Annotated in this window: 56 protein-coding genes and 2 tRNA genes (1 of these 58 running past the window's edge); 20 read left to right on the forward strand and 38 right to left on the reverse strand. The window is 71.9% G+C overall.

The window, feature by feature from the left end; genetic code table 11:
• The first annotated feature begins 138 nt into the window (after window positions 1-138).
• Window positions 139-1,011, forward strand: coding sequence for an aldo/keto reductase (locus Csp2054_RS14485; RefSeq protein ID WP_096900168.1), 873 nt, complete (start codon window positions 139-141; stop codon window positions 1,009-1,011).
• An 81-nt stretch (window positions 1,012-1,092) separates the two neighbouring features.
• Here the strand turns inward: Csp2054_RS14485 and Csp2054_RS14490 are convergent, their stop codons facing one another.
• Entirely contained in the window at window positions 1,093-1,500 is a 408-nt protein-coding gene (locus tag Csp2054_RS14490) for a hypothetical protein (protein WP_096900169.1), read from the reverse strand.
• A gap of 149 nt (window positions 1,501-1,649) precedes the next feature.
• Between Csp2054_RS14490 and Csp2054_RS14495 the strand changes: the two genes are divergently transcribed.
• Window positions 1,650-2,615: an NAD(P)H-quinone oxidoreductase gene (locus Csp2054_RS14495; protein ID WP_096900170.1), complete on the forward strand. Its 966-nt coding sequence runs from the start codon at window positions 1,650-1,652 to the stop codon at window positions 2,613-2,615.
• A 45-nt stretch (window positions 2,616-2,660) separates the two neighbouring features.
• On the opposite strand, the gene Csp2054_RS14500 is transcribed toward Csp2054_RS14495, so the two are convergent.
• From Csp2054_RS14500 to Csp2054_RS14530, 7 genes are all read right to left on the reverse strand, one after another.
• Window positions 2,661-3,383, reverse strand: a complete 723-nt coding sequence (locus tag Csp2054_RS14500; RefSeq protein WP_096900218.1) for an amino acid ABC transporter ATP-binding protein — start codon at window positions 3,381-3,383, stop codon at window positions 2,661-2,663.
• Window positions 3,384-3,487: 104 nt separating this feature from the next.
• Complete coding sequence (locus tag Csp2054_RS14505; protein ID WP_096900171.1) at window positions 3,488-4,366, reverse strand: amino acid ABC transporter permease; 879 nt, start codon at window positions 4,364-4,366, stop codon at window positions 3,488-3,490.
• 5 nt (window positions 4,367-4,371) lie between these two features.
• Window positions 4,372-5,196, reverse strand: a complete 825-nt coding sequence (locus Csp2054_RS14510; RefSeq protein ID WP_096900172.1) for an ABC transporter substrate-binding protein — start codon at window positions 5,194-5,196, stop codon at window positions 4,372-4,374.
• Window positions 5,197-5,540: 344 nt separating this feature from the next.
• A complete protein-coding gene (locus Csp2054_RS14515) occupies window positions 5,541-6,038 on the reverse strand; it encodes a cupin domain-containing protein (RefSeq protein WP_255252764.1) in 498 nt (165 codons plus the stop codon).
• Entirely contained in the window at window positions 6,035-7,384 is a 1,350-nt protein-coding gene (locus Csp2054_RS14520; RefSeq protein WP_317951692.1) for an amidohydrolase family protein, read from the reverse strand. The genes Csp2054_RS14515 and Csp2054_RS14520 overlap by 4 nt, the downstream gene beginning before the upstream one ends.
• Window positions 7,381-9,066 carry an adenosylhomocysteinase gene (locus tag Csp2054_RS14525; RefSeq protein WP_096900173.1) on the reverse strand — a complete coding sequence of 562 codons (1,686 nt, stop codon included), beginning with the start codon at window positions 9,064-9,066 and terminating at the stop codon, window positions 7,381-7,383. Before Csp2054_RS14525 ends, Csp2054_RS14520 begins: the two co-directional genes overlap by 4 nt.
• 116 nt (window positions 9,067-9,182) lie before the next feature.
• Entirely contained in the window at window positions 9,183-10,214 is a 1,032-nt protein-coding gene (locus tag Csp2054_RS14530; RefSeq protein ID WP_096900174.1) for a PrsW family intramembrane metalloprotease, read from the reverse strand.
• A gap of 92 nt (window positions 10,215-10,306) precedes the next feature.
• Here Csp2054_RS14530 and Csp2054_RS14535 point away from each other — a divergent pair, with 92 nt between their 5' ends.
• From Csp2054_RS14535 to Csp2054_RS14560, 6 genes are all read left to right on the forward strand, one after another.
• A complete protein-coding gene (locus tag Csp2054_RS14535) occupies window positions 10,307-10,570 on the forward strand; it encodes a glutaredoxin family protein (RefSeq protein ID WP_096900175.1) in 264 nt (87 codons plus the stop codon).
• A 46-nt stretch (window positions 10,571-10,616) separates the two neighbouring features.
• The gene (locus Csp2054_RS14540; RefSeq protein ID WP_096900176.1) at window positions 10,617-11,543 is read left to right on the forward strand and encodes an amidohydrolase family protein; all 927 of its coding nucleotides are present in this window, start codon (window positions 10,617-10,619) and stop codon (window positions 11,541-11,543) included.
• A 49-nt stretch (window positions 11,544-11,592) separates the two neighbouring features.
• Window positions 11,593-12,453, forward strand: a complete 861-nt coding sequence (locus tag Csp2054_RS14545; RefSeq protein ID WP_096900177.1) for a fumarylacetoacetate hydrolase family protein — start codon at window positions 11,593-11,595, stop codon at window positions 12,451-12,453.
• Complete coding sequence (locus Csp2054_RS14550) at window positions 12,450-13,214, forward strand: SDR family NAD(P)-dependent oxidoreductase (RefSeq protein WP_096900178.1); 765 nt, start codon at window positions 12,450-12,452, stop codon at window positions 13,212-13,214. Before Csp2054_RS14545 ends, Csp2054_RS14550 begins: the two co-directional genes overlap by 4 nt.
• Window positions 13,215-13,325: 111 nt before the next feature.
• Entirely contained in the window at window positions 13,326-14,003 is a 678-nt protein-coding gene (locus Csp2054_RS14555) for a FadR/GntR family transcriptional regulator (protein ID WP_096900179.1), read from the forward strand.
• Window positions 14,004-14,097: 94 nt separating this feature from the next.
• The gene (locus tag Csp2054_RS14560; RefSeq protein WP_096900180.1) at window positions 14,098-14,376 is read left to right on the forward strand and encodes a GlsB/YeaQ/YmgE family stress response membrane protein; all 279 of its coding nucleotides are present in this window, start codon (window positions 14,098-14,100) and stop codon (window positions 14,374-14,376) included.
• A gap of 123 nt (window positions 14,377-14,499) precedes the next feature.
• On the opposite strand, the gene Csp2054_RS14565 is transcribed toward Csp2054_RS14560, so the two are convergent.
• The 9 genes from Csp2054_RS14565 to Csp2054_RS14605 all read right to left on the reverse strand — a co-directional run bounded on the left by Csp2054_RS14565 (window position 14,500) and on the right by Csp2054_RS14605 (window position 24,915).
• A complete protein-coding gene (locus tag Csp2054_RS14565) occupies window positions 14,500-15,453 on the reverse strand; it encodes an aldo/keto reductase (RefSeq protein WP_096900181.1) in 954 nt (317 codons plus the stop codon).
• A complete protein-coding gene (locus Csp2054_RS14570; RefSeq protein WP_096900182.1) occupies window positions 15,450-15,785 on the reverse strand; it encodes an L-rhamnose mutarotase in 336 nt (111 codons plus the stop codon). Before Csp2054_RS14570 ends, Csp2054_RS14565 begins: the two co-directional genes overlap by 4 nt.
• Entirely contained in the window at window positions 15,785-17,113 is a 1,329-nt protein-coding gene (locus Csp2054_RS14575; RefSeq protein WP_096900183.1) for an alpha-L-fucosidase, read from the reverse strand. The genes Csp2054_RS14570 and Csp2054_RS14575 overlap by 1 nt, the downstream gene beginning before the upstream one ends.
• A gap of 82 nt (window positions 17,114-17,195) precedes the next feature.
• The gene (locus tag Csp2054_RS14580; protein ID WP_096900184.1) at window positions 17,196-18,116 is read right to left on the reverse strand and encodes a carbohydrate ABC transporter permease; all 921 of its coding nucleotides are present in this window, start codon (window positions 18,114-18,116) and stop codon (window positions 17,196-17,198) included.
• Window positions 18,109-19,077, reverse strand: coding sequence for a carbohydrate ABC transporter permease (locus Csp2054_RS14585; RefSeq protein ID WP_096900185.1), 969 nt, complete (start codon window positions 19,075-19,077; stop codon window positions 18,109-18,111). The genes Csp2054_RS14580 and Csp2054_RS14585 overlap by 8 nt, the downstream gene beginning before the upstream one ends.
• Window positions 19,078-19,185: 108 nt before the next feature.
• On the reverse strand, window positions 19,186-20,424 hold the full coding sequence (locus tag Csp2054_RS14590; RefSeq protein ID WP_255252765.1) for an ABC transporter substrate-binding protein: 1,239 nt from the start codon (window positions 20,422-20,424) through the stop codon (window positions 19,186-19,188).
• Between the two features lie 50 nt (window positions 20,425-20,474).
• Complete coding sequence (locus tag Csp2054_RS14595) at window positions 20,475-21,818, reverse strand: enolase C-terminal domain-like protein (RefSeq protein ID WP_096900187.1); 1,344 nt, start codon at window positions 21,816-21,818, stop codon at window positions 20,475-20,477.
• Window positions 21,819-22,022: 204 nt separating this feature from the next.
• On the reverse strand, window positions 22,023-22,688 hold the full coding sequence (locus tag Csp2054_RS14600; protein ID WP_096900188.1) for a TetR/AcrR family transcriptional regulator: 666 nt from the start codon (window positions 22,686-22,688) through the stop codon (window positions 22,023-22,025).
• A 58-nt stretch (window positions 22,689-22,746) separates the two neighbouring features.
• Window positions 22,747-24,915, reverse strand: a complete 2,169-nt coding sequence (locus Csp2054_RS14605) for an MDR family MFS transporter (RefSeq protein WP_176491738.1) — start codon at window positions 24,913-24,915, stop codon at window positions 22,747-22,749.
• A gap of 260 nt (window positions 24,916-25,175) precedes the next feature.
• Between Csp2054_RS14605 and Csp2054_RS14610 the strand changes: the two genes are divergently transcribed.
• From Csp2054_RS14610 to Csp2054_RS14620, 3 genes are all read left to right on the forward strand, one after another.
• Entirely contained in the window at window positions 25,176-25,838 is a 663-nt protein-coding gene (locus Csp2054_RS14610) for a GntR family transcriptional regulator (RefSeq protein WP_096900189.1), read from the forward strand.
• A 26-nt stretch (window positions 25,839-25,864) separates the two neighbouring features.
• Window positions 25,865-26,797 carry a phosphotransferase gene (locus Csp2054_RS14615; protein ID WP_141399284.1) on the forward strand — a complete coding sequence of 311 codons (933 nt, stop codon included), beginning with the start codon at window positions 25,865-25,867 and terminating at the stop codon, window positions 26,795-26,797.
• A 155-nt stretch (window positions 26,798-26,952) separates the two neighbouring features.
• A complete protein-coding gene (locus tag Csp2054_RS14620; protein WP_096900191.1) occupies window positions 26,953-27,342 on the forward strand; it encodes a hypothetical protein in 390 nt (129 codons plus the stop codon).
• A 12-nt stretch (window positions 27,343-27,354) separates the two neighbouring features.
• Here Csp2054_RS14620 and Csp2054_RS14625 read toward each other — a convergent pair whose 3' ends face one another.
• The 6 genes from Csp2054_RS14625 to Csp2054_RS14650 form a co-directional block, all read right to left on the reverse strand.
• On the reverse strand, window positions 27,355-28,803 hold the full coding sequence (locus tag Csp2054_RS14625; protein ID WP_096900192.1) for a flotillin family protein: 1,449 nt from the start codon (window positions 28,801-28,803) through the stop codon (window positions 27,355-27,357).
• A 172-nt stretch (window positions 28,804-28,975) separates the two neighbouring features.
• Window positions 28,976-29,812 (reverse strand): ammonia-dependent NAD(+) synthetase, encoded by an 837-nt coding sequence (gene nadE / locus Csp2054_RS14630; RefSeq protein WP_096900193.1) that lies wholly within the window; start codon window positions 29,810-29,812, stop codon window positions 28,976-28,978.
• Between the two features lie 25 nt (window positions 29,813-29,837).
• Window positions 29,838-30,008, reverse strand: coding sequence for a hypothetical protein (locus Csp2054_RS18275; protein WP_176491739.1), 171 nt, complete (start codon window positions 30,006-30,008; stop codon window positions 29,838-29,840).
• Between the two features lie 158 nt (window positions 30,009-30,166).
• Entirely contained in the window at window positions 30,167-32,260 is a 2,094-nt protein-coding gene (locus Csp2054_RS14640; protein WP_096900195.1) for a choice-of-anchor G family protein, read from the reverse strand.
• 444 nt (window positions 32,261-32,704) lie between these two features.
• Window positions 32,705-33,373 carry a hypothetical protein gene (locus tag Csp2054_RS14645; RefSeq protein WP_096900196.1) on the reverse strand — a complete coding sequence of 223 codons (669 nt, stop codon included), beginning with the start codon at window positions 33,371-33,373 and terminating at the stop codon, window positions 32,705-32,707.
• A 78-nt stretch (window positions 33,374-33,451) separates the two neighbouring features.
• Window positions 33,452-34,021, reverse strand: coding sequence for a TetR/AcrR family transcriptional regulator (locus Csp2054_RS14650; RefSeq protein WP_096900197.1), 570 nt, complete (start codon window positions 34,019-34,021; stop codon window positions 33,452-33,454).
• A gap of 92 nt (window positions 34,022-34,113) precedes the next feature.
• Between Csp2054_RS14650 and Csp2054_RS14655 the strand changes: the two genes are divergently transcribed.
• A complete protein-coding gene (locus Csp2054_RS14655) occupies window positions 34,114-35,136 on the forward strand; it encodes an aldo/keto reductase (RefSeq protein WP_096900198.1) in 1,023 nt (340 codons plus the stop codon).
• 24 nt (window positions 35,137-35,160) lie between these two features.
• On the opposite strand, the gene Csp2054_RS14660 is transcribed toward Csp2054_RS14655, so the two are convergent.
• The 4 genes from Csp2054_RS14660 to Csp2054_RS14675 form a co-directional block, all read right to left on the reverse strand.
• Window positions 35,161-35,235: transfer RNA gene (locus Csp2054_RS14660), tRNA-Arg, on the reverse strand.
• A 238-nt stretch (window positions 35,236-35,473) separates the two neighbouring features.
• On the reverse strand, window positions 35,474-35,968 hold the full coding sequence (locus Csp2054_RS14665) for an HNH endonuclease (protein ID WP_096900199.1): 495 nt from the start codon (window positions 35,966-35,968) through the stop codon (window positions 35,474-35,476).
• A gap of 375 nt (window positions 35,969-36,343) precedes the next feature.
• A complete protein-coding gene (locus Csp2054_RS18680; protein WP_096900200.1) occupies window positions 36,344-37,297 on the reverse strand; it encodes a C40 family peptidase in 954 nt (317 codons plus the stop codon).
• 242 nt (window positions 37,298-37,539) lie between these two features.
• Window positions 37,540-38,241: a metal-dependent transcriptional regulator gene (locus tag Csp2054_RS14675; protein WP_096900201.1), complete on the reverse strand. Its 702-nt coding sequence runs from the start codon at window positions 38,239-38,241 to the stop codon at window positions 37,540-37,542.
• A 121-nt stretch (window positions 38,242-38,362) separates the two neighbouring features.
• Between Csp2054_RS14675 and serC the strand changes: the two genes are divergently transcribed.
• Entirely contained in the window at window positions 38,363-39,481 is a 1,119-nt protein-coding gene (gene serC, locus Csp2054_RS14680) for a phosphoserine transaminase (RefSeq protein WP_096900202.1), read from the forward strand.
• Window positions 39,482-39,586: 105 nt separating this feature from the next.
• Here serC and Csp2054_RS14685 read toward each other — a convergent pair whose 3' ends face one another.
• Window positions 39,587-40,282 carry a DUF3027 domain-containing protein gene (locus tag Csp2054_RS14685; protein ID WP_096900203.1) on the reverse strand — a complete coding sequence of 232 codons (696 nt, stop codon included), beginning with the start codon at window positions 40,280-40,282 and terminating at the stop codon, window positions 39,587-39,589.
• Window positions 40,282-40,659 (reverse strand): cold-shock protein, encoded by a 378-nt coding sequence (locus Csp2054_RS14690; protein WP_096900204.1) that lies wholly within the window; start codon window positions 40,657-40,659, stop codon window positions 40,282-40,284. Before Csp2054_RS14690 ends, Csp2054_RS14685 begins: the two co-directional genes overlap by 1 nt.
• A 55-nt stretch (window positions 40,660-40,714) precedes the next feature.
• Between Csp2054_RS14690 and Csp2054_RS14695 the strand changes: the two genes are divergently transcribed.
• From Csp2054_RS14695 to Csp2054_RS14715, 5 genes are all read left to right on the forward strand, one after another.
• Complete coding sequence (locus Csp2054_RS14695; RefSeq protein ID WP_096900205.1) at window positions 40,715-41,014, forward strand: hypothetical protein; 300 nt, start codon at window positions 40,715-40,717, stop codon at window positions 41,012-41,014.
• 31 nt (window positions 41,015-41,045) lie between these two features.
• Entirely contained in the window at window positions 41,046-42,896 is a 1,851-nt protein-coding gene (locus tag Csp2054_RS14700) for a helicase-associated domain-containing protein (RefSeq protein ID WP_096900206.1), read from the forward strand.
• Between the two features lie 47 nt (window positions 42,897-42,943).
• On the forward strand, window positions 42,944-44,638 hold the full coding sequence (locus tag Csp2054_RS14705; protein ID WP_096900207.1) for a DNA repair helicase XPB: 1,695 nt from the start codon (window positions 42,944-42,946) through the stop codon (window positions 44,636-44,638).
• A 132-nt stretch (window positions 44,639-44,770) separates the two neighbouring features.
• Window positions 44,771-45,466, forward strand: coding sequence for a response regulator transcription factor (locus Csp2054_RS14710; protein ID WP_022903465.1), 696 nt, complete (start codon window positions 44,771-44,773; stop codon window positions 45,464-45,466).
• Between the two features lie 90 nt (window positions 45,467-45,556).
• On the forward strand, window positions 45,557-47,248 hold the full coding sequence (locus tag Csp2054_RS14715; RefSeq protein ID WP_255252766.1) for a sensor histidine kinase: 1,692 nt from the start codon (window positions 45,557-45,559) through the stop codon (window positions 47,246-47,248).
• A 155-nt stretch (window positions 47,249-47,403) separates the two neighbouring features.
• Here the strand turns inward: Csp2054_RS14715 and Csp2054_RS14720 are convergent, their stop codons facing one another.
• The 7 genes from Csp2054_RS14720 to Csp2054_RS14750 all read right to left on the reverse strand — a co-directional run bounded on the left by Csp2054_RS14720 (window position 47,404) and on the right by Csp2054_RS14750 (window position 53,377).
• A complete protein-coding gene (locus tag Csp2054_RS14720) occupies window positions 47,404-48,288 on the reverse strand; it encodes a hypothetical protein (RefSeq protein ID WP_096900209.1) in 885 nt (294 codons plus the stop codon).
• 299 nt (window positions 48,289-48,587) lie between these two features.
• Window positions 48,588-50,207 carry a chaperonin GroEL gene (gene groL / locus Csp2054_RS14725; RefSeq protein WP_096900210.1) on the reverse strand — a complete coding sequence of 540 codons (1,620 nt, stop codon included), beginning with the start codon at window positions 50,205-50,207 and terminating at the stop codon, window positions 48,588-48,590.
• Between the two features lie 261 nt (window positions 50,208-50,468).
• Entirely contained in the window at window positions 50,469-50,672 is a 204-nt protein-coding gene (locus Csp2054_RS14730) for a cold-shock protein (RefSeq protein WP_058726184.1), read from the reverse strand.
• 179 nt (window positions 50,673-50,851) lie between these two features.
• Window positions 50,852-51,445, reverse strand: a complete 594-nt coding sequence (locus Csp2054_RS14735; protein ID WP_096900211.1) for a LytR C-terminal domain-containing protein — start codon at window positions 51,443-51,445, stop codon at window positions 50,852-50,854.
• The gene (locus Csp2054_RS14740) at window positions 51,442-51,741 is read right to left on the reverse strand and encodes a DUF3263 domain-containing protein (RefSeq protein ID WP_255252767.1); all 300 of its coding nucleotides are present in this window, start codon (window positions 51,739-51,741) and stop codon (window positions 51,442-51,444) included. The genes Csp2054_RS14735 and Csp2054_RS14740 overlap by 4 nt, the downstream gene beginning before the upstream one ends.
• A 98-nt stretch (window positions 51,742-51,839) precedes the next feature.
• Complete coding sequence (locus Csp2054_RS14745; protein WP_096900213.1) at window positions 51,840-52,913, reverse strand: DUF2332 family protein; 1,074 nt, start codon at window positions 52,911-52,913, stop codon at window positions 51,840-51,842.
• On the reverse strand, window positions 52,910-53,377 hold the full coding sequence (locus tag Csp2054_RS14750; RefSeq protein WP_096900214.1) for a GNAT family N-acetyltransferase: 468 nt from the start codon (window positions 53,375-53,377) through the stop codon (window positions 52,910-52,912). The genes Csp2054_RS14745 and Csp2054_RS14750 overlap by 4 nt, the downstream gene beginning before the upstream one ends.
• 56 nt (window positions 53,378-53,433) lie before the next feature.
• On the opposite strand from Csp2054_RS14750, the gene msrB reads away from it, so the two are divergent.
• Together msrB and Csp2054_RS14760 are read left to right on the forward strand one after the other, a co-directional pair.
• Window positions 53,434-53,835 (forward strand): peptide-methionine (R)-S-oxide reductase MsrB, encoded by a 402-nt coding sequence (gene msrB / locus Csp2054_RS14755; RefSeq protein ID WP_096900215.1) that lies wholly within the window; start codon window positions 53,434-53,436, stop codon window positions 53,833-53,835.
• Window positions 53,836-53,868: 33 nt separating this feature from the next.
• Window positions 53,869-53,941, forward strand: a tRNA-Thr gene (locus Csp2054_RS14760).
• A gap of 218 nt (window positions 53,942-54,159) precedes the next feature.
• Here the strand turns inward: Csp2054_RS14760 and Csp2054_RS14765 are convergent.
• Window positions 54,160-55,191 carry an aldo/keto reductase gene (locus Csp2054_RS14765; protein ID WP_096900216.1) on the reverse strand — a complete coding sequence of 344 codons (1,032 nt, stop codon included), beginning with the start codon at window positions 55,189-55,191 and terminating at the stop codon, window positions 54,160-54,162.
• A gap of 87 nt (window positions 55,192-55,278) precedes the next feature.
• Window positions 55,279-55,709 carry the 3' portion of an alpha/beta fold hydrolase gene (locus Csp2054_RS14770; protein ID WP_096900217.1) on the reverse strand. 349 nt of this gene lie beyond the right edge of the window, so the window shows 431 of its 780 coding nt (coding positions 350-780); its start codon lies beyond the right edge, outside the window — the gene reads right to left on this strand; it ends in the stop codon at window positions 55,279-55,281.

Here is a 55,709-nt window from a genome sequence, read left to right on the forward strand (position 1 = left end):
GACGACGACGCCGCTGTCGTACGACACCGGCGCGGTCGTTCCGCGACGGTGCGACCCACGCAGCGCGGTCGTTCCGCGCCGCCGCGACCGGCTCGCCGCGCTGAGCGTGACCGGGCCGCCGCGGAGCATGCTGGGCGCATGAAGCAACGAGTCATCGGAGACGTGTCCGTCAGCGCGATCGGCCTCGGCGGCATGCCGATGTCGATCGAGGGCCGGCCGGACGAGCGTCAGTCCGTCGCCACCATCCACGCCGCGCTCGAGGCCGGGGTCACCCTCATCGACACCGCCGACGCGTACCACCTCGCCGGCCACGACGAGGTCGGGCACAACGAGTCGCTCATCGCGAAGGCCGTCCGGGAGTTCCACGGTGCGACGGACGACGTGCTCATCGCGACGAAGGGCGGACACCTGCGACCGGAGGCCGGGCCGTGGGCGCAGAACGGCCACCCCGAGTACCTGAAAGAGGCGGCGAAGGCCTCGGCCGCGCGGCTCGGGGTCGACGCGATCGGGCTGTACCAGTTCCACCGCCCGGACCCCGCCGTGCCGTACGCGGAGTCGGTGGGCGCGCTCGCGGAGCTGCTCGACGAGGGCGTCATCCGCATGGCGGGCATCTCGAACGCCGATCCGGACCAGATCCGCACCGCGAACGAGGTGCTCGGTGGCCGACTGGTCTCGGTGCAGAACCAGTACTCGCCGCGGTTCCGGTCGAGCGAGCCGGAACTCGAGCTGTGCGACGAGCTCGGCATCGCGTTCCTGCCGTGGAGCCCGCTCGGCGGCATCACGAACGCGGCCGACCTCGGGACCGCCTACGAGGACTTCGCCACCGTCGCCCGCGACCATGGTGTGAGCCCGCAGGTCGTCGCGCTGGCGTGGGAGCTGGCGAAGAGCGACGTCGTCGTCCCGATCCCGGGAGCGTCGCGCCCGCAGTCGATCCTCGACTCGGTGACCGCGGCGGCCGTCAAGCTCCGTCCGGAGGAGATCGACCGCCTCGACGCCGCCCAGTCGCGCTGACCGGCGCCGCGCTGACCGGCCGCCGGTGGGACCGACCGCGCATCGAGCGTGCGGCCGGTCCCTCCGACGACGATCACCGCGTCAGGACGTGCACTCGCTCTGGAACGCCTTGCCGGTGGACTGCACCTTGCTGCTCGCCGCGGTGAGCTTCGACACGTCGACCGACTGCGGGTCCTTCGCGTAGGCCTCGATCTGGGTGATGAGTCCCGAGTACGCGTTCTCGAAGTCGTCCGCCTTCGCCTTGAGGTCCGCGTCCGAGATGTCCGACACACCAGACTTGATCTTGTCGTCGAGGTCCTTGAGCTTCGACACCGCGGCGTCCGGGTCGGACTGCAGGTTCGCGACCGAGTCCTGCACGCCGGACGCGGCGCTCGAGACGCGCTCGGAGAACTTCGTGCACTGCTCGGCCTTCGACGATCCGGCCGAGCAACCGGCGAGCATCGTGACGGCGAGTGCGGCCGTGAGGACGGCGATGGTCTTCGTGGGCATGGTCGTGGGTCCCCCCTGGTGGTGCGATCATCGCCCCTCGGTGCGAGGAGCGCGGACGCCGCCGACGGTACACGGCGGACGACGGTCCGGGCGCGCGCGCTCGTGTGGTCCGCTGGGACCATGCGACGAGCGGGCGTAGCGTCGGGGACATGCGAGCGATCACCCACGACGACGGCACCATGACCGTGCAGGACCTGCCCGACCCCGAGCCCGGCGAGGGCGAGGTCCTCGTGCAGGTCGCCGCGGCGGGGGTGAACAACGCCGACCGGCAGCAGCTCGCGGGGAACTACCCGCCGCCACCCGGGGCCTCCGAGGTGCTCGGGCTCGAGGTGTCGGGGACGATCAGTCGGCTCGGCCCCGGGGTGACCGGGTGGTCGGTCGGCGACCGGGTCTGCGCACTGTTGTCCGGGGGCGGATACGCGTCCCTCGTCGCCGTCCCGGCCACGCAGCTCCTGCCCGTGCCGGACGCGCTCGACCTGGTGTCGGCGGCCGCCCTGCCCGAGGCCGCGTGCACGGTGTACTCGAACGTCGGCATGCTCGCCGGACTCCGACCCGGCCAGACGCTCCTCGTCCACGGCGGCACGGGCGGGATGGGGTCGCACGCCGTGCTCTGGGCGAAGGCACTCGGAGCGACGGTGGTCACGACCAGCGGCGGCCCGGCCAAGGTGCAGGCCTCGCGGGAGCTCGGTGCCGACCTCGCGGTCGACCACCGCTCCGAGGACTTCGTCGCCGCGGTGCACGCGTTCACCGACGGTCGCGGCGTCGACGTGGTGCTCGACGTCGTCGGGGCCGCCTACCTCGGTCGCAACCTCGAGGTGCTCGCCACGAACGGGCACATCGCCGTGATCTCGTCGTCGAGCGGACGGACGGGCGAGCTCGACCTCGGCGCGATGATGGGCAAGCGGGCGACGATCAGCGCGACCACGCTCCGGGCACGGCCCCGCGACGAGAAGGCCGCGATCGTCGCCGCCGTCCGACAGCACGTGTGGCCGTTCGTCGAGGACGGCCGGGTGCGGCCCGTGGTCGACTCCGTGCTGCCGCTGGACGAGGCGACCGAGGCGCACCGCCGGATGGCCGACGGCGAGCTCGTCGGGAAGGTCCTGCTCACGCCGTAGCGGCCGTGCGGTGCGGGCACGGTGACGACGGCCGTGCCCGCACCGTCACGTGTGGACGCGCGCGAGGAACTCGACGAGCGCGGGGTGCTGCGGGTGGTCGAGCACGTCGGCGGGCGCGCCCTGCTCGACGACCTCGCCCCGGTGCAAGAACACGATGCGGTCGGCGACGTTCCGGGCGAAGTGCATCTCGTGCGTGGTCATCAGGATCGTGGAGCCCTGCCGCTTGAGCTCGGTGACCAGGTCGAGCACCTCGCCGACGAGCATCGGGTCCAGCGCGCTCGTGACCTCGTCGAGCAGGAGCAGCTCGGGGTCTGTCGCGATCGCCCGGACGATCGCCACCCGCTGCTGCTGCCCGCCGGAGAGCCGGTCGGGGTACGCCCCGGCGAACTCCCCCAGGCCGACACGGTCGAGCAACCGCCGCGCGGTGGTCTCCGCCGTCGCCCGGTCGACGCCGTGCACCTGCCGCGAGGCGAGCGTGACGTTGTCGAGCACGGTCATGTGCGGGAAGAGGTTGAACTGCTGGAACACGACACCGATCCGCGCGCGGGTGGCGTCGACGTCGATCCGCGGGTCGGCGATGTCGGTGCCCTGCAGCAGGACCTCGCCGTCGTCGATGCCCTCGAGGAGGTTCACCGTCTTGAGCAGCGTCGACTTGCCGGAGCCGGACGCCCCGATGACGCAGATGACCTCGTGCCGGTGCACGGTCAGGTCGATGCCGCGCAGGACCTCGTGCTCACCGAAGGCCTTGCGCAGGCCGCGCAGTTCCAGGACGGGAGCCGATGTCGGCGGCTCGCGCCGTGCCTCCCGACCGTCGACAGCACGGGAGGCACGGGCCGCGCCCGCCTCGTCGTTCGCGTTCCACGCTGCTCCGCTCACACGGTGCCCCCGATCTGTTCGCGTCGCTGCTGCCGACGGGCGATCGCGTCGGTGACGCGGATCAGCGGCAGGCTGATCACCACGAAGAGCAGGCCGGCGACGAAGTACGGCGTGAAGTTGTAGCTCTCGGCCTGCGCGATCTGCGCCGACCGGACCGCGTCGACGGCGCCGAGGATCGACACGAGGCCGACGTCCTTCTGCATCGACACGAAGTCGTTCATGAGCGCCGGCGTCACCTTGCGGATCGCCTGCGGCAGGACGACGAGGCGGAGCGTCTTCGCGTGCGAGAGCCCGAGCGACCGGGCGGCGAGCCGCTGCGAGGGGTGCACGGCCTCCATGCCGGCGCGGAGCACCTCGGCGACATACGACGAGTAGGTGAGGACGATCGCGATGGTGCCCCAGAACTCCGCGGGCAGGCGCGGGAACACCCCGAGGCCCGGGATGCCGTAGCCGACGAGGTAGAGCACGATGATCAGGGGCAGTCCGCGGAACAGGTCGGTGTACCCGGTGGCGAGCATCCGCAGCGGGAAGAACACCGGGCTGCGCAGCCCCCGCACGACGGCGAGCAGGGTGCCGAACACGGCGACACCGATGCTCGCGAAGAACAGGATGCGGACGTTCAGCCAGCGCCCGGCGAGGATCGCGGGGAACGAGTCCACCGCCGTCTGCGGGTCGAAGAACGACTGCTGCACGGCCGCCCAGCCCGGGGTGTTCACGACGCCGAAGTACAGCAGCACCACGACGACGAGCGTGGACACCACGGACACGGCGACCGACCGGCGGCCGCGCTGGCGCCGGTAGAGCCGACGTTCCTGCTCGACCGCGCTCGGTGCCGGGACGACGACCGGGGTGCCGGCACCTGCGGGGATGGACACGAGCGCTACTTCAGGACCGGGGTGCCGGTCTCCGAGGAGAGCCACTTGGTCTGCAGCGCGTCGAGCGTTCCGTCGGCCTTGAGCGCGGCGAGCGCCTTGTCGACCTTGCTCGTGAGCGCCGACCCCTTCGGCAGCACGAAGCCGAACTGGTCGCCGGAGCCGTCGGCCGGGAACTGGGCCGAGACCGTGCCGTCGTCGAGCTGCGCGCCGGACATGTAGAACGCTGTCGGCAGGTCGGTGACGATGGCGTCGATCTGGCCGGACTTCAGGGCGAGCACCGCGTCGTCATTGGAGTTGAACACCTGCGGGGTGACGCCGAGGACGTCCTTGACGCTCTGGATCGACGTCGATCCGGCGGCGACCCCGATCGCGTCGCGCTTCAGGGCGCTGATCGTCGTGTCGCCCGCGGCCTTCGAGGACTTCGTCGTCACGACGGCCTGCGTGGTGGTGTAGTACGGCGTCGACATGTCGACGGCCTTCTTGCGCTTGGCGTCGATCGAGAACTGCTGGATGTTCATGTCCCAGTCCTTCGGGCCGGGGGCGATCGCGCTGTCGAAGGTGCTGCGCTTCCACACGACGTCGGACTTCGCGTAGCCCATCTCCTTCGCGACGGCGTACGCGACCGCGGCCTCGAACCCCTTGCCGGACTGCGGCTTGTCGTCCTCCACCCACGGGGAGTACGCCGGCTGTCCGGTCGCGATCGTGAGCTTGCCGTCCGTGACGGTGCCGGAGGCGCTGGTGCCGCTGCCCGAGGAGCACGCGGCGAGGGCGAGCACGGCGACGGCGGCCGTGGCGGTGGCGACGAGGGTGAGGCGGAGGGAACGAGTCACGGGCGGGCCTTCGTGCAGCGGGGTGGGGGCAAGCAGATCGTACGCGGAACTGGTACACCACCGCGACTCGGCGGGCCGGCTCCCGACCCGATCACATTCCTGCACATCGCATTCCGGTGTGACGAATACCGAACGGGAATCGCGCAACGAGAGTTCACGAAATGGTCACGATGCTTTTCGGTGTGCATTCTTCGGGCATCATGGGTGCCGCAGCACGTTGCCTCGGCGGCGGGTGGCGGACAACGGCGTCCGGTGCCCGCCGCCGGCAACTCTGTACCGGCCCGGGCCGCTGTGGACCGGTACCGGACCGGACCGGACCGGACCTGACCGACGGCCCGGCCGGCTCAGTCGGCGAGCGTGAAGTCGTCGAACGAGAACCCCGGCGACACCAGGCAGCTCAGCAGCACCTCACCGTCCTGCGGGAGCGTCCGCTGCCACACCCCGCCGCGGACGAACGCCTGCGCGTCGTTCACCCGGTGCCGACCGGCGTCCGGTCCGAGCGTGATCGTCGCGCCGGGCACCGGCTCGTCACCGTCGCCGCCGAGCTGCAGCTCGACCGTGTCCGGGCCGTGCCACATCCAGATCTCGTCGTTGACGACGCGGTGCCAGGCGGAGGCCTCCCCGGGCGGCAGCAGGAAGTGGATCAGGGTCGCCGCCGGCCGGTCACCGCGCGGCGTCGCGACCTCGGTGGGGGCGGTCCAGGTCCGGACGTACCAGCCGCCCTCGGGGTGCGGGTCCATGCCGAGCGCGGCGGCCCGCTGCGGCACGTCGAGCCACTCGACGACCTCGCCGGTGACGGAGCGCCGGGGGACCATCCCGGGTCGGGGTGCGGTCTCGGTCATGCGGTGTCCTCCTGGAGCGTCGGCGTGGTGGTGCGGGTGCCGTCGACGGCGCGGACGACGCCGCGGACGACGGTGGCGGCGGCGCGCCCGGCTCCGTCCTCGACGAGCTCGGCGAGCGCGTCCGGCACGGTCCGGGCATCGACGTCGAACACGGCGAGGTCGGCCCGCGCGCCGACGGCGAGGTGGCCGACGCGGTCGGGACCGACGGCGAGGCCCATGGCGTGCGCGCCGCCGAGGGTCGCGGCGGCGAGCAGGCGTTCGTGCAGGTCGTGCGCGCCGTAGCCCTGGGCCCGGGCGATGCGGTGCAGCGCGGTGACGTCGGCCATCAGGTCGAGCGAGGGCGACGACGACAGCGAGTCGGTGCCGATCGCGATCGGGCTGCCCTCGCGGAGGTAGTCAGCGACGGGCGGCGGGTCGAGCCCGATCACGGCGTTCGACCGGGGGCAGAGGGCGACGGCGGTGCCACGGGCCCGGAGCAGTGCCCGGTCGGCCGCGGTCGTGTAGACACCGTGCGCGACGTGGCAGTCGGGGCCGAGGACGCCGAGCCGGTCCACGAACGACGTCGCGCTCGCGCCGAACCCGAGGGCACGCATGGCCCGGAAGGACGGCACGTTCGCCAGGTGCCAGTCGCTGCCGTGGCCGATCCCGACGACGCCGTCGAGTCCGGGGACGGGCTCGAGGGCGGTGCGCTCCCCCTCGAAGGCGGCCTCGCCGAGGTGCAGGTGCAGTCGCAGTCCCCGCTGCCGGACGATGTCGGGCAGCTCGAGGAGCGGTGCGACGTCGAGCGAGTACGGCGCGTGCGGGGAGAGCCCGGCCCCGGGGGTCGTCGGGATGCGGGCGAGCTCGTCGAGCACCTGGTCGCGCCCGTGCGCCTGCCACGCGTCGTTCTCCCAGTCCATGACCTCCCAGTAGGCGATCCCACCGAGGCCGGCGACCTCCAGCGCCGACGCGGCCTCGAGGTCCGTGACGACGTCGGCGATGCTCGTCACCCCCGCGAGCAGGGACTGCTCGGCACCCAGGGCGGCCTCCGCTGCCCAGTCGTGCGGTCGGGCGTAGTCGACGTTGAACGCGGCCGCCCAGTCCTCGAACCCTCGGTACTGGCGCTGTCCGACACTGGCCATGCCGGTGTACTGCAGGTGGGTGTGCGCGTTGACGAGACCGGGCAGGAGCGCACCGCGCCAGCGGCGCTCGGTCCACGCCAATCCGGACGCGTCGAGCTGGTCGACGACCCAGGACCGGTCGCCCACGTGCAGGATCCGGCCGTCGCGGACGGCCACCGCACCGTCGGCGATCGGCGGCGCGGTCATCGGCACGACGACCCGCGCCGAGTGGACGACGACGCTCACGACGGGTCCCCGAACCGGTGCGTCCGGACGTCCGGCGCACGGTCCGCCGGGTGCTCGGCGGGACGGTCGGGAGGCGCGGTCCGCGTCCCGGACGCGGCGAGCGCCGCGCGGGCGGTCGCCTCGTCCACCGCGGGGTCGACGGGTACGACGGCGCGGTCGAGTTCGTCGCCGCGTTCGAGGAGCATCCGGACGGCTCCGAGCTGGACGGCGAAGGACAGGTCCATGATCTCGACGGGGTTGCCCTCCGCCGCGGTGGTGTTGATGCACCCGCCCCGGTCGAGCACGACGACGTGGTGACCGTCCGGGAACGTCCACCGTTCGACTGCGGGGGCTTCGCCGGCCGGGACCGCTCCGGCGGCCGTCGCGTCGTCGAGGGCGACCTCCTGCTCGACGCCGCCGGCGACCGCGACGACGGCCCCGGCCGCGGTGGCTCGGAGCACCCCGAGCGACACGGTGTCGCGCACCCCGGTCGCGCTCATCACGAGGTCGGCCTCGCGGACGGCGTCGACCAGCGGCGCGACCCGGTACCCGGCGACGACGGCCTGCAGGGCGCGCACGGGGTCGGTGTCGGCGACCACGACGTCGAAGCCGAACGCGCGGAGCACCTGGGCGACCCCCTCGCCGACCGGACCGAACCCGGCGACGACCGCGGTGCCTCCCGGCCGGACGCGGTGCGCACCCGGGACGAGTCCGTCGAGCAGGTCGAGTGCGGCCGCGACGGTCGACTGCCCGGTGCCGTACCGGTTGTCGAACAGGGTCTTCGTGCGGGCGTCGTTCACGGCCACGACCGGGATGCCGAGCGTCCCGCGCTCCGCCATGACGCGGAGCGGTCGGAGGCCGCTCGTGGTCTCCTCCGCGGCGCCGAGCATCGTCGGCAGCAGCTCCGGTCGTTCCTGGTGGGCGAGGCGGATGACGTGCGAGCCGTCGTCGAGCAGGATGTGCGGGCGGGTGTCGAGCATCGCGAGGGCGAGCCGGCGTTGCTCGTCGAGGTCGGCCCCGCTGTCCGCGTGCACCGGGAGACCGGCGTCACGGAGGACGGCCGCGACGGCGTCGTCGGTCTCGTCGGCGTGGGCGTACACGACGACCTCGGCTCCGGCGTCGCGGAGCAGCAGGCTGAGGACGGCGGTCTTCGGTTCGAGGACCATGCTCACGCCGATCCGCGTGCCGCGGAGGAGCCCGCCGTCGCGGAGCTCGGCGGCGACCGACCGCGAGACGGGCATCCACCGGCGGGCCCAGCGGATCCGGGCGGCGGCGGCCGGATCGGTCTCGGGGTCACGGCCGGTGGAGACGAGGACGACGTCGTCGGAGAGCGTCGGGACGCCGAGGACCCCGGGACGGACCGGGACGACCGGACCGAAGGCGTCCTCGTCGACCGCGGGCGCGTGTCGGCCCGCGTCCACCACGACGAGCGTCGCACCGTGCGGGCGGTCGGCCTCCCGCTCGACGGCGGCGGCGGACAGCTCCGGCTCCCCCAGGCACCAGAGCTGGTCGACGGGCTCGTCGTCCCGTGACGGTCGGGCGCCGAGGCCCGTGAGGACGGCGTGCAGCGCGTCGGCGTCGAGGTGGTCGCCGCCGACGATCCGGAAGCGACGACCGGCGACGAGCAGGTTCGTGGCGGCGGCGAAGCGCCGGACGGCGGCGACGGCCCACGCGGCCCGTGCGGGGTCGGGTCGCTGCGGCATGGGGACATCGTAGGGCGCGCGGGCGACGGGCCGGCGCCGGTCGGGAGGCGCCTGACCCCCGCTGCCGGTCGCGTGCGGTGGGTGCGCGTGCGGTGGCGGTGGCCGACCCCCGCCGGTCAGTGCGCGTGCGGTGGCGGCGTCCGGTCCCAGTCGACCGGGCCGTGCTCGGTCGCGCGCTGCCACGCGGGCATGGTGACGACGGGGCCGGGGCCGTACTCCCCGTCGGCGCCAGCCCCCGTCACCGGCGCGGAGGGACCGGCGGCGGCCAGCGCCCGGTCCTGCCGACGGTGCCGGACGAGCACGGTGACGAGCACCGCGACCCCGACCGCGGTGACGATCGCCAGGCCCACCACGTACAGCGTCGTGGACAGCGTGGCGACGTCGGCGGGGACGTACGGTCCGCGAGCGGCCGAGAACGGGGTGCCGGTGAGCACGAACGCCAGCAGCGTCGCGATCGACGAGTTGCTGTCCCACAGGCCGTGGAGGAGCGAGACGCCGATGTACGCCACGAGGAGCGACCACGACCACCGGAGCCGCACCCCGCCGCGCGCCGCCCCGAACAGCACGGCGCCGAGGATCGCCGTCCAGAGCACGTGGCCGACCGGGGACAGGATCGCCCGGACCACCTCGGTCTGCAGCAGCGACACCAGGTCGATCCCGCGGCTGGTGATCGCCGCGTTGAACGCGTACCCGGCCGACTCGAACGCGGCGAAGCCGGCGCCGACGGTCGCTCCGAGGAGCGCCCCCTGCCTCGCGGTCTTCGGTCGGACCCGCCACGCGACGACGACGAGCAGGACGCCCTTGACGAACTCCTCGACGAAGCCGACCGCGATGTACACGAGCGCGTCCTGCCGCAGGTTCGCCTCGAGCAGCGACGCCCCGAGCACGCCGAGGATGCCGCCGACGAAGAACGCCGTGACGAGCTGCATGGTGCTGACGGTCCCGGTGACGCGCTCGATCACGAACAGGACGACGGTGAAGGGCACGAGGAAGCTGCCGAGCAGGATGATCGTCGGCACGAGGTTCGTGTTCTGGGTGGCGACGGTGACCACGATCGTGACGACCCAGAGCAGGAAGCCGCCGAGCAGGGTCTTCCACCACCAGCCGTGGCGGTGGTGCGGGTGGACCGCATCGAGGGGGAGACTCATGCACCCGATCGTGCTCCGCCGCGTCTGATCGTGCTCCGCAGCTGGAGCGGGCCGTCGGGAATGCACGGCGGACGTCGAGCGTCGTACCCCGCATGACTGATGAGACGTTCGACAAGGTCACCATGTTCGGCGCGGACTGGTGCCGCGACTGCCGCCGCTCGAAGGCGCTGCTCGACACCCTCGGGGTGGACTACGAGTACGTCGACGTCGAGGCCGACCTGTCCGCGGCCGACCGGGCCGAGGCGATCAGCGGCCGGAAGAACATCCCGGTCGTGGTGCTGCCGAACGGCAAGCACTTCGTCGAGCCGTCCGATGCCGAACTGCGTGGCGAGCTCGAGGCATCCGGCATCGTCTGACGCCGGAAGCTGCCCGGACATCGGATGATTCGGGCATGATGAGCGGGTGAGCATCGATGCGCACCACCACCTCTGGGACCCGTCCGACCGGGACTACCCCTGGATGGACGACTCGGTCGCCCCGATCCGACGGCGGTTCGACGTCGACGACCTCCGCGCCGCACTCGAGGGCTCCGGCGTCGACCGGACCGTCGTCGTGCAGGCCGTCCACGACCCCGGCGAGACCGCGTGGCTCCTCCGACAGCCCGCGCCGGTCGCCGGGGTCGTCGGGTGGGTCGACCTGACCGCGCCGGACGTCGACGAGCGCCTCGCCGCGATCGTCGCCGAACACCCCGCCGCGCTCGTCGCCGAACACCCCGCCGCGCTCGTCGCCGACGACCCGGAGGTCGAGACGGTCGCTCCCCGCCTGGTGGGCATCCGCCACCAGGCACAGGACGAGCCCGACCCGGGGTGGCTCGCGCGTCCGGACGTGGTCCGCGGCGTCCGAGCCGTCGCCGACGCCGGCCTGGCGTTCGACCTGCTGGTGCGCGAGCGGGAGCACGGGGCGGCGCTGGCGCTCGTCGACGCCGTGCCCGAAGGCCGGTTCGTGCTCGACCACGCCGGCAAGCCCGCGATCGCGGACGACCACGGTCCCGGCGGATCCGCGGTCGCCGACGCCTGGCGAGCACGGATGCGGGCGTTCGCGGCGCGGCCGAACGTGGTCTGCAAGGTGTCGGGGCTCCTCACCGAGGCCGGCAACGACTGGCGGGACCGTCCGGTCGCCCGGTACCTCCGCGAGGTCGTCGGGACGTTCGGACCGGACCGCTCGATGTTCGGGTCGGACTGGCCCGTGTCGACCCTGGCGGCCGACCACGCCGAGGTCCTGCACACCACGACGGCCGCCCTGGCAGACCTGTCCCCGAGCGAACGGCACGACGTCTCCACCGGCACGGCGGAGCGGACGTACTTCCCGGGCGAGGTGACGCAGACATAGGATGTCTGTGGCGTCCGACACGGGTGCCACGCAACGAGAGCGAGGAACGATGCTGTTCGCACGACTCGGCCCGGCCGGCGACGAGATGCCGGTGGCCATCGACCCCGAGGGCACGGTGTACGACCTGCGGCCGCTGACCTCCGACATCACCGGGGCGTTCCTCGCCGCCGACCCCGGCCCGGTGGCGCTCGTCGAGCACGCCCGTGCCGCCGGCGACCTGCCGACCATCCCCGCCGACGACGCCGGGAAGATGCGGCGCGGGGCACCGGTCGCACGCCCGGGCAAGGTCGTGTGCATCGGCCTGAACTACCGCGACCACGCCGCCGAGACCGGTGCAGCGATCCCGACCGAGCCCGTCGTGTTCATGAAGGACCCGTCGACGGTGATCGGCCCCGACGACCAGGTCCTCGTCCCCCGAGGCTCGACCAAGACGGACTGGGAGGTCGAGCTCGCCCTCGTGATCGGCACCACCGCCCGCTACTGCGCCTCCGAGGCCGACGCCGCCGCGTGCATCGCGGGCTACACCATCGCTCACGACGTCTCCGAGCGGGAGTTCCAGCTCGAACGCGGCGGGCAGTGGGACAAGGGCAAGTCGTGCGAGACCTTCAACCCGCTCGGTCCCTGGCTCGTCACCGCGGACGCCGTCGACCCCGCCGACCTGCGCATGCACCTGTCGGTCAACGGCGAGACCCGGCAGGACGGCACCACCGCGGACATGGTCTTCCGACCGGCCGAGATCGTCCGCTACCTGTCGCAGTTCATGGTCCTGCACCCGGGCGACGTGGTGAACACCGGCACCCCGGCCGGGGTCGCACTCGGCACCGGCGCGCCGTACCTCGCGCCAGGCGACGTCGTCGAGCTGCGCATCGACGGGTTGGGCACCCAGCGCCAGACGGTCGGTGCGGCATGAGCGCCGCGGGCCACGACGGCGCCGGTACACACGAGGGGGTCAGGGCCGTGGTCACGGGCGGGGCGTCCGGCATCGGCGCCGCGATCGTGGCCGCCCTGCGCGAGCGCGGCGCGACGGTCGCCGTCCTGGACCTCCGTCCCGGCGACGACGGCCTGTCCTTCGCGTGCGACGTCGCCGACGACGACTCCGTCCGCACCGCCGTGCAGGCAGCAGTCGACGCCCTCGGCGGCCTCGACGTCGTGGTGAACAACGCGGGCATCGGGGCACAGGGGACCGTCGAGGACAACCCCGACGACGAGTGGCGCCGTGTGCACGAGGTCAACGTCCTCGGCACCGTCCGCGTCACGCGCGCCGCGCTGCCCCACCTCCGTGCTTCCGGCAACGCGAGCATCGTCAACACGTGCTCGATCGCGGCGACGGCCGGACTCCCCCAGCGGGCGCTCTACTCCGCCACGAAGGGCGCGATCGCCGCCCTCACCCGCGCCATGGCGGCGGACCACCTCCGCGAGGGCATCCGGGTCAACGCGGTCAACCCCGGCACCGCGGACACGCCCTGGGTCGGCCGGCTCCTCGCGTCCGCGCCCGACCCGGCCGCCGAGCGCGCCGCCCTCGAGGCCCGCCAGCCCCACGGGCGGCTCGTCGCGGCGGAGGAGGTCGCCGAGGCGGTCGCGTACCTGACGAGTCCGGCCGCCCGGTCGACGACGGGGGTCGACCTCGCGGTCGACGGCGGGATGCAGGCACTGCGCCTGCGTCCGGCGTGACGGCCGTCACCGGGTCGGACGGGAGGCACGACTATCGTCGTCCTGTCGGCGCGCGTCCGCGCGCGGGCGGGCTGTCCGCGCGGCAGCGCGGGTCGAGCAGGAGGTGGTGACGTGGCGTCGCTGACCGACGATGCGATCGCACGCATCCAGCAGATGATCGTGAGCGGCGAGCTCCGACCCGGGCAGCGCCTCCCGCCCGAGAAGGAGCTCAGCGAGTCGCTCGGCCTCTCGCGCAACAGCCTGCGCGAGGCCGTCAAGGCGCTCGAGCTCATCCGGGTGCTCGACGTCCGCCGCGGGGACGGCACCTACGTGACCTCGCTCGAGCCGGCGGTGCTGCTCGAGGCCGTGTCGTTCGTCGTCGACATGCACCACGACCGGTCCCTGGTCGACCTGCTCGAGGTGCGACGGATCCTGGAACCCGCGTCCGCCGTCCTCGCCACCGCCCGGGCGTCGGAACAGCAGATCGACGAGCTGGCGACGCTCATGGAGGCGGTCGACGACGCGACGGGTGTCGAGGACCTCGTGGCGCACGACCTTCACTTCCACTCCACCATCGCGACCATCGGCGGCAACCAGTACCTGTCCGGCCTGCTCGACGCTCTGTCCAGCAAGACCGTGCGGGTGCGGGTGTGGCGCGGCCTCACGCAGAACGGCTCGGTGCAGCGCACGCTCGACGAGCACGCCGCGATCGTCGATGCCATCCGCCGCCGCGACCCGCAGCTCGTGCAGTCCCTCGTGGTCGCGCACGTCGAGGGCGTGGAGCGGTGGCTGCGGCGCTCGCTCGAGTGAACCTGGGAGGCCGTCGAGCACGGGCGGAGCAGGATCGGGCGCTGATCGCTCCCGGTACCCGCCGGGTGCGTCGCCCCACACCAGGAGGAACACCGTGTTCGGTCTCATCGTCAGCCTGATCATCATCGGACTCATCGCCGGCGCGATCGCCCGGCTGCTCATCCCCGGCAAGCAGGACATCGGCATCATCATGACGATCGTCCTCGGCATCGTCGGCTCGTTCGTGGGCGGCTTCCTCGGCTACCTGATCTTCCAGCACGACCCGATGGACGGTTTCTTCCAGCCGGCGGGCATCATCGGCTCGATCATCGGCGCCGTCATCGTGCTCTTCATCTACACCCGCTTCGCCGGCCGCGGAGCGCGCACCCGCTGACGCCGGCACCCCGGCGTACGAGCGAAGTCACCCCGAACCGCGCATCCGCGTGGTCCGGGGTGACTTGCGTCGTCCGCGGGTGACCGGCGTCGAGGGACGCCCCCGGCAACGACCGTGCCCGCGTCAGTCGTCGAGCAACCCCGCCGCGCGCAGGTCCTCCCAGAGCGCCTCGGGCACGGTCGCGGCCGCCCGCGCGGCGTTCGACCGCACCTGCTCGGCCGACTGGGCACCGAGCGCGATCGCCCGGACCGCTGCGGCCCGTCGCGGGAACGCGAGCGCGGCCTCCGGCAGGGTGACGCCGTGCCGTTCGCACACGTCGGCGATCGCATCGGCGCGTTCGACGAGCGACGCCGGCGCCGGCGCGTAGTCGTAGGTCGCCGACGCGTCCGGCCGCTCCCGTCCGAGGAGCCCCGAATTGTAGACGCCGACCGCGACGACCGCGACGCCGAGCTCGGCGCACCGGGCGACCAGCGCCGCCGCCGGCTGCTCGAGCAGGGTGTACCGCCCGGCGAGCATGACGACGTCGCACAGGCCGGTCTCCACGGCCGCGGCCAGGGCGTCGACCGAGTTCGACCCGACGCCGACGGCGCGCACGACACCCTCGTCGCGGAGCTCGGCGAGGGTCGGCAACGCCTGGGTGAGCCCGTCGGTCAGCGAGTACACGTCGGGGTCGTGCAGGTAGGCGACATCGACGTGGTCCAGGCCGAGTCGGTCGAGCGACTCGTCGAGCGACCGGCGCACCCCCGACGGCGACGGATCCCACTGCCGGACCGTGTCGTCGGGTACGGCGAAGCCACCAGAGGCCAGGTCGTCGCCGCGCCCGCGGCCGGGGACGAGCAGGCGTCCGACCTTGGTCGAGACCAGGTACCCGGACCGCGGCCGACCGGCGAGCGCCGCGCCGAGCCGTCGCTCGGACAGGCCGAGGCCGTAGTGCGGGGCCGTGTCGAACCCGCGGACGCCGGCGTCCCACGCGGCGTCGACCGCTGCTCGGGCGTCGTCGTCCGTCACCGGCCGGAGCAGGTTGCCGATGCCGGCGCCACCGAACCAGAACGGTCCCCGGTCGAGGTCGAGGGTCACGGGGCGGCCCCGTCCAGCTGGGCCGCGAGCGACCAGACCCGTGGCAGCCCGTCGTCGCCACCGGAGTAGTCGTCGTCGGCCTCGAGCAGCGGGTTGATCGTCGCCTGCCACTCGGCGTTGACCGGGTCGTCGGCGAGGGACCGGCGCATCGCGCGGTAGTCCTCGACCTCGACGAGGTGCACGAGGTCCTGTCCGTCGCGCCAGATCGTCCAGTCGTGCACCCCGGCTGCGCGGAGCCGCTCGGCGAGCGCCGGCGGCACCGCGGCGTGCACGGCGTCGTAGGCGGCCTCGTTGCCGGCCCGCAGCCGGGTGCGCGAGAGGATGCGCTGCACTACGCCCCCTTCAGGAACAGTTCGACGACCGGGACGGCGACGTCCGGGCGGACCACCGGCAGGGTCAGGGTGAGGGTACCGGCGGGCTGTCCGCCGAGCCCGGTGTTCTGCGCGCGCGTCCCGGGCGGGATCTCGCGGAACCGGATCTCCGACGCGTCGTGGAGCAGTTGTGCGTAGGCCACCTTCCCGGCGAGGTCGGGCAGGTGCACGTGCTCGAACGGCCACGTGAACAGGTGCAGGTAGAGCCGGTCACCGCGCTGCGTGTAGACGGTCCCGGCCGGTGCACGGTACGACGACGGTCCGGCGCCGTACACGGAGCGGGCGTGTCGGTGCATCCACTCCCCCATGCCGGCGAGCGAGCGGCGAGCGACGGGGTCGAACTCGCCCCGCCCGGTGGGGCCGACGTTGAGCAGCATGTTCCCGTTGTTCGAGATGCCGTCGACGAGCATGCGGACGAGCAGGTCGACGCTCTTCACGGTGAGGTTGTCGCGGTCGTACCCCCACGAGCCGTTGAACGTCTGGCACGCCTCCCACGGCACCGGGACGCCGTCGACCTCCATCGGCTTGTCCGGCTGGTACTGCTCCGGCGTGACGATGTCACCCGGGATGTCGAGCCGGTCGTTGACGATGATGCCCGGCTGCAGCCGCTTCGTCAGCGCCATGAGCTCCTCGGACCCCCAGTCGTCGCGACCCTTGCCGCCCCAGCGGTCCTCGTGGTCGTTGTCGCGGTACGAGAAGTCGTAGAACAGGTAGTCGATCCGTCCGTACCCGGTGAGGAGTTCCTCGACCTGCCCGTGCAGGTACTCCCGGTAGCGGGCCATGTCGCGCCCCTCCTGCAGCCGGGCGATCTCCTCGGGGCTGTCGTCACGGCGCGGGTGCACCCCGTCGATCGTGAAGTCCGGGTGGTGCCAGTCGATGAGCGAGTGGTAGAAGCCGATCCGGATGCCCTCGGCCCGGAAGGCGTCGACGAACTCGCGGACGATGTCGCGTCCGAAGCGGGTGTTGGTCGACTTGTAGTCGGTGAGCGCCGAGTCCCACAGGGCGAACCCCTCGTGGTGCTTCGTGGTGAGGACGGCGTACTTCATGCCGGCCTCGCGGGCACGACGGGCCCAGTCGGCGGGATCGAACAGGTCCGGGTCGAAGTGGTCGAAGTACTTCTGGTAGTCCTCGTCGGTGATGCGCTCCCGGTTCTTCACCCACTCGTGCCGGGCGGGCAGGGCGTAGAGCCCCCAGTGGATGAACATGCCGAACCGGTCGTGCGTGAACCAGGCGGGCAGCCCGTTCGCGTCGGTGTCGGTCTGCGGCGCTGCAGGTGCGGTGATGGTCATGTGGGCGAGTTTCCTTCCGTGGGGACGAACGGGGTCCGGGCGGGGGCCGGACAGGAGGCGCGGTGCGCGTGGACGGGGTCGGCTACCGGCCGCCGAGACCGGATGTGACGATCCCCTTGACGAGGTGCTTCTGCAGCAGGACGAGGAGGATGACGGTCGGGAGCATCGAGATGACGGAGGCCGCCATCACGAGGTTCCACTCCGACCCCTGCTGCCCGAAGAACTGCTGCAGGCCGAGCGGGATGGTGCCGTGCGCGTTGACGTCGTTCACGACGACGAGGGGCCAGAGGAACGAGTTCCAGTACGAGATGAACGAGAACACCGCGAGGACGGCCATGGTCGGTCGGGCGAGCGGCATCATCACCGAGAAGAAGGTCCGGACCGGCCCGGCACCGTCGACGCGGGCGGCGTCGTCGAGCTCTTGCGGCACGGTGAGGAAGAACTGGCGGATGAGGAACGCGCCGAGCGCGGTGAACGCCCACGGCACGATGAGCGCCTGGAAGGTGTCCACCCAGCCGAGGCCCTGCATCATCACGTACATCGGGATGACGAGCACGTCCTGCGGGATCATCAGCGTGACCAGGAACAGCAGGAACACGGTGTTCCGGCCCCGCCAGCGCAGGCGGGAGAACGCGTACCCGGAGAGCACGGCGACGACGACGTTGATCGCGGTACCGGCAGCGGCCACGAAGATCCCGTTGAGGATGAACCGTGCGAACGGCAGGTACGTGAACGCCTGGACGTAGTTCTGCCACTCGATCGACCGCCCCCACAGGGTCGGCGGCGTCGTGAACACCTGGTCGGCGGGCTTGAGGCTCGTCGCCACCATGTAGACGAGCGGGGCGACGAACAGCAGCGCGACGAGGCAGAGCAGCGCGTAGCCGATCGCGTGCCGCACCCGGCCGGGCCGCGGTGCCGAGGCCGTCCGGGACACCGCGCGGGGGTTGACGGTGCGGTTGGAGGTCGTGAACCCGCCGGCGCGGGGTCGGGTCAGCTCACTCATAGTGCACCCAACGCTTCTGTCCGAGGAACTGGACGGCCGTGATCCCGAGGATGATGACGAAGAGCACCCACGCGCCGGCCGACGCGAGCCCGAGCTGCTGGTTCTGGAAGCCCGTGTTGTAGATGTACTGCACGAGGGTCTCCGTCGCCGTCCCGGGTCCGCCCTTGGTGAGGACGAACGGCTGGACGAACACCTGGAACGACGTGATCAGGGTCATCATCGTCGCGAAGAACACCGACGGCGAGATGAGCGGGAACTTGATCGCCCAGAACGTCTGCCACGCGTTCGCGCCGTCGAGCTGCGACGCCTCGATCTGGTTCTCCGGGACGGCGTCGAGGGCCGCGGAGAAGATGAGCATGTTGTACCCGAAGCCCTGCCAGACGCTCATCGCGACGATCGCCAGCATCGCCCAGTGCTCGTCGGCGAGGAAGTTCGGCGCCCCGACACCGACCGTGGAGCGGAGGCTCGCGTCGATCGCCCCGCCGGGCTGGTACAGCATCCGCCAGACCACGACGTTCGCGATGATCGGCGTGATCGTCGGGATGAAGAAGAGCACCCGGAAGACGTGCCGGCCGGCGATCCGCGGCGTCAGCCAGGCGGCGAGTCCGAGGGAGACGACCAGGTTGAGCGGGACGTACAGCACGACGAAGAGCGTCGTGTTGAGCGTGACCGTGCGGAACACCGGGTCGGAGAACAGCCGGGCGTAGTTCTCGATGCCGGCCCAGCTGCGCTCGCCGAGCATCGGCCAGTTCATGAAGCTGACCACGAGCGAAGCGAGGATCGGGAACGCCGTGAACGCGACGAGCCCGAGGGAGTGGGGTGCGGCGAACGCCGCGCCCCACCACGATCGTCGGCCGACGGCGCCCGGGGTGTCGTCACCCCGGCGGCGGGGTGTTGCCGCCCGGGTGGCGGTCGCCGTCGCGACGGCGGGTGCCGCGGGCGGGTCCTGGATGGTGGTCATGCGACGACCTCCTCGTCGTTCACGCGGTCCTGATCCGAGGGATGGGGCGGACGGGAGGCGGTGCTCGCGACGTGAGCACCGCCTCCAGTCCGGCGGTTGGTGCGCTGGCTACTGGGTTCCGAGCTGGCTCGCGATGGACGACATGGCCTCCTTGCCGGAGGTCTGGCCGTTCACCGCCTGCAGGGCGTACTGCGTGAAGAGCTGGGACAGCTGGTCGCTCTGCTTGTTCCCGAGGAGCGGCGACGACTTCGCCAGCGCCGCCTTGAGCGCGGTCTCGGCGCCGTCGATGCCGGCGCTGGAGTACCAGGCGCCCTGCGCCGCGGTGCGGGCGGGGAAGGCCCGGCCCTGCTCGGCGAGCGACGTCAGGACCTTCTCGCTGGTCATGGTCTCCACCGCCTTGAAGGCCTGCTCGGGGTACTTGCACTGCTTCGAGATGCCGAAGCCGGAACCCGCCGCGAACGTCGACGGACCCGAGGTGCCGGACGGGAGCGTCGTGACGCCGAGGTCGAACTTCACCTTGGCCTTCTGGCTGATGAGCGACCACGGCCCGTCGGTGTACATCGCGACCTTGCCGGAGGCGAAGTCGTTGCCGGGCTGGGACGTGTCGGACGACGCCTGGGTGGCGTAGCCGTCCTTGACCAGGCTGCCGAGCCAGTCGAGCCCCTTCGCGAAGTCGCCGTTCGTCGGGTCGAGCTCCCCCTTCGTCGTGACCACCCTGCCGCCGTTGTAGCCGTAGACCATCGACTCGAGGTTGAGGTCCCCGACCGTCGACCCGAACATGGTGTCGCCCTTGGCCTTGAGCGCGGCGCCGGTCTTCTCGAAGTCGTCGACCGTCCACCCGGGCTCCGGGTCGGACACCCCGGCCGCCTTGAGCATGTCCTTGTTGTAGAACATCATGATGGGCCCGGTGTCGTAGGGCAGACCGTAGAGCTTGCCGTCCACCTTCATGCCGTTCAACGCCGTGCTGTCGAAAGCGGAGAGGTCGAGGCCGGCCTTCTCGGCCAGGTCGTCGAGCGGCAGGAGCGAGGACGTGTAGTTCGCCGCACGCAGGGACTGCATGCTCACCACGCACTGCGCGCTCCCGCCGCTGAGCTGGGCGCTGAGCTTCGTGAAGTAGTTCTCGAACGGGGCGCCCTGGATCGTCAGGGTGATGCCGTCCTCGCTCTTGACCGTGTCGGCGACCTTCTGCCAGGCGGCCTGGTCCTCCTTGCCGGCGATCCACATGGACCAGGTGAGCGAGTCCTTCGATTGGCTGCCACCGGCGCTGCTGCCGGAGGAGCAGCCGGTGAGCACGAGGGCCGCGGCGGCCGCGGCCGCCATCCCCGCGATGAGTCGTCGTCGTTGCATCGGTGTCTCCACTCCGTCGTGGTGATCGGGATCGGGATCGGTCGGGTTCCTCAGGCGACGACCCGGGCGGTGTCGCGCACCGGGGAGCCCGGTGCCGTCGCCGCCCAGACCGGACCGTCGGGGTAGGTGTGGGTGTCGAGGGAGTCGGCGTGCATCTCGGTGCCGGCTCCCGGGGTGGTCGGCGGCCAGTAGCGGCCGTCGTGCACGTCGACCGGTGTCACGAAGTGCTCGTGCAGGTGGTCGACGAACTCGATGCAGCGAGTGTCGAGGTCACCGCTCAGGGCGACCGCGTCGAACATCGACAGGTGCTGGACGGCCTCGCACAGTCCCACTCCTCCGGCGTGCGGGCAGACCCGGACGCCGTGCTCGGCGGCGAGCAGCAGGATCGCGAGGTTCTCGTTGACACCGGCGACCCGGGTGGCGTCGATCTGCAGGACGCTCATGGCGTTCGCCTGGATCAGCTGCTTCGCCACCACCCGGTTCGCCATGTGCTCACCCGTCGCGACCGGGATCGGGGCGATCCGGCGGGCGATCTCGGCGTGCGCGAGCACGTCGTCGGGGCTGGTCGGCTCCTCGACCCAGGCGATGTCGAACGGGCGGAGCCGCTCCACCCAGGCCACGGCCTCGTCGACGTCCCAGCGCTGGTTCGCGTCAACGGCGATGCGGACGTCCGGGCCGACGGTGGCGCGCGCGAGAGCCGTGCGCCGAACGTCCTCGTCGACGTCCACGCCGACCTTCAGCTTGATCTGGGTGAACCCGTCGGCGACGGCCTCGCGGCACAGGCGCACGAGTTTGTCGTCGTCGTAGCCCAGCCAGCCGGGGGTCGTCGTGTACGCGGGGTACCCCTCGGCCTCGAGCCGTCGGCGTCGCTCGGCTCGGAGCGGCTCGGCGTCGCGGAGCAGCTGGAGGGCCCGTTCCGGCGTGATCGCGTCGGTGAGGTACCGGAAGTCGACGAGGTCGACGAGCTCCTCCGGGGTCATCTCGGCGAGGAGCGCCCAGAGCGGCTGTCCGGCGCGCTTGGCCTTGAGGTCCCACAGGGCGTTCACGACCGCGCCGATGGCCATGTGCATGACGCCCTTCTCCGGGCCGAGCCAGCGCAGCTGCGAGTCGTGCACGAGGCTCCGCCAGGTCGCGCCCATGTCGGCGAGGAGCGCCTCGGCGGAGTGTCCCACCACGTGGTCCCGGAGCGCCGCGATCGCCGCCTCCTGCACCTCGTTGCCGCGTCCGATCGTGAAGACGAAGGCGGCCCCGACGTGGGGCTCGAGTGCGTCGGTGGTGAGCTCCACGTACGCGGCGGAGTAGTCGGGTGCGGGGTTCATCGCGTCGGAGCCGTCGTGGTCCCGCGAGGTGGGGAAGCGGACGTCCCGGACGCGCAACCCGGTGATGCGGCTCATCGTGTCTCCTGCCCGTCCGGTCGTCGTCGACCGAACGAGCCCATCGAAACATCCGATGTCTCTTGCGTCAAGAGGCAATATGGTCCCGAAAGCGAACCATCAGGCATGGATTGGTCGGATGCATGCCCGAAGTCCGGAACGGACGGGAGGCGCGTGGCGGACCCGCCACGCGCCTCCCGTCCGACAGTCCCGGCCTCCGGCGTCTCAGACGGAACCGAGCCGGACCATCTCGCGGACCACCTGCCGCAGTCGCTCGGCCAGTTGCTGCCGGGAGTCCGTCGCGCTCCGGTGCACGGCCTCGATGACGGCGGCCATCACGAGGGTGACCGCGGTCCGTGCGTCGTCCGCCCCGGTGCGCTCGGACGCGACCGCGTGGACGGCGAGCCGGGTGTCGGCCATCCACTGGAGCATGGTCGGCACCAGCTCCGGCCGCGCGCGGACGAGGGCCTTCGCGCGGCGGTGGTCCTCGGGCAGGACGACCGTCCGCGCGACCAGGTCGCAGAGGTCCGCGACGATCGGTCCGTCCGCCGCGAGGAAGGCGGCTCGGGCGTCGTCCGGCACCGTCGGCGCCGGGAGCCCGAGCGCCGCGTGCCCCTTCGACGGGAAGTAGTTGAAGAACGTGCGCGACGACACCCCTGCACGCGCGCAGATCTCCTCGACGGTGGCGGCCAGGCCGTGCTCGGTGACGAGGTCGGCTGCCGCCTCGTGGATCGCCTGCCAGGTCCGCTGCTTCTTGCGTTCGCGCAGACCGGCCTCGGCCGGCGTGCTGGCCTCATGCGGCGTGCTGGCCTCGTGCGCTGCCTGCGCACCGGTCGCTGCTGCGCGGCCGGTCACCGCTGCGCGGCCGGTCACTGTTGCTGTGCTGCTCATGCGTTGCTCCGGGTCGTGGCGGGGCCTCCCACCGGGTTGGTGGGAGGCCCCGGTCGCCCTAGTCGCCCGAGCGACCACGCTGGACGGAGACGGATCCGGTGCTCGGCGCGGTGGGCGAGCCCATCGTGTCGGCGGCGGCGACGGCCTGCACCTCGAGGTCGTCGGCGGTGCCGGCGGAGTCGGCCTGCTCCTGCAGCGCCGAGCTCTTCCGCAGCGGCGGCGCCTTGAAGAACCAGCTCAGCACGAAGGCGAGCAGGATGACCCCGAAGCCGACCCAGTACACCGTCACGGCGGACGCGTTGAACCCGGTCATGAACGGCCGCGTCAGCGCAGCGTCGGCACCGTTGAGGTACGACGTGTCGCTCGTCTCCGAGCTGGCCCCGGACGTGCCGGAGTCGGCCTGCTTCGCGATCTGCTTCGACAGGGTGGGGGTGAGCTGGTCCACCCAGTACGAGCGCTGCGACGCGTCGGACCAGTCGACGGACACGGTGCCGTCCGTGCCGACCGTGGCGTGGGCCTTGTCCGCGACGGCGGCCAGGGCCTGCTGCTCGGCGGCCGGGGTGGCGGCGGCGACCTGCTGGTCGATCACCGTCTGCGCGGCGGCGGCGGGCACGGCTCCGGCGGCGACCTGCTGCTGCACGGCAGCGGTCACCTGCTCCGTGACCGCGGCGTCGGCGGCCTGCTTCGCCTGCGCGGCCGCGTCGTCCAGCTGCGACTGCACCTTCTGCTCGATGGGACGCACGATCGGGTTCCAGATCTGCTCCATGACCCCCTGGTTCGCCTTGGCCGAGGCGACCGTCGGGTTGAGCGCCGCGTCGAGCGCCCCGTTCAGGTTCGCCTTGTCCGCGGTCGCGTGCAGGATGTTCGTCGGCATGATCGAGAACAGCACGGAGAGCAGGACGGCCGTGCCGAGCGTCCCGCCGATCTGCCGGAAGAACGTCGCGGACGAGGTCGCGACCCCCATGTCCCGGGGCTGCACGGAGTTCTGCGACGCCAGGGTGATGCTCTGCATGAGCTGGCCGAGGCCGAGGCCGATCAGGAACATGCCGATCATGAGGAACCAGAGCGGCTTGTCGATGGTCATGAACGTCAGGACGACGTAGCCGAGGGACACGAGCGCCGTGCCGATCACCGGGAAGATCCGGTACCGGCCGGTGCGGGCGACGATCTGCCCCGAGGCGATCGAGGCGATCATGAGCCCGCCGATCATCGGCAGGGTCGCGAAGCCGGACTCGGTCGGGGTGAGCCCGGTGACGATCTGCAGGTACAGCGGGATGGTCAGCATGGCGCCGAACATCGCGAACCCGACGAGGAACCCGAGCAGGGTCGCCATCGAGAAGACGCCCGAGCGGAACAGCTTGAGCGGGATGATCGCGTCGTCCCGCATGAGCGACTCGACGACCAGGAACGCGACGAGCCCCAGCGCGCCGACGACGTAGCAGGCGATCGCGGCCGGCGAGCCCCAGCCCCACGTCCGGCCCTGCTCGGCCACGAGCAGCAGCGGCACGAGCGTCACGATGACCGAGGTCGCTCCCCACCAGTCGATGCGCGGCTTCGCCTTGGCGTCACCGAACTTCGGCAGGTGCAGGAACGCGATGACCATGACCAGCGCGCCGACACCGATCGGCACGTTTACCAGGAAGACCCAGCGCCACCCGGTGATCCAGAGGATCTGGTCCGCACCGGAGAACAAGCCGCCGATGAGCGGGCCGATGACACTCGAGATGCCGAACACCGCCAGGAAGTACCCCTGGTACTTGGCTCGCTCACGGGGCGCGAGGATGTCGCCCATGATCGCCAGCGGCAGCGACATGAGCGCGCCGGCACCGATGCCCTGGAACGCCCGGAAGGCGGCGAGCATGATCATCGACGTCGACAGCGTGGACAGCAGCGAGCCGAGGATGAACACCGCGATGCCGAAGATGTACAGCGGCCGACGGCCGAAGACGTCGGAGAGCTTGCCGTAGATCGGCGTGGTGATCGTCGAGGCGATGAGGTACGCGGTCGTGACCCAGGCCTGCTGGTCGAGCCCGTGCAGGTCGTCGCCGATCGTGCGGATCGCCGTCCCGACGATGGTCTGGTCGAGCGACGAGAGGAACATGCCGGCCATCAGGCCGTAGATGACGAGGAGGATCTGGCGGTGGGTCATGACCGGCTTCGCCGGCTGGGCGGCCGGGACTGCCGGGCGCCCCCGCTGCACCTCGACCGGTGCGGTGGCTGTGGACATGCGGATTCCTTACGGGGATGAGGGTCGGTTCCGTCGGTGGCGAGGGACGCCGAGTCGTCGGTGCCCACGGCTTCGATGAGCCGCGAGGAGGAGCGCCGACGCTGGCGGGTCAACCTTGCAGACGCTGCAACTTTACACCGCCAGCAGGTTTACGCGCAACGCAACGTTGCCGTCCCTGCAGGTTCCCTCAGCGTCCTCGGGTGAGCGTGGCGGTAGTCCGTGGTGTGCGGTATTCTGACATGTCAACCCGAGGAGGAACCGTGCCCGTACCCAAGACCGACAGCCCCGCCGCTCGCGCCCTCCTCCGGGACCAAGCCGCGGCGAAGCTCCGCGCCGCCATCCTCGACGGCACACTCGAGGCCGGCGAACGCCTGCACGACGACCAACTGATCGCCTGGCTCGGCGTCTCGCGGACCCCGATCCGCGAAGCGCTCGCGGCACTCACGACCGAGGGGCTCGTGGAGATGGTGCCGAACCGGTACACCCGCGTCGCGGTGCCCCGACCCGAGGAGGTGCTCGACGCCCTCCGCGCGCTCGGGGTCCTGATCGGCGGGGTCGTCCGGTTGACGGTCCCGGTCATGAGCGACGCCGCGGTCGAGACCACGCGCCGCCGGCTCGACGCCGAGGTCGAACGACTGCGGCACGGCGGTACGGCCCGGGTGGTGCTGACCGTCGACGGCGCCTACCACGCCTGGCTCGACCTCTGTCCGAACCCGACCCTCGCGCAGCCCGCCCGGCACGTGATCGACGGACTGGCCTACCGACTCCGGGTGGACAGCGTCGGGGAGCTCATCCCCGTCACGCACCTCCTCGAGCACTTCCCCCGCTTCCGCGACGCCGTGGTCCAGCGGGACCCGGTGGCCGCCGAACTCGTGATCGAGACCATCCACATGCTCGACACGGCGACGCCGGCCTCCGCCTGACGGGTCACGTCGGCTACGGTGCCGACATGGGGCGGATCAGCTGGGCCGAGGTACCAACGACGTTGCGCGCGCGGGTCGAACAGGTGCTCGGCGGCCCCGTCGTCGCGGCGGCGTCGCAGGCGTCTGGCTGGTCCCCGGGCAGCGCCGACCGGATCCGCACCGCGACCGGAGAGCGCGCGTTCGTCAAGGCCCTCTCGCGGGGGCGGAACGAGGACGGGTTCCGGATGCACCGCCGCGAGGCGCGGGTCATGGCCGCGATCCCCGTCGGCGTGCAGGCTCCGCGGCTCCTCGCGGCGTTCGACGAACAGCACGACGGCGACGACTGGGCCGCCCTCGTGCTCGACGACGTCGACGGCCGCCACCCGACCGCAGCGGACCTCCCGGCCGTGCTCGATGCACTCGACACCCTGCCCGTCGCCCCCGCCGACCTGAACGGGCTCCCCCGCGTGGCCGACGAGCTCCGCGACGAGTTCGCCGCCTGGGACCGGATGCTCGCGGACGGGCTCCCCGACGTGCTGCCGCCCGAGGTCGCCGCCGTCGCGACCCGGTTCGCCGAGACGGCGCGCGGGAGCGGTGACCGTGTGGACGGCGACCACCTCGTGCACGTCGACTGCCGGGCCGACAACCTGATCGTCGACGACGCCGGGACGGTCTGGATCGTCGACTGGCCCTGGGCTGCGATCGGCGCGCACTGGCTCGACCCACTCACCTACCTGCTCGACAGCCTCGTGCGCGGCGACGACGTGGACGTGGAACACCACCTGGCGACGCACCCGGTGTTCGCCGGACTCGACCCCGCGACGGCGGACGCCGTGCTCGCCGGCCTCGCGGGACTCTTCTTCGAGAAGGCCGCGCTGCCGTCGCCGCCGAACATGCCGACGATCCGGGCGTTCCAGCGGAGCGAGGGCGTCGCCGCGGCGGAGTGGCTGCTCCGCCGCTGGGCTGCCCGCGCCGACTGACCCCGGCCCTGCTCCGGAGGTCGTGGTCGGGTGCCCGTGCGCCGGCGGTCGTGGTCGGGCGCCCCTGCGCCACCGGTCGTGGTCGGGCGTTCGTGCCGGGACGGAGGGGGACAACCCCTCAGCCTGGTCGGCCGTCGGGGCGTACCGTCTCCCGCATGACCGATGAGCACGCAACTCCCCGTCCGGAAGACGACGCCGCGCGACTCGGCCTGGTGGTCGTCGGCGAGGCCGCAGCACTGCAGTCCGGTGACGACGCCGCCCTCGACGCGAGCGAGCAGAACATCCACGACACGGTCGACGACCTGGTCGACGAACCGCTGACGCCCCGGCAGGAGGAGGTCGTCGAACGGCTCGCCTCTGCCGGTGGCACGCTGACCGCCGGACTCAGCGGCGCCCTCGCAGCTTCGACGGACCGGAGCGTCGAGGACGTCCTCGGTGGTGCGGCGCGGAGCATCGTGTGGCAGCAGCGACTCACCCAGGAGCGGGAGGACGCCGGCGGGCAGCAGTCGGGAACCTCCGACGGCGACGAGCACCGCGAGTCCTGACCCGCCGCGGGGTCACTCCGCTTCGACCCGCTCCTGCTCGCGGGCGACCGCCCGAGCCGCAGCCTGGCCCGTCGTGGTGCTCTTGACGATGTCGCTCAGCGTGAACCCTGCCGTCGTGCCGAGCAGGGCGTCGACCTCGCTGAACTGACTGACGACGCTCTTCGACAGCGATCCCGCTCCGTCCGAGGACACCACGGTCAACTGGTCGATGTTGCTCATCGGGGCGGCGAGCTCCCGCGCGATGCTGGGCAACGTCTCGATGGCCTTCACCCGCAGCACCGCCTCAGAGTGCTGGGCGAGCGCATCCGCCTGGGCCTTCGTGGCGTCCGCCTCGGCCTGACCCTTGGCACGGATCGCATCGGCCGCGGCCTCGCCCTCGGCACGGGACGCGTCGGCAGCCAACTTGCGGGCATCGGCCTCGGCGTGGGCTTCGGCGGCGACCGCCTCCGCCGCGATGCGACGGGCCTCGGCCTGGGCACGGGCCGTCTCGACCTGGGCGGCCGCGGCGGCCTCCGCTTCGAGCCGGGTCTTGCGGGCGTTCGCCTCGGCCACGGCCGTGACCTCGGACTCGAGCTCGGCTCGGCGCAGTTCGGCACGCTTCTGTGCCGTCAGCTGCTCCTGCTCCACGACGCCCTGCGCCGCGCGGGCGTGGGCGAGCGGCCCCGCCGCCGCGGCCTCGGCCGAGGCACGGTCGGAGTCCAGCTGGAGGGCAGCACGGCGGATGGCCAGCGCGTTCTCGGCCTCGGCGATCGCCTGGTCGGCACGGGCTCGGGCCTCGCGCGCTTCGCGGTCGGCCTGCGCCTCAGCGTTCTCAGCCTCGAGCCGGACACGCGCGCGCTCGGCACGACCGAGGTCGCTGATGTACTCGTTGCGGTCCGAGATCCCCTTGATCTCGAACGAGTCGACGTCGAGGCCCTGGCTGTGCAGGGCGTCCTTCGCGACGTCGAGGACCGCCACGGTGAGCTGGTCGCGGTTCCGGATGATCGTCGACACGTCGGTCGCACCGATCGACGCGCGCAGCGAGCCCGACAGGACCTCGCGCGCGAAGTCGTCGATCTTCTTCTCCTGGCCGAGGAACCGCTGTGCGGCCGCCCGGATCGACGCGTCGGTCTCGCCCACCTTGACGAGCGCCACTGCCTCGACGTCGATCGTGACGCCGCGGGAGTCCTGCGCGTTCACGTTGATGTCGATCGCCCGCGAGCTGAGGGACAGCTTCGCGACCCGCTCGAAGAACGGCCGCACGAGCACGCCCGCACCCAGCACGACCTTGATGCCGGACTCGACGGTCTCGGTGCCGTCGGCGTTCTTGACCTTGCGCGACCGCTTGCCGGTGATGATGAGCGCCTCGTCCGCCCCGGCGTTGCGGTAGACGGCCTTGGCGTAGACGAGCACGACCACCGCGAGGACGATGATCCCCAGGATGACGAGCGGCACCGCGCCGAGTGCGAACAGGATCTCCATGACGTTCCCCCTCCGACCCCGGCGATCGACCGGGATTCCGTACCTGATGTTCCGTGTCCGAGCCTAGCGCTCGCCACCGACGGTGGCGCGTGCACCGCCGGGGGCGCTGGAGGACGGACGGGAGGCGCGGTGCCAGCCGGCACCGCGCCTCCCGTCCGTCAGGTGGTCGCGGCTAGCGCGCGTCGACGGTGGCGCGCCACCAGTCGTCGAAGGGGGTCGCCGGCACCGCGCGCTTGTGCGCGGTCGCCCGGTACCGGGACTCGATCGCCTCGGCGACCTCGTCCGGGACGTCGTGTCCCTGCAGGTAGGCGTCGATCTCGGCGTAGGTCAGGCCGAGGTTCGCCTCGTCGGTCTGGCCGGGGAGGTCGTCGAGCAGGTCGGCGGTCGGCGCCTTCTCGTAGAGCCGTGCCGGTGCGCCGAGGTGCCCGAGGACCTGGCGGCCCTGGCTCTTCGTCAAGCCGGTCAGCGGCGTGAGGTCCACACCGCCGTCCCCGTACTTGGTGAAGAAGCCGGTGACCGCCTCGGCCGCGTGGTCGGTCCCGACGACGAGCAGTCCGCGCTGCCCGGCGACGGCGTACTGGGCGACCATGCGCATCCGGGCCTTGACGTTGCCCTTGACGAAGTCGCTCAGCTCCACGCCGGACGCCAGCGTGTCCTGCACGACGCCGTCGACACCGTGCTCGATGTTCACGGTGATGCCGGGCTCGGCGCCGATGAACTGCAGGGCGAGCTGCGCATCGTCCTCGTCCGCCTGGACCCGGTACGGCATGCGCACGGTCGTGAAGGTGACGTCGTGGCCGTCGGCTCGGAGGGACTCGACGGCGAGCTGGGTGAGCTTGCCGGCGAGGGTGGAGTCCTGGCCGCCACTGATCGCGAGGAGGTACCCCTTCGCGCCGGTGGTCAGCAGGTAGTCGCGCAGGAACCCGACCCGGCGGTCGATCTCCTGCTGCGGGTCGATGGTGGGCTGGACGTCGAGGTCCGCCGCGATCTGGGCTTGGAGTTCACGCACGCTGCCAGTATCCCCCCGACGGCCGTCAGCGCGCTGGTGCCGGGTGGGAGGGGTGGATGGTGTTGTCGTGGTCCGCACCGATCGCGCAGGTGCAGACGACCCCGAGCGTCTCGCCGGGCGTCCGGGTGAGCCGGAACCGTTCGATGTGCGGCGGGCCGACGTGTCGGTCGAGCGGGTGGGTGTCGTGGTCGTGCACGGCGCTCCTCGTGGTGGTCTGGTCGAACGGGCCGGGGTGCCGGTGCGGTGGTGACCCGATCACCACCGCACCGACGCCGGGCGCGGGACGCGGTGGCCCGAACGCACCGCGTCCCGTGCGGGGCGGGCGCCGGTCCGCACGACCGGCGCCCGCCCGGGTCAGGCGCGACGGAGGCGTCGCGCCAGGAGGGTGCTGCCGCCCGCGGCGAGCAGGAGCCCCGCGAGGACGATCAGCGGCAGGAACTCGGCGCCGGTGTAGGCGAGGGAGCCACCGGCGGCGTTCACACCGGTCCCGGTGCCGACCGTGCCGGCGTCGCCGTTGCCGGCTCCGCCACCGGCGCCACCGCCGTTGCCGTCACCCGGGGTGCCGTCGCCCGGGGTGCCCGGGCCCGTGGTGAGCGGGTCGGTCGGGTCGACCGGGGCCGCGACGACCGCGAAGGTGACGGAGTCCGGTTCGCTGGTCAGCCCGCCGATCGTCTCGACCGCGACGGCTTCGTGGTCCCCGACGGCGACGTCCGGGAACGTGACGGTCCAGGTGCCGTCGTCGCCCGTGGTCGTCGTCTGCGCCCCGGCGTCGTCACCGTCGAGCGTGACGGTCACGTCCGAACCCGGTTCCGCCGTGCCGGACACCGGGGTGTCGGTGGTGTCGTCGGCCGCCGGGACGGTGGTGCTGCTGCCGTCCTCCGGGTCGGTGATCACGACGCCGGCGAAGGCGTCGGCCTGCACCGTGGCGGTGGCCAGGTCGACCGTGGCGAGGTCCGCCGCCGGCACGAGCTCGAGCCGGACCGCCCGGACCGTGGTGGCCCCGGTGGCGTCGCCGTCCGCGTCGCTGAACGACGGGTCGGTCTGCGAGTTGATCGTGATCGACACGAGCTGGTTGAGCGTGTCGAGCAGCGGGTCGAGCGCCGTGACGACGCCCTCCAGCGTGTCGACGAGCGCGGTGAGGGTGTCGGCGAGGAAGTCCTCCGGGACGGCGCCGCCGACGACGGTGGTCAGCGCGGGCAGGAGCGCCGTGTCGACGACGGTCTGGAGTCCGGCCGTGACGCCGAGCGTGTCGAGGGCCGCGAGTGCCCCGGTCCCGGTGATCGTGACGTCCGGGTCGGTCGTCGAGGTGCCGAGGAGCTGTCCGAGCGTCGTGTCGACGGTGATGTCGAGACCGGCGTCGGCGAGCACGACCGTGGCGTCCGTGCTGACGTCCACCGAGACCGTCGCGGCGTCGAGTGCGTCGGTCAGCGCGGTGGTCAGGAGCGCGGGCACCTGGTTCTCCAGGATGTCGGCGATCGACTCCTCGATCTGCGCGTTGATCGTGTCGCTCGCGAGCAGGCGCGTGTTCGGCGCGAGGTCGTTGAGCGTGTAGAGGTCGGCGAGGTCGATCGCGACGGTGCCGGTCGACAGGTCGATCGTCACCGCTCCGGAGGTCAGCGGAGCCGCGGTCACGGAGGACACCGCCTGCGCGAGGTCGACGTCCGCGGTGACGGTCGCCGTCGTGTCGCCGACGGCGATGCCCGGGACGACACCCAGCGCGTTCCCGAGCCCGTCGGCGACCGCGCCGGTCAGACCAGCGGTCACCTCGTCGGCACTGAGCGCGGCCTCGAGCGTGGTGCTCGACGCGTCGAGCGTCGCGTCGAGCTGGCCGACCAGGGCCGCCACGGCGGGGCTCACGACGGAGACGTCCGCGCTCGCCACCTGGTAGTCGGTCGAGACGTCGGAGCCGGTGAAGGTCCGCGTCGCCTCGGCGCGTGCCGAGAGGGCGCCGAGGTCGACCGAGGCGTCGCTGACGACACCGCCGAGGTCGAGCCCGTCGATCAGGGGCGTCAGGTCGATGCTCGCTCCGGGCCCGGGCGCTCCGACCTGGACGGCGCCGTCGCCGGTGATCGCCCCGGCGGAGGCCACGGCCCCCGTGGTCGACGACGCCGAGTACTGGCCGGCGACACCGACGTCGACCAGGCCGTTCGACCCGAGCAGCTGGACCCCGTTCGTGGCGGTGACGCCCAGGGTGTCGAGGACGGTCAGGTCGAGCGGGTTCGACCCGCCGTCGTCCGCGCCGGCCGGAGCGGTGGCGGCGTACGACCCGGCGAGCGCCGCGACGGCGTCGAGGTCGACGGTGCCGCTGCCCGCGAGCAGCCGGCCCTCGGCCTGGGTGACGTCGCCCGCGGCGGCGTTCGCGGGGAGTGCGGCCCCTCCGATGATGACCGCGGCGACGGTCGCCGTGGCGCCCGCGCGCAGCGCGAAGCGTGTTGCTGTGGATGGCATTGTGCCTCTTCCTCCGGCGGATCCCTCCGCCGCTGATCCCTCCCCGGATGGTTGGTCCGGGGATCCGACGAGACCGCTGGTGAGGCGGTCCCGGAGTCACGTGTGCGCGTCGAGCTGCGCGCGGACGGGCTATCCGGAGCGATCACCCCCGGCAGCGAGAGGCCGGGCACCGGCGCACGCACGAGGGCGCACGGTGTACGCGATCGTCGTGTCGCAGTGGTGCATCCTGATCCCCCTCGGGTCCGCACGACACCCCTGTCGTGCTGAGGACGAGCGGTTGGTGAGGCCGCTTCCTGAACAACCTACAAGGCGACCGCCGTGCACTGGCGATACCCCCCTTCGGGGGGCCGCGCAGAACCGGCGGAGGGGAGCGCGGTGTCCACAGGGCGGTCGGGAGGCGCGGGGCGGCGCCGCCACGCGCCTCCCGTCCGGAGCGCTGTCCCGTCAGCGCAACGGCGGCAGGGTGACCACCGAGACGCCGACCGCAGCGGCGACGTCGCGCACCCGCTGGTGGAGTTCGTCGCCGTGCAGGTGCTTCGGGAACCCGAACACGACCCGGTAGGCCGGGATGTCGTACCAGACCGGTGCCTGCTGCGCGCCGGCGAGCACGCGGATGGCGTCGACCCGGCCGGAGGCGAACCGTCCGACCGCCTTGGCGTCACCGCTCGCGACGGACACGACGACCTCGCGCGGGATGCCGAGGAGGAGCGTCGGGGTGGATCCGCCGCTGTACAGGCCGATGCCCTGCCCGTCCGCGACGAGGGTCCCGTAGCCGCGTCGGGGGACGGCGGTGCGGGGCAGCCCGAGCGCGCCCGCGACCCAGTCGACCTGCGTGCCGAGGTCCTTTCCCAGTCGGACGGGCACCAGGAGCGCGCCGGGGTGCTGCGTCGCGAGCGCGGCCTCACGTCGGCGGCTGTGGGCGTGCTGGGCGAGGTTCACCGCCTCGACGATCGCGAAGCCGAGCGCGGCGAAGCCGATGAGGCTGAGCACGATGCCGCCGGTCGACATGCCCTCCTCGTGCTCGCGGTAGGCCAGGAGACCGAAGCGCAGGACGAGGTAGGCGGCGAGGACGATCAGGCCGATCGTGCCCCCGCGGCGACGGTTGTTCCCCATGGCGGCAGCCTAGGGCGTGGGTCGCCGGGGCCGCGGGATGCTGCACGGTCCCTCAGCGACGCGCGACCGGTGTCGGCGTCAGGACCGGACGCGGAGCCCGTCGAGCAGCAGCCGCACCATCGGGCTCGGCGATCCGTCGGTGGACGGTGCACGGTGGCTGAGGTCCCCGATCGCCTGCAGGAGCTCGATCTCGTCGACGCCGTCCCGGACGACCCCGGCCGCCGCCGCGTCGTCGAGGAGCCGCCGGAGCACGTGGCCGAGCCGGTCCGTGAAGTACGCCGGCAGCGGCGCGAACGCAGGGTCGCCCGAGTGCAGGGCGGCCGACAGCCCCTGCTTGGTCGAGACGAACCGGGTGAACCGCGTGACCCACCGGTCGAGTGCCTCGCCGGGCGGGAACGCGGCGGACAGTCGGTCGGCCTCCGCCGCGGTGTCGTCGATCTCCGACGTGAAGACCGCGGCGACGAGGTCGGCGCGCTGCGGGAAGTGGCGGTACAGGGTGGCCACGCCGACACCGGCCTCGGCGGCGACCTCGCGGACCGGGGCGTCGACCCCGGACCGCGCGAAGACGGTCCGCGCCGCGGTGAGGATCGCGTCGGTGTTCTGCTCGGCGTCGGCGCGGCGGCGGCGGGGTGCGGCGGCATTCGGCATGGAGAACCCCCTTGCGCAAACGGAACATTGTTCCGTATCGTCTCGGTCAGTAGCGGAACAACGTTCCGGAAACAAGCCTACAGGAGGCCCTCATGCAGTACCGCACCCTCGGCCGGACCGGCATCAAGGTCACGCCGTACGCCCTCGGCGCCATGATGCTCGGCTCGTTCGGCAACCCCGACCGGAAGGAAGGGATCCGGATCATCCACCGCGCGCTGGACGCCGGCATCAACTTCGTCGACACCGCCGACCGGTACGGCGACTCGGAGGAGGTCGTCGGGGAAGCGCTCGCGGGCCGGCGCGACCAGGTCGTCCTCGCGACGAAGTTCCACGGGCCGGTCGACGACGACGTGAACCACCGAGGAGCCTCGCGGCGGTGGATCGTCGAGGCGGTCGAGCGGTCGCTCCGGAACCTCCGCACGGACCACATCGACCTCTACCAGCTGCACCGGCCCGACCCCGACACGGACATCGACGAAACGCTCTCCGCACTCACCGACCTCGTCCGGCAGGGCAAGGTCCGCGCGATCGGCAGCTCGTCGATGCGCGGCTCGGAGATCGTCGAGGCGCAGTGGGTGTCCGACCGCCGGGGCTTCGAGCGGTTCCGGACCGAGCAGCCGAACTACTCGATCCTCGACCGGGAGATCGAACGGGAGATCCTCCCCGTCACGCAGCGGTACGGGATGGGGACCCTCGTCTACAGCCCGCTCGCCGGGGGAACCCTCACCGGGCGGTACCGCGCGGGAGCGGCGAACGACGAGTTCCGGGCCGGCACCGGCATGCGGCACTTCCGCGACGCACGCCGGCTCGCCGCGACCGAGCAGCTCATCGCCCTCGCGGACGAGACGGGGATCCGGCTGACGCACCTCGCGATGGCGTTCACGATCGCACACCCGGGGGTGACCTCGGCGATCGCGGGACCGCGGACGATGGAGCAGCTCGAGGACACGCTCGCCGGGGTCGACGTCCGTCTCGACGACGACGTGCTCGACCGGATCGACGCGATCGTGCCGCCGGGCGAGAGCGTCGGCGCGATGGACATGGTGTACCGCGGGCCGGAGGTCGGGGATCCTGCGATGCGCCGCCGACCCGTGGGTGAACGGGCGGCGGCCTGACGCTGACCCTGACACTGGTGCTGGTGGTGCCCCTGGAGGGACTCGAACCCCCAACCGTTTCCTTAGGACGGAACTGCTCTTCCATTGAGCTACAGAGGCTGGCGCCACCACTCTAGCGGCAGCGAGCACGAGGACGTTCCGACCCATCGCACGCGCAGTAGGAAGCCGGATCGCTCGTGGTCAGCCGGAAGTTCCGACCTCCTACGAGCGATTCCGCCAACCACGAGCGATCCGGCCGACCACGAGCGATCCGGTCACCGAGCGCGGGGCGGACGGGAGGCGCGGTGCCGGGCCGCACCGCGCCTCCCGTCCGCTGCTGCGCCAGCGGCACCGGCCGCTACGCGGCCACGAGGAACTCGTCCCAGTCCGCCTGCGGCCGCTCGATCCCCCGGACGACCCAGGCGGCACCGTGGGGCGCCTTCGGGCGGAAGCGGAGCCGCCAGCCCATCTCCTGCGGCGTCCGGTCGCCCTTCGTGTTGTTGCAGGCGAGGCAACAGGCGACGAGGTTCTCCCACGAGTCCTCACCGCCGCGGGAGCGGGGCTGCACGTGGTCGATCGTGGTGGCGTGCCGGTCGCAGTAGGCACAGCGGTTCCCGTCACGGCGGAGCACCCCGCGACGGGACACCGGCACGAGTCTCGAGTGCGGGATGCGCACGTACCGGGTCAGGATGATGACGGACGGACGGTCGTAGCTCGACGTCGACCCGGTGACCGGGTGGTCGAGGTCGGCGGCGACGATGGCGGCCTTCTGGTTCATGACCAGCACGAGGGCCCGTCGGAACGAGATCACCGCGAGGGGCTCGTAACCGGCGTTGAGGACGAGAGTGCGCATGGGTTCCCTTCCGACGTGCCTGGACGGCTTCCAGGCGGTGCGGGCGCATCGGTCCACGACGTCGCGCAGGTGACCACCGCTCGCGCGAACGTCCCCGGAACCACGAAGAGCACCACCCGGATGGGCAGTGCTCTCGTCATGACGGGGCGTGCTCGTGCACGCACGCGGTGGTCGTCCATATGTCGACGTGCGCGCGCCGACCCGTGGTGCGGGTCGTGCGGAACGCTGACATGTGGACTCCCTGCTCGCAGCCGAAGGGCCGGTGCAGCGCCAGGATACGTCGGAAACCGGCCCGACACGAGGGTGAACGGACCGGTTCCGGCGATGTTCACGGGATCGACGCCCGTGTGACGCCCTGAACGGGCGCCGAGCGGCTCAGATGCCGAAGCGGACGATGTGGTAGTCGCTCGTCCAGATCGGGCGGATCGAGACGGAGCCACCGGGCTTCGGGGCGTCCATGATCATGCCGTTGCCCATGTAGAAGCCGTCGTGCGCCTCGTTGTTGAAGATCACGACGTCGCCGGGCTGTGCCTGGGACAGCGGGATGGTGGTGCCGGCCTGGTCCTGCAGCGGCACCGAGTGCGCGAGGTTGATGCCGTACTGGGCGTACACGAACATCACGTAGCCCGAGCAGTCGAAGCCGGACGGGTCCGCGCCGCCGAAGACGTAGGGCGTGCCGATGTACTGCTTCGCGGTCGCGACGACGGCCGGGAGCGAGAACGGCGTGTTCGCGGCGGTCGAGCTCGCGACGTAGTCGGCAGCGGAGGGGCCCGAGTAGGACGCGTACTGCGATGCCGTCGCGGCGCGGGCGGCCTGGGTGGCGGCGGCCTGCTCGGCTTCCTTCGCGGCGGCCTCCTTCGCCGCCTGCGCTGCCGCCTTCTGCGCGGCCTGGGCGTCGAGCGTCGACTGGGCGGTCGCGCCGTAGCCGTCGCGGCTCGTGCCGGCGAGCGCCACGGCGTCGGAGACGGAGAAGTTCTGCTCCTGGGAGGCGCGGAGCTGGCGCTGGGCGTCGGCTGCGGCGGTGGCCGAGGGCTGGGTCGACGCGAAGGCCGCCGGGACCGCCATGGTGCCGAACATGCCGGCGGCGACGGTCAGCACCAGCGGAGCCAGGAGCCGACGCTTGCGGGCCGACGAGCTGGCCTTTGCACGCTCGGCACGCTCCGCCGCCTGGGCAGCGCGTCGGCCACCGGCGAGCGGCGCGGTCTTGACCGACTGCGGGGCAGCGGTGCGGAGGGAACGTCGGGTCGCGATCGCGTCGGTGGTGGTCGACTTCGCGGTGTTCGTCGGGTTCGCGGTCTGGTCGTCCGCGGCGGAACCGTTCAGCGTCAAGGGTGGGATCTCCGGCGCCTCGTCACCACCGCCCGGTCCCCCGCCAGGTGCAGGAGGTCGAGCCGTGGAACCCCATCCGTTCGTCATCGTTTCCGATCGAGGCAGGAGACGGGTTCGAGACGTCCTGCCACGGGTCCTCGGGTTCGGTGTCGGCCCGGGGACTCGTCGAGTGTACGTGTCCGTCGTTACCTTGTCGAGATGAAACGGCCCGTTCGTAACGAAACGGTAAAGGAGCGGGCCGGTCAGCCCGCGGCGCGCTCGATGTACACGTGCTGCGCGACCTCGGTCGGGAGTTCGATCCCGGCGTCCTCGCCGTCGACCCGGACGGCCACGTAGGCGCCGGCGCGCTGCACCCGCGCGAGCCGACCCGGCATCACGCCGGCGGTCCGCAGCTGGTGGAGGAGCTCGGGCTCGAACTGCACCGGTTCCCCGAGGCGGCGGATCGTGCCGCTCGCCACGGCGTCGGTGCCCTCGGTGGCGGCGACGATGTTCTCCACGCCGTCGAGGAACCCCGCCGCCGTCGGCCCGCCGATCTCGGCCAGGCCGGGGATCGGGTTGCCGTACGGCGACTCCGTCGGGTTGCCGAGCATCTCGAGCAGTCGGACCTCGACCTGCTCGCTCATCACGTGCTCCCAGCGGCAGGCTTCGTCGTGGACGAACGCCCAGTCGAGTCCGATGACGTCGGAGAGCAGGCGCTCGGCGAGTCGGTGCTTGCGCATGACGTGGGTCGCCCGGGAGCGCCCCTCCGTCGTGAGCTCGAGGTGGCGGTCGCCGGACACGACGACGAGGCCGTCGCGCTCCATCCGGGCGATGGTCTGCGAGACCGTGGGGCCGGAGTGGCCGAGGCGCTCCGAGATGCGGGCGCGCAGCGGGACGATCCCCTCTTCCTCGAGGTCGAGGATCGTGCGGAGGTACATCTCCGTGGTGTCGACGAGATCGGTCACGGTCCGCCTCTCCTGTCCGGTGCCAGCGCGCCCACCCTACTTGTTCGCGGTGACAGGGAACGACCGACACTTGCACGACGCAAGGGACGGGCGTGGGATACCACCCCGGTAGGATCGGGCCATGGCAGACATCGTCATCCCCGCCGACCTCCTCCCCACCGACGGCCGCTTCGGGTGCGGCCCGTCCAAGATCCGTGGCGCGCAGCTCGAGTCCCTCGTGACGCGCGGGGCGACGATCCTCGGCACGTCCCACCGCCAGAAGCCCGTCAAGGACCTCGTCGGCAGCGTCCGGCAGGGCATCGCCGACCTCTTCCAGGTGCCGGACGGCTACGAGGTCGTCCTCGGCAACGGCGGTTCGACCGCGTTCTGGGACGCCGCCGCGTTCGGGCTCGTCGAGCGACGGGCGGAGAACCTGTCCTTCGGCGAGTTCGGCTCGAAGTTCGCGAAGGCCACCGCGGCGCCCTGGCTCGAGGCCCCGCACGTCGTCGAGGCGCCCGGGGGCTCGCTCGCCGCACTCGAGCCGGTCGAGGGGGTCGACGTCTACGCGTACCCGCACAACGAGACCTCGACCGGCGTCATGGCCCCGGTCGTCCGTGCCGCCGGTGACGCCGGCGCGCTGACGGTGGTCGACGCCACCAGTGCCGCCGGCGGTGCGGCGTTCGACGTCGCCGCGACCGACGTCTACTACTTCGCCCCGCAGAAGAACTTCGCCTCGGACGGCGGGCTCTGGCTCGCGCTGTTCTCCCCCGCCGCGATCGAGCGCGTCGAGCGCATCGCGGCGTCCGACCGGTACGTGCCGGAGTTCCTGTCCCTCAAGAACGCGGTCGACAACTCGCGGCTCGACCAGACGCTGAACACCCCGGCGCTCGCGACGCTCCTGCTCCTCGACGACCAGGTCCGCTGGATCAACGAGTCGGGCGGCATCGCCTGGGCGGACGCGCGGACGAAGCAGTCCTCCGCCACGATCTACGACTGGGCGGAGTCGGTGGACTACGCGACCCCGTTCGTGACCGACCCCGCGCACCGGTCCCAGGTCGTCGCGACGATCGACCTCGACGACGCGATCGACGCCCGGGCCGTGGCCGCGACGCTCCGCGCGAACGGGATCGTCGACACCGAGCCGTACCGGAAGCTCGGCCGCAACCAGCTCCGCATCGCGACGTTCACCGCGATCGAGCCGAGCGACGTGGCGCAGCTGGTCCGGGCCGTCGACTTCGTGGTGGGCGAGCTGACGCGCTGACGCGCGTTCCGCGGACGGGAGGCGCGGTGCCAGCTGGCACCGCGCCTCCTGTGTGTCGGCGGTCGCGCTGTGCGTCCGCGGTCGCGCTGCGTGCGCGCCGTCGCGTCAGGACCGGTGGTGGTCCGGGTCCGTCTCGCCCGGGTCGAGCCGATCGACCTCGAGGTCGTCGTCCGGGTCGACGGGGCGCACCCGCGGTGTCCGACGCCGTCGGCGCGCCGGGGCCTCGGGCTCCGGCTCCTCGTCCGCGTCGTCGTCCGCGTCTTCGTCGTCGTCCGCGTCCTCGTCGTCCGCGTCGTCGAGTTCGTCGACGTCGACACCGTCGATGTCGTCGTCGTCCGAGGCGTTCAGGTCGTCCTCGTCCGCGTCGAACTCGTCATCGTCGTCGTCGGACTCGTCGTCGTCGGCCTCGTCGTCGTCCGGGTCGTCGTAGTCGGCGTCCTCGTCGTCGTCCGACTCGTCGTCGTCCTCGTCGTCATCGTCGTCGGACGCGTCGCCGTCCTCGCCCTCCTGCGCCGCGCGGTACTCCGCGAGCCGCTCGGACCACGGCACCCACTCGGGCGCGACGAGCGAGCCGTCGCCGGGCATGAGTTCGACCTCGAGCACCGTCGGGTCGTCGTCGCCGATCTTCGCCACCGACACCGTCCACCGCCACCCGGGGTAGCCGGGCATCCGGTTCGCGAACCGCAGGGACACGACGCCGTCGACCTCGTCCACCGCGTCGACGTAGCCGCCGACCGTGTCGTCCGGCGTGACCTCGAGCAGCGCGGCCCTGGCCAGCTGCTCGTACTCGTGCGCGGCCATCAGGCGTCCAGCTGGTCGGCGACGTGGCGGAGGATCGCGGCGATCCGCGTGCCGTTCTTCGGGTACCGGCCGTGCCGGAGGTCCCCGCTGATCCGGTCGAGCTCCTTCACGAGGTCCTCGACGATCACGGCCATGTCGTCCGCGGAGCGACGGGACATCTTCGCGAGCGACGGCTGCGGGTCGAGGAGCCGCACGGACAGCGCCTGCGAGCCCTTCTTCCCCTGGACGACGCCGTACTCGAGCCGGGAGCCGGCCTTGACGGTGGTCACGCCGTCGGGCAGCGAGGACGCGTGCAGGAAGACCTGGTCGCCGTCGTCTCCGGTGATGAACCCGAACCCCTTCTGGTCGTCGTAGAACTTGACCTTGCCGGTGGGCATGCGTGGACTCCTCGTGGTCGTGGAACGGCCGTGGTGCGTCGGATATCCTGGGTCGATGGCCAAGCCGACCCGTCCCACCGAGGACCCCCGCGAATCCGCGGAGCCCTCGGTGACGTTCAATCGTACCGAACGCGTCCTCGCGTCCATGGTCGGCGGCATCATCGTCCTCGGACTGCTGTGCTTCGTCGCCATGATCATCATGTGGCTGACCGCCCCCGGTGCCGCCGGGTCGATGCCCTGGCCGGTCGTCATGGCGATCCCGCTCTTCGGGTTCCCGATCGGCATGGTCCTGCTCTTCGTGCTCCTCGGCATCATCTGGACGCGCCGGGCCCGCGAGAACCGAGCGTCTCGCTGAGGACGGCGACCGGACGACGAGCGGCAGGACGATGACGACCACCGCCGACCTGGCCACCCGCCTGCGGGCGATGCCCGACGACGCGCTCGAACGGCTCGTCGTCGCCCGACGGCTGCCCGCCGCGGCGCTGGCGGAGAGCGGACCGCAGCACGTGGCCGACTTCTTCGACCTCGCCGAGGCGCTCCGCACGGACGACGCGGTGGACGCGGCCGTCGAGCACCTGCCCCGCGCCGCGCTCCTCGCACTGCGCGCCGCCACGGGTGACGTCGACGCAGCCGGAGCGGTCCCGCCGACCGCGGACACCCGCGCGGCGCTGGCCCCCGCGGTCGCGCTCGGCCTCGCCGACGAGGACGGCCACGTCGACGACGCGGTGGCGGCCCGGCTCGCCGCCCACCCCGACCTCGCCGACCTGACCGGGCAGCCGGGAGGCGCGCCACCGGCCCGCCCCGCCGCTCCCGTCGACGACGAGACGGCCGCCCAGACCGGCGCCGAACAGGCCTTCGAGACGATGACGGTCCTCGCCGAGCTGTTGCGCGCAGTGCAGGACGGCGACGTCCGGGAACTCGTCAAGGGCGGGATCGGGACGCCCCTGGCGCGGACGCTCGGGGAACGCGTCGGCGCCCCCGCCGAGGCGGTCCCGGACCGGCTGGCGCTCCTCCGCCGCACCGGGTTCGCCGCGCTCGAACAGGGCACCTGGAGCGTGACGGACGCCGGGTCGACCTGGCTGGCTGCGGACTGGCCGGACCGCTGGAGCACGCTCGTGGCGACGTGGTCGGCGGCGCTGGACCCCGCGGTGCACGAGGTCCTCGCGCTCGCCGGCACCGACTGGGGCGACCTGCTCACCCTCGGGCGGTGGGCGTACCCGGCGGGCGCCCGGTGGCTCGACGCGGAGCTGCTCGAGGTCGCGGGGACGGCCGCGGCCCTCGGGATCGTGGTGGACGGCCGGGTCACGACGACCGGGAACGCGCTGCTGGCCGGAGCCGTGGACGACGGGGACGCTGACGCCGGCTCACGCGACGCCGGCTCACTCGACGCCCGCTCCCTGGCCGCCCGGGACCTGCCGGACACCGTGCCGGGCGTCTACCTGCAGCACGACCTGACGATCATCGCCCCGGGTCCGCTCTCGCCGGCCGACGACGAGGCGCTCCGTTCCGTCGCCACGCTCGAGGCGCCGGGGCTCGCCGCACGCTACCGGGTCTCCGAGGACTCGCTCGGACGGGCGTTCCGGGACGGTCTCGACCGCGACGCCGTCACCGCGCTCTTCGACCGGCTCTCGGTCACCGGGGTGCCGCAGCCGCTGTCGTACCTCGTCGACCAGGTCGCCGAGCGCGTGGGGTCGATCGTGGTCGACCTCGCCCCGGCCGGCACCGGCTCCGTCGTCCGCGGCACCGCCGACCAGCTCGACCTGATCGGCGTCGACGCCGAGCTCCGGCAGCTCGGGTGGGAGCGGCCCGAGCTGACCGTCCTCGCGACGCGCTACCCGGTCCAGGTCGTGCACTCGGCCCTGCGCGAGGCGCGCTACCCGGCCGTCCTGACGGCCGCAGCCCAGGCGACGGTGGCGGCCGTGCCTCCCGTCCGACGCGCGACCGCGGGTCGCGACCCGCGTGCGGCGGCGCGCGCGCTCGTGGAGCGGCTCCGGCTGACGACCGAACGCGCCGAGGGCGAGCCCGAGCAGGAGTGGCTCGGGCGGCAGATCGACCTCGCCGTCCGCGGACGCACGCCGATCCGTCTGACGGTGCGGATGCCGGACGGGTCGGAACGGCCGTTCTCGATCGTCCCGACGTCGGTCGCCGCCGGACGGGTGCGGGGCAAGGACACCACGGTCGACGTCGAACGCACGCTGCCACTCTCCCTCGTCGTGGCTGTGGAGAGCGAGGCGTGATCCACAGCCCGGGCGGAGCGCAGGGTGAGCGCCTAGGCTGATCCGTCATGAACGGACCGCTGATCGTGCAGAGCGACCGCACGGTGCTGCTCGAGGTGGCACACCCGGACGCGGAGGACGCGCGCCACGAGCTCTCGGTGTTCGCCGAGCTGGAACGGGCTCCGGAGCACGTGCACACGTACCGGATCACGCGGCTCGGACTCTGGAACGCACGGGCGGCCGGGCACGACGCCGAGTCGATGATCTACACGCTCGAGCGCTTCGCGAAGTTCCCGGTACCGCAGAGCGTGACCGTCGACATCCGGGACACCGTGTCACGGTACGGGCGCCTGGTCATCCGGCGCGAGGAGCGTCCCGACGCTCCGGCGATCGCGAACTCCCCGGGCGAGGAACTCGAGCGCCAGCCCGTCCTGCTGCTCACCGCGACCGACCCGTCGATCCTCGCGGAGGTCACGCGGTCGAAGCGCATCAAGCCCCTCCTCGGCGACCAGCGTTCCCCCGAGGAGTTCGAGCTGCAGCCGTGGGCGCGCGGCCAGGTCAAGCAGGAGCTCGTCAAGCTCGGATGGCCGGCGGAGGACCTGGCGGGCTACACGCCGGGTCAGCCGCACCCGATCGACCTCGAGACCGCCGACTGGAGCCTCCGGCCGTACCAGGAGCAGGCCGTCGACACGTTCTTCGCGCAGGGGTCGGGCGTCGTCGTGCTCCCCTGTGGCGCCGGCAAGACGCTCGTGGGCGCGGGGGCGATGGCGACGGTGAAGGCCACCACGCTCATCCTCGTGACGAACACGGTGTCGGCGCGGCAGTGGCGGTCCGAGTTGCTGCGTCGGACGACCTTGAGCGAGGACGACATCGGCGAGTACTCCGGTGCGGTCAAGGAGATCCGACCGGTGACCATCGCCACCTACCAGATCCTCACCGCGCGGCGGAAGGGCGAGTACACGCATCTGTCGCTCCTCGACGCGCTCGACTGGGGGCTCATCGTCTACGACGAGGTCCACCTGCTCCCCGCACCGGTCTTCAAGCTGACCGCCGACCTGCAGGCCCGACGCCGGCTCGGCCTCACCGCCACCCTGGTGCGCGAGGACGGCCGCGAGGGCGACGTGTTCTCGCTCATCGGGCCGAAGCGGTACGACGCCCCGTGGAAGGAGATCGAGGCCCAGGGCTACATCTCACCGGCGTCCTGCTACGAAGTGCGCATCGACCTGCCGCACGGCGACCGGCTCGAGTACGCGGCGTCCGGTGACGACGAGCGGTACCGACTCGCCGCGACGACGCCCGCGAAGACCCCGGTGGTGCGCGAACTCATCGAGAAGCACCGCGGCGAGCAGATCCTGGTCATCGGGCAGTACATCGACCAGCTCGACGCCCTGGCGGAGTCGCTGGACGCCGCCGAGATCACGGGCGCGACACCGGTCGACGAACGTGAACGGCTGTTCCAGGCGTTCCGCACCGGCGAGATCGACGTGCTCGTCGTGTCGAAGGTCGCCAACTTCTCGGTCGACCTGCCGGACGCGACCGTGGCGATCCAGGTGTCGGGGTCGTTCGGCTCCCGACAAGAGGAGGCGCAGCGCCTCGGCCGGCTCCTCCGCCCGAACAAGGACGGTCTGCCGGCGTCTTTCTACACGCTCGTCACGCGGGACACGGTGGACCAGGACTTCGCGCAGAACCGGCAGCGGTTCCTGGCAGAGCAGGGGTACTCGTACACGATCCTCGATGCCGACCAGGTGGCCGCGGCCGCGTAGCGGCCCCATCCCAGCCGACGGACCACCGGTTCGGAGGCGCGGTGCCAGCCCGCACCGCGCCTCCAGGCCGCCCCGTGCTCACGCTCGCATCGCTCACAGCAAAGCCACAAGGAACGGTCAGAAGATGGGCGCATGAGCGATGGCCCCAAGATCCTGATCGTCGATGACGAGCCGAACATCCGCGACCTGCTGACGACCTCCCTGCGCTTCGCCGGTTTCGCCGTGCGCGCGGTGGGCAACGGCGCGCAGGCCATCTCCGCCGTGCTCGAGGAGGAGCCGGACCTCATCATCCTCGACGTCATGCTCCCGGACATGAACGGTTTCGGCGTCACCAAGCGCCTCCGCTCCTCGGGCTACACCTCGCCGATCCTCTTCCTCACCGCGAAGGACGACACCGAGGACAAGATCACCGGCCTGACCGTCGGCGGCGACGACTACGTCACGAAGCCGTTCTCTCTCGACGAGATCGTGGCCCGCATCAAGGCCATCCTCCGCCGCACGATGAACGACGAGGAAGACGCCATCATCCGCGCCGGCGAGCTCACGATGGACCAGGACACGCACGAGGTCACGATCGGCGACGCGCAGATCGAGCTCTCGCCGACCGAGTTCAAGCTGCTCCGCTACCTCATGCTCAACCCGAACCGGGTGCTGTCGAAGGCGCAGATCCTCGACCACGTGTGGGAGTACGACTTCAACGGCGACGCGGGCATCGTCGAGTCGTACATCTCGTACCTGCGCCGCAAGCTCGACCAGTACTCGGCCGAGCCGGTCATCCAGACCAAGCGCGGCTTCGGCTACATGCTCAAGGCGGCGAAGGCCTCGTAGCGCGCTCGTCGTCATGACGGGTTCTTCACGGCGGCCGTCCGGGTTCACCGGGCGCCCGCTGTCTATGGTTGGGACAACATGCACACGCGGATGAGTCGCTGGTGGGACGGGATCTCACTGCGCACCAAGATCACGGGGATCACCGTGCTGTTGGTGGCGCTCGGCCTGCTCGTGGCCGGGCTCGGCACCATGACCGTGCTGTCGACGTACCTGATGTCTCAGCTGGACGACAACGTCAAGCAGACGACCGAGCAGCTCGAGGGCCAGAACATCAGCGACGGCGAGCAGTACTGCAAGGTGTCGGTGGTGTTGTCGCAGACCGTGTACGTCGCGGCGTTCGACGACAGCGGCGACCAGATCTGCCAGACGAAGGCGTCGAGCCGTCCGGCGATCAGCGCCTCGCAGCTCGCGCAGGCGTCGCAGAGTTCCCAGCGGATCACCCTCTACGACGCCCAGCACGACCACGAGTGGCGCGCGCAGGTGATCCCGGCATCGCTGCAGAACCGCTCCGACGGCGTCACCGAGACCGGCTACGTGCTCGTCGCGGTGTCGAGTGCCAACACCGACCAGACGATCTTCCGGTTCACCGTCATCTTCCTGTTCTTCGGCATCTCGGTGATCCTGCTCGGGGCGATGCTCACCCGGCTGCTCGTGACCGCCACCTTCGACCCCCTGCGCGACGTCGAGGACACCGCCGCCCGGTTCGCCGCCGGTGACTTCAACCAGCGGCTCGAGGCGGACACCCCGAACACCGAGGTCGGCCGGCTCAACCGCTCCCTGAACTCCATGCTCGAGCGCATCGACTCCGCGTTCGAGGACCGGCAGCGCACCATCGACCAGATGCGCCGGTTCGTCGGCGACGCCTCGCACGAGCTCCGCACGCCCCTCGTGTCGCTCCGCGGGTACGCCGAGCTCTACCGCATGGGCGCTCTCCGCAAGGAGGAGGACGTCGCGCAGGCGATGGAGCGCATCGAGAAGGAGGCCCAGCGGATGGGGCTCCTCGTGCAGGACCTCCTCCAACTCGCCCGGATCGACGAGTCGAAGCCACTCGAGCTCGGGCCGGTCGACCTCGTCGCGATCGCCCGCGACTCCGCACTTGACACGATGGCGTCGAACCCCGACCGCGAGATCCAGGTGCTCGTCGAGGACTCGGTCACGGGCGAGAGCATCCCGCAGGCGGTCCGGCCCCCGGCGTTCGGCGACACCGGCGAGGTCCCGTCGTCACCGGCATCGGCAGCCGCGAACACGACCGGCCCGATCGCGTTCTCCCGGCAGACGATCGCTCGACTGCGGGCACGCCGGAACCGGGCGATGAGCCTCGACGCCGCCCCCACCGACGAGACGACCCCCCTGCCGACCGTCGTGCTGCCGAAGCGTCCGCCGATCGTCCTGGCCGAGGAGAACAAGATCCGCCAGGTCGTCACGAACCTCATGGGCAACGCTATGCGCTTCACGCCGTCGGACGACCCCATCGAGATCGGGATCGGCGTCGACGAGGACCGAGGGATGGCGAACATCGACGTCATCGACCACGGCGAGGGCATCCCCCCGCAGCTGCGCGACAAGATCTTCCAGCGGTTCTGGCGGGCCGACACCTCGCGTGCGCGGGACACAGGCGGCTCCGGGCTCGGGCTCGCGATCGTGTCCGGCATCGTGCAGGCGCACCACGGCTCGGTCGAGGTGTTCGACACCGAGGGCGGCGGCGCGACCTTCCGGGTGTGGCTGCCCCTGCTCCCCCGCGACTACACGCCCCCGGCGTCCGAGGCGTCCCCCGCCGCCTGACGCGCCCGGCGTCCGGCTGCGCCGCGCCCCGGCGTACGGCGCCCCGGCCGTTGCGGTTGGTCGCACAACATGCCGCTCAACTCCGCGCGAGGCGACACTGGGTGCGACCGCGGCGGACTACGCACGGCATGTCGTGCGACCAGCGCGAGCCACGATCACGCCGCCGTTCGTCTCCGACGGGCGAACGCCTGCCGGAGTCGCTCGAAGAGCACCGCCGGCCGTGATGCATCGGCGCGGGTGGCGTGGATGACGAGCCAGTCGTTGACCGCGAGACCGTTGTCCCGTCGTTGATCGTGCTCGAACGTGTCGCGCTCCCGGTGGTGGGCTCCGTCGTACTCGAGGGCGATCCGGTACTCCGGCCAGGCCATGTCGACGCGCGCGAGGAACAGCCCGTCCTTGTCGAAGACCTCCACCTGCAGCTGTGGCTCGGGAAAGCCGGCGTCGACGACCGCGAGCCGGAGCCACGTCTCCATCGGCGAGTCCGCTCCGACCCGCACGAGGTCGAGCACGGCTCTGGCGACCGCGTTCGCGTGACTCCCCGGGACGATCGCTGCCGCGAGTTCATCGACCGTCGACGGTCCCCCGACCCGGACGAGGTGGTCTGCGACCGCTACCGATTCGCGGAGGGTGAGGAGCCGAACGCTCTCGCGCCACGCCTGCGCGGGCTCGCTGACTCGGACACCACCCCGGACGGTCACGTGGGCACCGTGGCGACGACGGTGCCCGACGACTCCGCGCCGGCGCATCACCGGCCCGCTCCCCGCAGTCGTCACGTGCACGGCCCCGTCGACCACTCGAGAGGGGAGCGGAGCGCCCCAGATGACGAGCGCCGACGTGTGGCTGACGTACTGATCCGAGCGGAGGACGAGCGCGACTGCGCGGACGAGCGGCATCGCGGAGTCGGTCGTGCGCACGCCGCGCGTCGGTCGGACGAGGTCGGCCCGACGAAGCCTGTTCGGCCCGACGCCGGCCTCCAGGGCGTCACGGACGAGGAACACCTCAGGATCGAGTTCCGCGGGCAGCGGGCGGGGCTTGGTCATCCCGAGAGTCTCGGGCCGGGGCGTGCCCGGCGACCTGCTCCGGACGCAACCTGTGGAGAACGAGCCGAGCCGCGCCTCCCGTGCGGAACGCAGCGGTCGCACGACATGCCACCTGCGCGACGGCGTGGTCGCACGAACGGTCGCCCGCCGGCGCTAGAGCCGACACGTTCTGCGACCAGCGCCCCCAAGACAGCACGCGCACACGCACGCGCGCACGCCGCCGCGCGCGCCCGACGCCCCCGCACACGCGGAAGGGCCCCCGCACGCGCAGTGTGCGAGGGCCCTTCCGACCACCGGGACTAGAAGTCCATGCCACCCGTGGGGTCGCCGGCCGGCATGGCCGGGGCCTTCTCGGGCTTGTCGGCGACGACGGCCTCGGTCGTGAGGAACAGACCGGCGATCGACGCCGCGTTCTGCAGCGCCGAGCGCGTGACCTTGGCCGGGTCGATGATGCCCGCGGCGACGAGGTCGACGTACTCACCGGTCGCGGCGTTGAGGCCGTGACCCGACTCGAGCTCGCGGACCTTGGCGGCGACGACGCCCGGCTCGAGACCGGCGTTCAGCGCGATCTGCTTGAGCGGCGCGTCGATGGCCACGCGGACGATGTTCGCACCGGTCGCCTCGTCACCCTCGAGGGTGAGCGAGTCGAGCGCGACGGACGCCTGGATGAGGGCGACACCACCACCGGCGACGATGCCCTCCTCGACGGCGGCCTTCGCGTTGCGGACGGCGTCCTCGATGCGGTGCTTGCGCTCCTTGAGCTCCACCTCGGTCGCGGCACCGGCCTTGATGACCGCCACGCCACCGGCGAGCTTCGCGAGGCGCTCCTGGAGCTTCTCGCGGTCGTAGTCGGAGTCGGTCGCCTCGATCTCGGAGCGGATCTGACGGACGCGGCCCGCGATCTGCTCCTCGTCGCCGGCACCCTCGACGATGGTCGTCTCGTCCTTGGTGATGATGACCTTGCGGGCCTTGCCGAGCAGGTCGAGCGTCGCGTTCTCGAGCTTGAGGCCGACCTCTTCCGAGATGACCTGGCCGCCGGTGAGGATCGCGATGTCCTGCAGCATGGCCTTGCGGCGGTCGCCGAAGCCCGGGGCCTTGACGGCGACGGACTTGAAGATGCCGCGGATCTTGTTCACGACGAGGGTCGCGAGCGCTTCGCCGTCGACGTCCTCGGCGATGATGAGGAGCTGCTTGCCCGCCTGGATCACCTTGTCGACGACCGGCAGCAGGTCCTTGATGTTCGAGATCTTCGAGTTGACGATGAGGATGTACGGGTCCTCGAAGACGGCCTCCTGGCGCTCCGGGTCCGTCACGAAGTACTGCGACAGGTAGCCCTTGTCGAAGCGCATGCCCTCGGTGAGCTCGAGCTCGGTGCCGAAGGTGTTCGACTCCTCGACGGTGACGACGCCTTCCTTGCCGACCTTGTCGATCGCCTCGGCGATGAGCTCACCGATGGTGGTGTCGGCGGCCGAGATCGACGCGGTGGCGGCGATCTGGTCCTTGGTCTCGATGTCCTTCGCGTTGGCGAGGAGCTGGTCGGAGACGGCGGCGACGGCCTTCTCGATGCCGCGCTTGAGCGACACGGGGTCGGCACCGGCGGCGACGTTGCGGAGGCCCTCGCGGACGAGCGCCTGGGCGAGGACGGTCGCGGTGGTGGTGCCGTCACCGGCGACGTCGTCGGTCTTCTTGGCGACCTCCTTGACGAGCTCGGCGCCGATCTTCTCGTACGGGTCGTCGAGCTCGATCTCCTTGGCGATGGAGACACCGTCGTTCGTGATCGTGGGGGCGCCCCACTTCTTCTCGAGGACGACGTTGCGGCCGCGCGGGCCGAGCGTCACCTTCACGGCGTCGGCCAGGGTGTTCAGGCCGCGCTCGAGGCCGCGACGGGCCTCCTCGTCGAAAGCAATGATCTTAGCCATGTGAGTTTCTCGTCCCTCCCGGACGTCGTCATGGGGGTCGTGCTGGCACTCCGCGTGCGTGAGTGCCAACGCCGATTCTGGCACTCGACGGGTGTGAGTGCAACACAGCCGGGAGGCACCTGGCGACTTCCCGGGTCATGTCCGGTCCGCCGGTCGGTCGGTGGACCCGCGAGCGCACCGCGCGCTGCGCACGGGCGACGCCCCGCACACGACGGACGCGCCGTCCCTGTGGGGACGGCGCGTCGTGGATCGTCGTGGGTGTCAGGCGGGCCGCACTGCCTCCGCCTGCGGGCCCTTCGCGCCGGTGCCGACGTCGAACGTGACCGCCTGCCCCTCCTCGAGGACCTTGTAGCCCGACATGTCGATGGCCGAGTAGTGCACGAAGACGTCCTGGCCACCTCCGTCGACGGTGATGAAGCCGAAGCCCTTCTCGGCGTTGAACCACTTGACCGTTCCGTTGGCCATGATTGTTGCTCCCTGGTGGTGCTGCTGCGATCGGCGGCGCCGACGGTGCGGCACCTCGGAGCGACTCTTGCGCACCCGCAGCGATTCGACAAGGGGTGTGACGTTCTTTCACGACGATGCCGTGAGAACGCAACGCGCCGGAAACACCACCGTCACGAGGACGGCACGGAACGGGTCGCTCAGCCGGTGTAGTCGGCTCCGAGCACCACCGTCACGTCGGCGTTCGGGAACGCCGCCGACTGCTGCACCGCGGTCGTGCCGAGGGACTTCGCGATGCCCTGGGCGACGGCCGCCGAGGCCGCCTGCCGGTAGTACACGATCGTCTGCGTCGACCCGGTCGTGCCCGCGTCGCCGGTCGACGTGATCTTCCACCCGGCACCGGTCAGCGCCGTGGTCGCACGCCCGGCGAGGCCCGTCGTGGTCGTCCCGTTCAGCACGACGACGCTCGTGGTGCCCTGCTGCGCGGGGGTCGCAGCCGCCGCTGCCCCCGAGCCTGCCCCGGTGCTGCTCGACGGCGAGGCGGACGGCGACGTGGTCGCCTTCGGCGTGCTCGTCGCCGACGGTGTCGTGGCGGTCCCGCTGTCCGGCGTGGACACGCTGCCGCTGAGGAGCGCGAGCACGAGCACCCCGATACCGACGAGCACGCCGGTCGCGAGCGCGGCCCAGGCGAACACGATCCAGCCGCGGCCGCGACGCTGCGGTCCGCGGTGCGCGCCGACCCGCGGCCCCTCGGTGACGTCGTCGAACCGGTCTCGGGGGTAGTGCTCGGTCATCGGTCCTCTTCACGTGGGTCGGGAGCTGCCCCGGGCTGCACGAACCGCCGTGCCGCGCGGGCCGCGGTCCGTGCGCGCCGCAGCCGCTGCAGCCGGGTCACCAGCTGCGGGTCGTGTGCCAGCGCCGCCGGGGAGTCGATCACCCGGTCGAGCACCTGGTAGTACCGCGCCGGGGACATCTCGAACTCGACCCGGATCTCGGCCTCCTTGGAGCGGTCGTGCCGTGCCCGGTCGTGCTCGAACGCGAGCACGCGCAGGTCGAGCTCACTGAGCGCGTCTGCGGGGGTGGTGGTCACTACCGGGTTCCGATCGGGGACGGGGAACGGGTCTCGCACATCGTAGGGGCGGTGTGCTGCCGGACCCTGGCACGGGGCTGGACTGTCGCGAACACCGGTCACAGGTTCGGGTCGCGGAGCCACCGCACCCGCGTGCCGAACGGGTCGGTCACCGCCACGGCGACGCCGTCGAGCGAGACGGTCGCGAACGCGCCGGGGTCGTCGACGTCCACCGTGTCCGGGAGCGTCGACCGGACGCCCGCGAGGATCCCGGTCCGCTCCAGGGCGATCCAGTGCACGTCCCGCTCCCGGAGCCGGTCGACCACGCGCTGGCGGTCGGGGCCGGGCACGTACACGAGCGTCCCGGTCGTCAGGACGACCGGGAGGCAGTCGTCCAGCAGGTGGTCGAGTGCGCGGTCCAGGTCGCCCGGCAGGGCTCCGCGCAGCCGGACGCGAGGCACGGCGAGCGCCGCCGACGCCGCTTCTCGCATCAGGGCGGTGCGGTCCGTCGCCTCGGGGGGAACCGCCTCGACCAGGCGGTCGAACGCGCCCGGCACGGCCAGGTCGATCGGGTTCGGGTCGAGCGTCACCCGTGCGCCGACGACGATCGGCCGCGCTGCCGGTGCCGGGACGGGCCCCGTGGCAGTGGCGGTGAGGTGCAGTGCGGGCTCGCCGGCCGCGGTGTGCATCCGCACGCGTTCGGTCCGCGCCCCCGGACGGACCCCGCGCCCCGTACCGACGGGGCGCGGAGTCCGTCGCGGGGCGCGCTCCGGCCCGTCGGACCCGATGACGTAGTCGAGCGTGACGCGGTCCGGGATCGCGCAGAGCCCCGCCGCGGCACCCGCGTCGACGAGCCCGAGCGGGCGCGACGTCCGCTCGGCGAGCGCCGCGAAGAGCGGGACGACCGGTGCGAGCCGACGCGGGTCGTTGGCCTGCACCGTGGCGGAGGCGAGCGCCGTGACGAACGCGGGCCGTGCCTCCCGTCCGAGTGCGCGGAGCGCGTCGGGGTCAGACGGGTCGGCGCCCAGCCGACGGGCGACCGCGAAGACCAGCTCCGGCTGGCGGCGCTGCTCGGGCACCTCGTCGAGGAGCGCGACGAGGGTGTCGTCGACGGACCGTGCCCACGCCGCGTAGGACGGCGAGACCGCCTCGATGCGGTCGGCGTAGGCGCGGTAGCGGTCGCGCGTCGTCACGCGCGGTGCATCCCGACGTGCCGGATGCCGGCCTCGACGTAGGGCTCGCCGAACCGGACGAAGCCGTGTCGCTCGTACAGCCCGGCGACGTACTCCTGTGCGTGCAGGACGAACGGCTCGTGCCCGTGCTCCGCGAGGACCGCGGCGACCAGGCGACCGGCGATGCCCTTCCCGCGGTGTCCGGGATCGGTCGCGACCCGGCCGATCACCCAAGACGGCGGTGCGGAACCGTCGGGGTGCGGCTCGTCCGGTGCCGGTCGGACCAGGCGCAGGTACCCGACCGCTGCGGTGTCGGTTCCGAACCACCAGTGCTCGGTGTCGGCGTGGCGGTCGCGGCCGTCGAAGTCCTCGGCCGTGACGCGTTGCTCGAGGGCGAAGACGCGGTTGCGGAGCACCACGATGCCGTACAGTTCGTCCGTCGTCAGGCGGTCCCAGCGGGCACAGCGCACGGAATGTTCGGACATCGGCGCGAGTTTACTGGAGGTGGCCGTCCACCAGCGGCCGGAAGCAGGAGGAAGCAATGGCATACAACGTCGACAAGTCCGACGCCCAGTGGCGCGAGGAGCTCTCCCCGGACCAGTACGCCGTCCTGCGTCAGGCCGGCACGGAGCGCCCGTGGACGGGTGAGCTGCTGGACGAGGAGCGCGCCGGCGTCTACACGTGTGCGGCGTGCGGTGCGGAGCTGTTCAAGAGCGGCACGAAGTTCGACTCCGGCTGCGGCTGGCCGTCGTTCTACGAGTCGGTCCGGCCCGAGGCCGTGCAGCTCATCGAGGACAACTCGCTCGGCATGCAGCGCACCGAGGTCCGCTGCGCGAACTGCGGCTCCCACCTGGGCCACGTGTTCCCGGACGGCTTCGGCACCCCGACGGGCGACCGCTACTGCATGAACTCGATCTCGCTGAACTTCCAGGCGAACGAGTGAGCCCGGACGCGTCCCGCTAGAGTGGGCGCGTCAGCCGGCATGGCGCAATTGGTAGCGCACCGTACTTGTAATACGGGGGTTGCGGGTTCGAGTCCCGCTGCCGGCCCTGCTGATCCGGGTCCTCGACCCGCGGCGAGCAAAGCGGAGGCCCGGGCGAGTGATCGCCCGGGCCTCCGGCGTACGTGGAACACGGATCAGGGGGTGTTCCTCATCGCTCGACACGGTAACCAGCCGGTCGTGGCACGAGGATGACACCTCACCGAAGTGGATGTAAACCGGTCCGTGCCGGATTCGCGGCTTCCCGCACGAACGCGCAGCGGACGGTCAGCGACCGCCCGTGATCTTCCGCTCCCGCTGCGCGACACCCGCGGTGCCGTAGGGGTAGTCGTCGATCCGCGGCGCGCTGACCTCGTTCAGGCGGTCGAGCTCTGCGGGGTCGAGCACCAGGTCCGCTGCACCGAGGTTGTCCTCGAGTTGCGAGACCGTCCGCGCGCCGAGGATGACGCTCGTGACCGCGGGGCGGGCGAGCAGCCACGCGAGCGCCACCTGCGACTTCGAGGCGCCGTGCGCGTCGGCGATGGCGGACACGGCGTCGAGGACGGCCCACGTGCGCTCGTCGGAGTTGCGGGCCTCCCAGGCCTCCATGCCGCGCTGCGGGTTCTCGCCGAGGCGGGTGGCCCCGGTCGGTGCCTCGTCGCGCTGGTACTTGCCGGAGAGCCAGCCACCGGCGAGGGGCGACCACGGCAGCAGTCCGATCCCGGCGTCGAGGCACGCGGGGACGACCTCGTGCTCGATGTCGCGGACGAGGAGGTTGTACTGCGGCTGCAGGGTCACGGGCGGTGCCCATCCGTGCGCCTTGGCTTCGTAGACCGCCTTCGTCACCTGGTAGCCGAGGTAGTTCGAGAAGCCGTACGACCCGATCTTGCCGGCCGAGACGGCGTCGTCGAGGAAGCGCAGGGTCTCCTCGATCGGCGTCAGCGCGTCCCACGCGTGCATCTGGTACAGGTCGATGGTCTCGACGCCGAGCCGCTCCAGCGAGGCGTCGAGGGCACGGGACAGGTGCCGGCGGGAGAGACCGAGGTCGTTCGGCCCGTCACCCTGCGGGAAGCGGCCCTTCGTGGCGAGGACGACCTGCTGGGCCTCGGTCGGGTGGGCCTTGAGCCAGCGGCCGATGATCCGCTCGGACTCGTTGCCGGAGTACACGTCCGCCGTGTCGACCAGGGTGCCGCCCGCGGCGACGAACGTGTCGATGATCTGGTGGGAGGTGGGTTCGTCGGCCTCACTGCCGAACGTCATGGTGCCGAGGGTCAGCGTCGACACCGATGTCCCGCTGTTGCCGAGGAGTCTGTAGTCCATGGCCGGGACGGTACGCCGGGGCTGCTCTCCCAGCGAGGACCTGCGAGTACCCCTCAGCGCACCCCGGACACGGTGCGCCGCGGACGCTCAGCCCCGCAGGAACGCGATCGCCGCCTGCCGGAAGTCCCGCGACGTCGGGGCGTTGAAGTGGTTCCGCCCCGGGATCTCGAAGAACGCGGCGTCCGGTGCCGCCGCCGCGAGCCGGACCGCGCTGTCCTTGATGCCGTCCTCGCTCCCCGCCGCCATGAGCAGCGGCTGCGCGGGTGCGTTCGCCGGCGTCGGCTCGATGCTGTCCCGCATGCCCTCGACCATCGCGACGAGCGCCCGCAGGTCGTTGCCCTCGACGTTCCCCGCCATGGTGAGGTACCCGTTCGTCACGCGGTCCTCGATCGGGGTCCCGTCGGCCAGGTACGCCTTCGCCTGGTCGACGGCGACCCGGCGCATCGGGTCGGCGTCCGGGATGCCGCCGAGGACGGCGCGCGAGACCCGGTCGGGCAGCTGCTCGGCGGTGTGCCACC

It is taken from the genome of Curtobacterium sp. 'Ferrero' (genome assembly GCF_002412165.1).
In the GTDB taxonomy this organism is placed as follows: domain Bacteria; phylum Actinomycetota; class Actinomycetes; order Actinomycetales; family Microbacteriaceae; genus Curtobacterium.

What these genes read in the sequence shown, in the direction of transcription:
- Csp2054_RS14485 (WP_096900168.1), top strand. Translation starts at nt 139, where the DNA reads ATGAAGCAACGAGTCATCGGAGACGTGTCCGTCAGCGCGATCGGCCTC.
- Csp2054_RS14490 (WP_096900169.1), bottom strand. Translation starts at nt 1,500, where the DNA reads ATGCCCACGAAGACCATCGCCGTCCTCACGGCCGCACTCGCCGTCACG.
- Csp2054_RS14495 (WP_096900170.1), top strand. Translation starts at nt 1,650, where the DNA reads ATGCGAGCGATCACCCACGACGACGGCACCATGACCGTGCAGGACCTG.
- Csp2054_RS14515 (WP_255252764.1), bottom strand. Translation starts at nt 6,038, where the DNA reads ATGACCGAGACCGCACCCCGACCCGGGATGGTCCCCCGGCGCTCCGTC.
- Csp2054_RS14525 (WP_096900173.1), bottom strand. Translation starts at nt 9,066, where the DNA reads ATGCCGCAGCGACCCGACCCCGCACGGGCCGCGTGGGCCGTCGCCGCC.
- Csp2054_RS14530 (WP_096900174.1), bottom strand. Translation starts at nt 10,214, where the DNA reads ATGAGTCTCCCCCTCGATGCGGTCCACCCGCACCACCGCCACGGCTGG.
- Csp2054_RS14535 (WP_096900175.1), top strand. Translation starts at nt 10,307, where the DNA reads ATGACTGATGAGACGTTCGACAAGGTCACCATGTTCGGCGCGGACTGG.
- Csp2054_RS14545 (WP_096900177.1), top strand. Translation starts at nt 11,593, where the DNA reads ATGCTGTTCGCACGACTCGGCCCGGCCGGCGACGAGATGCCGGTGGCC.
- Csp2054_RS14550 (WP_096900178.1), top strand. Translation starts at nt 12,450, where the DNA reads ATGAGCGCCGCGGGCCACGACGGCGCCGGTACACACGAGGGGGTCAGG.
- Csp2054_RS14575 (WP_096900183.1), bottom strand. Translation starts at nt 17,113, where the DNA reads ATGACCATCACCGCACCTGCAGCGCCGCAGACCGACACCGACGCGAAC.
- Csp2054_RS14580 (WP_096900184.1), bottom strand. Translation starts at nt 18,116, where the DNA reads ATGAGTGAGCTGACCCGACCCCGCGCCGGCGGGTTCACGACCTCCAAC.
- Csp2054_RS14585 (WP_096900185.1), bottom strand. Translation starts at nt 19,077, where the DNA reads ATGACCACCATCCAGGACCCGCCCGCGGCACCCGCCGTCGCGACGGCG.
- Csp2054_RS14590 (WP_255252765.1), bottom strand. Translation starts at nt 20,424, where the DNA reads ATGCAACGACGACGACTCATCGCGGGGATGGCGGCCGCGGCCGCCGCG.
- Csp2054_RS14595 (WP_096900187.1), bottom strand. Translation starts at nt 21,818, where the DNA reads ATGAGCCGCATCACCGGGTTGCGCGTCCGGGACGTCCGCTTCCCCACC.
- Csp2054_RS14600 (WP_096900188.1), bottom strand. Translation starts at nt 22,688, where the DNA reads ATGAGCAGCACAGCAACAGTGACCGGCCGCGCAGCGGTGACCGGCCGC.
- Csp2054_RS14605 (WP_176491738.1), bottom strand. Translation starts at nt 24,915, where the DNA reads ATGTCCACAGCCACCGCACCGGTCGAGGTGCAGCGGGGGCGCCCGGCA.
- Csp2054_RS14615 (WP_141399284.1), top strand. Translation starts at nt 25,865, where the DNA reads ATGGGGCGGATCAGCTGGGCCGAGGTACCAACGACGTTGCGCGCGCGG.
- Csp2054_RS14620 (WP_096900191.1), top strand. Translation starts at nt 26,953, where the DNA reads ATGACCGATGAGCACGCAACTCCCCGTCCGGAAGACGACGCCGCGCGA.
- Csp2054_RS14625 (WP_096900192.1), bottom strand. Translation starts at nt 28,803, where the DNA reads ATGGAGATCCTGTTCGCACTCGGCGCGGTGCCGCTCGTCATCCTGGGG.
- Csp2054_RS14640 (WP_096900195.1), bottom strand. Translation starts at nt 32,260, where the DNA reads ATGCCATCCACAGCAACACGCTTCGCGCTGCGCGCGGGCGCCACGGCG.
- Csp2054_RS14645 (WP_096900196.1), bottom strand. Translation starts at nt 33,373, where the DNA reads ATGGGGAACAACCGTCGCCGCGGGGGCACGATCGGCCTGATCGTCCTC.
- Csp2054_RS14650 (WP_096900197.1), bottom strand. Translation starts at nt 34,021, where the DNA reads ATGCCGAATGCCGCCGCACCCCGCCGCCGCCGCGCCGACGCCGAGCAG.
- Csp2054_RS14655 (WP_096900198.1), top strand. Translation starts at nt 34,114, where the DNA reads ATGCAGTACCGCACCCTCGGCCGGACCGGCATCAAGGTCACGCCGTAC.
- Csp2054_RS14665 (WP_096900199.1), bottom strand. Translation starts at nt 35,968, where the DNA reads ATGCGCACTCTCGTCCTCAACGCCGGTTACGAGCCCCTCGCGGTGATC.
- serC (WP_096900202.1), top strand. Translation starts at nt 38,363, where the DNA reads ATGGCAGACATCGTCATCCCCGCCGACCTCCTCCCCACCGACGGCCGC.
- Csp2054_RS14685 (WP_096900203.1), bottom strand. Translation starts at nt 40,282, where the DNA reads ATGGCCGCGCACGAGTACGAGCAGCTGGCCAGGGCCGCGCTGCTCGAG.
- Csp2054_RS14690 (WP_096900204.1), bottom strand. Translation starts at nt 40,659, where the DNA reads ATGCCCACCGGCAAGGTCAAGTTCTACGACGACCAGAAGGGGTTCGGG.
- Csp2054_RS14695 (WP_096900205.1), top strand. Translation starts at nt 40,715, where the DNA reads ATGGCCAAGCCGACCCGTCCCACCGAGGACCCCCGCGAATCCGCGGAG.
- Csp2054_RS14700 (WP_096900206.1), top strand. Translation starts at nt 41,046, where the DNA reads ATGACGACCACCGCCGACCTGGCCACCCGCCTGCGGGCGATGCCCGAC.
- Csp2054_RS14705 (WP_096900207.1), top strand. Translation starts at nt 42,944, where the DNA reads ATGAACGGACCGCTGATCGTGCAGAGCGACCGCACGGTGCTGCTCGAG.
- Csp2054_RS14710 (WP_022903465.1), top strand. Translation starts at nt 44,771, where the DNA reads ATGAGCGATGGCCCCAAGATCCTGATCGTCGATGACGAGCCGAACATC.
- Csp2054_RS14715 (WP_255252766.1), top strand. Translation starts at nt 45,557, where the DNA reads ATGAGTCGCTGGTGGGACGGGATCTCACTGCGCACCAAGATCACGGGG.
- Csp2054_RS14720 (WP_096900209.1), bottom strand. Translation starts at nt 48,288, where the DNA reads ATGACCAAGCCCCGCCCGCTGCCCGCGGAACTCGATCCTGAGGTGTTC.
- groL (WP_096900210.1), bottom strand. Translation starts at nt 50,207, where the DNA reads ATGGCTAAGATCATTGCTTTCGACGAGGAGGCCCGTCGCGGCCTCGAG.
- Csp2054_RS14730 (WP_058726184.1), bottom strand. Translation starts at nt 50,672, where the DNA reads ATGGCCAACGGAACGGTCAAGTGGTTCAACGCCGAGAAGGGCTTCGGC.
- Csp2054_RS14735 (WP_096900211.1), bottom strand. Translation starts at nt 51,445, where the DNA reads ATGACCGAGCACTACCCCCGAGACCGGTTCGACGACGTCACCGAGGGG.
- Csp2054_RS14750 (WP_096900214.1), bottom strand. Translation starts at nt 53,377, where the DNA reads ATGTCCGAACATTCCGTGCGCTGTGCCCGCTGGGACCGCCTGACGACG.
- msrB (WP_096900215.1), top strand. Translation starts at nt 53,434, where the DNA reads ATGGCATACAACGTCGACAAGTCCGACGCCCAGTGGCGCGAGGAGCTC.
- Csp2054_RS14765 (WP_096900216.1), bottom strand. Translation starts at nt 55,191, where the DNA reads ATGGACTACAGACTCCTCGGCAACAGCGGGACATCGGTGTCGACGCTG.